This is a genomic window from Kitasatospora sp. NPDC059327 (genome assembly GCF_042752535.1).
Taxonomy (GTDB): Bacteria; Actinomycetota; Actinomycetes; order Streptomycetales; family Streptomycetaceae; genus Kitasatospora.
The window spans coordinates 1-57671 of sequence record NZ_JBHYYB010000038.1; the positions used below are offsets into that span (position 1 = coordinate 1).

The window sequence follows — 57671 nt, forward strand, 5'->3', positions numbered from 1 at the left end:
GGCGGAGCGTGGTGCTCCGCCGGGCCGCTGCCCGTCTGCTGAGACGGTGCTTGTGAGACGGACCGTCAGTGCGCCAGGCTGGCCGGGTGATTCGCCACGCGTACCTGAGCCGTCGACTCGACGTCGACCTGGCGTACGCGTGCTCCGCGATCTGTCGCCGCACTGTCTGACCAGTGCGGTGAACCGCCCGGCGCCCCCGCCGGGAACCCCAGCCGGGTGGTGCACCGCCGTGCGCGGTCCACCGTTTCCACTCACCCCGATGGGACACCACCATGCGCTTCGCGCTGCCCACGCGCGCCGCCGTCCTCGCGGCCGCCGCTCTCCTGCTGGCCGCCGCCGGCCCGGCCCGTGCCGACACCGGCTACGGCCCGCTGCCGCCGCACAACCCCTACGCGGGGCCCGACGGCACCGCCACGATGCACGGCGACACCGGCTCCTCGGACGCCACCCCGCTGCCCGGCCCCCGGCCCGGACCGCTCGCCTCGGACCGGGTGGCCCTGCAGTCCGCCTGCCCGACCGTCCTGGTCGGCTCCGACGGCTACCCCGTCGCGCTCTGCACCACGATCTTCGGTCTCACCCCGACCGTGCACCTGCTCGACCCGGCCGACGGCGGCTCGCTCGCCGAGCTGCCGCTGGCCAAGGGCTCGCTGCTCGGCGGTGTCTACGCCTACCTGGACCAGCGGGACCGGCTGGTCGCCGTCGACGGTGCCGGCACGCTGCTGCGGATCGGCCACCACCGCACCGCCGCCGGGGCCTGGGAGCTGACCGTGGACAGCGGGCTCCCGCTGGCCGGCGCCGTCCCGGTCGGCGACGCCGTCACCGGGATCTCGCCCGACTGGCAGGGCCGGGTCTGGTTCGCCACCGGCGGCGGCGTGGTCGGCACCGCGGACGACCGCACCGGGGTCGTCCGCGCGCTGGCCCTGCCCGCCGGTGAGCGGATCGCCAACTCGATCTCCACCGCCCCGGCCGGCACCGCCGTCGCCACCACCCACGCCACCTACCTGCTCACCGCCGACGCCGACGGCACCCCGCGGATCGCCTGGCGCCGGGCGTACGACCGGGGTCCGGGCCGCAAACCCGGACAGCTCAGCTGGGGGACCGGCTCCGCGCCGACCTTCTTCGGACCGGTCACCGGCACGGACTACGTCACCGTGGTCGACAACGCCGCGCCGACCGTGAACCTGCTGGTCTACCGGGCCGGCGACGGCTCGCAGGTCTGCTCGGTGCCGGTGCTCCGGGCCGGCGGCAGCGGCAGCGAGAACTCCCCGGTGGCGGTCGGCGCCACCGTGCTCGTCGCCTCCACCTACGGCTACCCGTACCCCAAGCTGCCCGAGGACGCCGGGCCGAGCGTGCCCTCGTCGGGCGCGTTCCAGGGCGGCCTCAGCCGGGTGGACGTCCGGGCCGACGGCTCCGGCTGCGACCTGGTCTGGGACAACCGGGTGCGGTCCGCGGCCGTCCCCCGGCTCTCCACCGCCGACGGCCTGCTCCACACGGTGCTGCGCGGCCCCGTCATCCCCGGGACCAACGCGACCTCGGTGCTGGACCCCTACTACTACGCGGAGATCGACCCGCGCTCCGGCGCGGTGGTGCGCACCGAGTACACCGGGGCCGGGTTCATCTTCGACACGCTGCAGATGGTCGGCTCGATCGCGCCGGGCGGCGTGGTCTACCAGGGCACCACCACCGGGGTGCTGCGGATCACCGCCGCCGGGTAGCGCCCGGCCGCCGGAGGGAGCGACGACGGGCCGCGTGCGGGAGACTGCGAAGATGCCGTCCCCCACACAGCGCGCCCTGGCCAAGGTGCCGGCCGGGCTGCGGCCGTTCCTGGTCAAGCACCGCAGGCTGGTGAAGGTCCTGCTGGTCGGGAGTACCTGCTTCGTGCTGACGACGGTGATCAACTACTCGCTGAAGTTCACCCTGCTGGAACAGAAGCCGGTGGTGGCACTCACCGTCGCGACCGTGGTGGCCACCGCGGTCTCGTACGTGCTCAACCGCCGCTGGGCCTTCCGGGCCCGCGGGCACCGGCGCGAGGTGCTGCTGTTCCTGCTGGTCAGCGTGGTGGCGATCGGCGTCAACGACCTCCCGCTGGTGGTCTCGCGCTACCTCCTGGACCTGCGGGAGCCCCAGGTGACGGCCTTCACCCAGGAGGTCGCCGACTTCCTCAGCGGGATGGTCGTCGGCACCTTCGTCGCGATGCTGTTCCGCTTCTGGGCGATGCAGCGCTGGGTCTTCACCCGCTTCGCCGAGCCCGCCGTCACCCGGGTGGAGCAGCCGCAGCGGATCTCGTAGCGGGCGGCCGGTCCGGCCGCCCGCTCCGGGCCCGCCGGGAACGGGCGGCCGAACGCGGTTACGCTGCAAACACCCGTCCGGAACCGCGGGAACCCCCCACCGGCGGGGCGGGCGGAAGCCGAGCGGGGTGAGCGCGATGCGCGAGACGGACGGCCTTCGGGCCGGACCGGCCAGCCAGCAGGGCATGCGCCGGGCCAATCTGGCGCTGGTGCTCGGCGTGATCGCGAGCGCCCGGCGCTCGCGCGCCGAGGTGGCCGCCGAGAGCGGGCTGACCAGGGCGGCGGTGTCCTCGCTCGCCGAGGAGCTGATCGCGGCCGAGCTGGTGGTCGAGGAGGGTCCGGCCGCGCCCAGCGGTAAGGTCGGTCGGCCCGGTACCGCCCTGGGCCTCAACCCGGAGGGGCCGGCCGGCCTGGGCGCCGAGATCGGGGTGGAGCACCTCGGCGCCTGCGTGGTCGACCTGCGCGGTGACGTCCGCGCCTGGCGCCGCCAGGAGATCCGCAACCGGGACCGGCGGCCCGCCGCCGTGATGGCCGACCTCGCCGAACTGCTGCGCCGGGCCGTCGCCGACGCGGGGCTGCGCCCGGCCGGGCTGATGCTCGCCGTGCCCGGCCTGGTCGGGGACGGCGGCGGGGTGCTCCAGCGCGCCGCCAACCTGGGCTGGGAGGACGTCTCGCTGGCCGCCGAACTACGGCTCGCGCTGCGCGCGGCCAACGCGGAGGCACTGGCCGAGCTGCCGGTCGGCGCCGACAACGAGGCCAACCTGGGCGGGCTCGCCGAGCTCTGGCTGGGCGGCGCCCCGGAACACTTCCTGCACGTCTCGGCCGAGGCCGGCGTCGGCTCGGCGATCGTGGTCGGCGGCCGGCTGATGCGCGGGGCGCACGGGTACGCGGGCGAGCTGGGCCACGTGCCGGTCCGTCCGGACGGACCGCTCTGCGCCTGCGGGGCGTACGGCTGCCTGGAGCAGTACGCGGGGGAGACGGCGGTGATGCGGGCGGCGGGCCTGGAGGGGGTCCGGGGCGACTGGGTGGCGCTGCTCGCCGAGCGGGCCGAGGCCGGGGACGAGGACGTCCGGGAGGCGCTGGGCGGGGCGGGTTCGGCGCTGGGGGTCGCCTCGGCCGGGGCGGTCAATCTGCTCGACCCGGCCGAGGTGGTGCTGGGCGGCGGGTACGCCCGGCTGGCGCCCTGGCTGCTGCCGGGGATGCGGGCCGAGCTGGCGGCCCGGGTGACCGTCCGTCCCTGGTCGGACGAGCGGCTGACGGTCTCCCGGCTGGGCCGGCGCGGTCCGCTGCTGGGGGCGGCGGTCGGCGTGGTCCGGGCGATCGTGGCGGACCCGGGCCGGCTCGACGCGTAGCCGCGGCCGTGCGCCGGCCCGGTCCGGGTCCGGTGGTGGCCGGGGCTACGGGCGGACCAGCTCGCGCCCGCCGCGCGGCCGGCGCAGGACCGCGGCGAAGGTGACCGCGACACCGATCAGCGCCCAGACCAGCAGCACCAGCAGCGGCATCACGAGGTTCGTGGCGCCGAAGTAGGCGATCGAGCGGGCCGCGTCCGTCCCGGCGCCGTTCGGGATCCAGGCGCCGATGGCCCGCCAGAACGGCGGCATCATCGGTGGCGGGAAGACCCCGCCCGCGCTGGGGTTGCCGAGCACCACGAAGATCAGCACGGCGACGCCGATGCCGATGATGTCGAACAGGCACTGCAGCGCCATGGTGAACGCGCCGACCGTGAACACCACCAGGGCGCCCAGGGCCGACAGGCCCCAGGAGGAACCGGGCAGCGCGTTCAGCGCCGGGCCGACGATCACCGCGCCGCCGATGCCGGCCGCGATCGAGTAGAGCGCCAGGGTGGCGAGCCGGATCAGCGCCCGGTAGCCGTTGGCGGGCTTGGCGCCGGCGCTGACGCCGAGGATCGAGGCGACCAGGTAGCCGCCGACGCACCAGCCGATCACCAGGTAGAAGGAGGAGAGGCCGTTGGTGTCGCCCTTGGCCAGCGGAATGGTGTCCTCGGTCCGCACCGTTCGGCCCTGGGCCTGGTCGAGCGCGGTCACGATGGTCTGGGCGGCCTTGGCGGCGGCCGGACCGCGGGCGTTGGCGACCAGCAGGGTGTCCTCGGTGCCGGCCGGGTTCACCACCAGGGCGGCGTAGATCTTCTGGTCCTTGATCTGCGCGGCGGCGGTCTGCGCGTCGGGCGCGGTGACGGCCCGCACGGCGTCGTCGGGCACCGCCTCCAGCGCCTGGACCAGTTGGGGGGAGACCTGCGGCGGGGCGACCACCGCGATCGAGAGCTCGTGCGGGGTGGGGCTGTGGAGGGCCCCGACGTACGAGGTGATGAAGCCGAGCTGGAGCAGGAGCACGGCGATCACCAGCAGCGCCGCGCGTGGGGTGACCGCTCCCTTCAGTTCGGCGACGAGTCCGGGCTTCGGTCCCTGCCCTGGGGCGGTCATCCACATCTCCTTGCGTATCGGGAAAATCGGATACTTCATATCATCAAGTAGTTGGCCTTCCCGATTTCCCGCGCCGCAGTCCGGCGCACGGTGCTGCGCGATACTGGCGCGGTGAGTGCGGTGAGTGCGGTGAGTGCGGCGAGTGCGGTGAGTACGGTGAACGACGAGGAACCCCTGCTGGCGGTGGAGCGCGAGGTCGCGCTGATGTTCCGGCGGGGCCGGGCCCGGGTGGCGGAGCTCTCCCGCCGGGTCCACCCCAGCCTGGAGGGGGTGGCGTACAGCATGCTCGGCTACATCGAGCACGCTGGGCGGGTGCGGGTGACCGATGTCGGCGTGCACTTCGCGGTGGGCAAGGCCACGGTGAGCCGGCAGATCCGCGCGCTGGAGGAGCTGGGCCTGGTGACCCGGGAGGCGGACCCGCTGGACCGCCGGGCCGCGCTGGTCTCGCTCACCGACGACGGCCGGCGGCGCTACCTGGGGGTGCGGGACGCCCGGATCGAGCGGGTGCGCGAGCTGATGGCCAGCTGGTCGGAGGAGGACGTGGTCCGCTTCGCCGGGCTGCTGCACCGCTTCAACGACGTGGTCGGGGAGGCCGTCGGGACCTGAGGCCGGCGGCCCGGCGCGGGCCGCGGTGCGGGACTTTACTTGGGCTTGAAGAAAGTTGCCTTAAGCAACCATCGATCCTATGGTTGCCTAAGGCAACGATTCCCTGCTCCCCGTCTGCCGCCTCCCGCTCCCGCCCCGCACCCGCCGAAGGACCCAGATGACTGTCACCACCCACGTCGCGACCGGAGCCGCCACCACCGACGACCGACCCATGACCCACCGCCAGGTGCTGGAGGCGCTGTCCGGCCTACTGCTCGGCCTCTTCGTGGCCGTGCTCTCGTCGACGGTCGTCTCCAACGCCCTGCCGCGCATCCTCACCGACCTGCACGGCGGCCAGTCCGCCTACACCTGGGTCATCACCGCCACCCTGCTCACCCTCACCGCCTCCACCCCGATCTGGGGCAAGCTGTCCGACCTCGCCAGCAAGAAGCTGCTGCTGCAGATCGCGCTGGTCATCTACATCGCCTCCTCGGCGCTGGCCGGCCTCGCCCAGAACACCGGCGAGCTGATCGCCTGCCGCGCCCTGCAGGGCATCGGCGCCGGCGGTGTCACCGCGCTGGCCCAGATCTGCCTGGCGGCGATGGTCGCGCCGCGCGAGCGCGGCCGGTACAGCGGCTACTTCGGCGCGGTCTTCGCCCTCGCCACCATCGGCGGACCGCTGATCGGCGGCGTCATCGTGGACACCTCCTGGCTGGGCTGGCGCTGGTGCTTCTACGTCGGGATCCCGTTCGCGCTCGCCGCGATCGCGGTGCTGCAGCGCACCCTGAAGCTGCCGGTGGTCAAGCGCAAGGTGAAGATCGACTACCTGGGCGCCCTGGTCATCACCGGAGCCGTCAGCCTGCTGATGATCTGGATCACCCTGGCCGGCAAGAACTACGCCTGGCTCTCCTGGCAGACCGCGGCCATGGTCGGCGGCGGCCTGGTGCTGGGCGCGCTCGCCGTGGTGATCGAGAAGCGCGCCGCCGAGCCGATCATCCCGCCGAGCCTCTTCCGCCACCGCACCGTCACCCTGGCGGCGCTGGCCAGCGTGCTGGTCGGCATCGGGATGTACGGCGCGACCACCTTCCTGAGCCAGTACTTCCAGCTGGCCAAGGAGAAGTCCCCGACCATCGCCGGCCTGATGACGCTGCCGATGATCCTCGGGCTGGCGGTCGCCTCCACCGTCGCGGGCAAGCTGATCACCAAGTACGGCCGCTGGAAGGCCTACCTGGTCACCGGCACGCTGCTGCTGGCCGTCGGGTTCGGACTGCTCGGCACCGCTCGGGCCGACACCGACTACGTCCTGCTCTCGGTCTACATGGCGATCACCGGCATCGGCCTGGGCCTGACCATGCAGAACCTCGTGCTGGCGGTGCAGAACACGGTGCCCCGCCACGAGCTCGGCGCGGCCAGCTCGGTGGTCACCTTCTTCCGCACCATGGGCGGCGCGATGGGCGTCTCGGCGCTCGGGGCCCTGATGACCAACCGGGTCGGCCACTACCTCACCGAGAACCTGGCGGCCGCGCACATCCCGGCCTCCGGCGCCGCGGCCGGCGGCGGCATCCCGGACCTGCACAAGCTGCCCGCCCCGCTCGTCCCGCTGGTGACGGACGCCTTCGGGCACGGGGTGGGCGTGGTCTTCCTGGTCGCGGCGCCGTTCGCGCTGCTGGCCTTCGTCACGGTGCTGTGCATCCGCGAGACGGCGCTGCGCACCGGTCGGCAGGACTGACCGGTCCGGTCGGCGCGGGGTACGGCGAAGGCCGGGCAGTGGTGGTCCACTCCCCGGCCTTCGCCGTGCGGCGGCGGTGTCCGGGCGGGCCCGGACACCGGTGCTAGCGGCCGGCGATCAGGGTCAGGCCGTAGAGGACGGCGGCGCCGCAGACCGCGAAGCAGGCGTAGGCCCCGGCGAGGGCCAGCCGGCCGCCGCCGGCCGGGGCGTCGGAGCCCGCCGCCGAGCGCTGCGCGGTCAGCGCGGCCTCACGGCGGGAGAGGGCCAGGATGCCGAGCGCGAAGACGGTGACCACCGCGACGGTGATGCCGAAGCTGAAGCCGGCGGTCTGGGCCAGGGCGGTCCACTTGATGTGCATGCTGTGTGCTCCTCAGCCGTCGGCGCTCAGGCCGCGACCGTGGTCGAGGCAGGGGTGGGGGTGGTGGGCCCGGCGGTCGGCGTGACCTCGACCGGGGTGACGTCGCTGACGTCGTTGACGTTGTCCGCGCCGACCGGCTGGCGGCGGGAGATCAGCCACATCGCGCCCGAGCCGGCCACCAGGGTGGCGCCGACCAGGACCACGCCCCAGGTGCCCTGCTCGACCGCGTAGGCCGCGAGGCCGGCCACCGCGGCGGCGGCGGGCAGGGTCAGGCCCCAGGTGTAGACCATGCGGCGCACCAGGCTCCAGCGCAGCTCGCCCTTCCGGCCGCCGAGGCCGGCGCCCATGATGCCGCCGGAGCAGACCTGGGTGGTGGAGAGGCCGAAGCCCATGTGCGAGGAGGTCAGGATGACGGTCGCGGCGGCCGACTCGGAGGCGAAGCCCTGCGGCGCCTGGATGTCCGCCAGACCCTTGCCCATCGAGCGGATGATCCGCCAGCCGCCCATGTAGGTGCCGAGCGCGATGGCCGCGCCGGCCGAGACGATCACCCAGGTGGGGGGCAGCGCGCCCTTCGGCAGGGCGCCGACCGAGACCAGGGTCAGGGTGATGATGCCCATCGTCTTCTGGGCGTCGTTGGTGCCGTGGGCCAGCGAGATCAGCGAGGAGGAGAACACCTGGCCGGTCTTGAAGCCCTTGGTGACGGTCGCGCCGTCGCCCTTGCGGGTGATCGCGTACGCCAGCTTGGTGGCGCCCCAGGAGGCCAGGCCCGCGACCAGCGGGGAGGCGATCGCCGGGATGAGGATCTTGGTGACCACGGTGTCGAAGTTGACACCGTTGAGGCCGACGCCGACCACGGTGGCGCCGATCAGGCCACCGTAGAGCGCGTGCGAGGAACTGGACGGCAGGCCTCTCAGCCAGGTGAGCAGGTTCCACAGGATCGCGCCGACCAGTGCGGCGAAGATGATCTCCGGGTGGATCCCGGCCTTCTCGTTGACGATGCCGCCGGAGATGGTGGTGGCGACCTTCACGGAGAGGAACGCCCCGGCGAAGTTGAGGACGGCCGCGATGGTGACCGCGACCTTGGGCCGAAGGGCTCCGGTGGCGATGGAGGTGGCCATCGCGTTGGCGGTGTCGTGGAACCCGTTGGTGAAGTCGAAGGCGAGCGCCGTGATGATCACAACGGCCACCAGGAACGAGATGTGTTCCATACCCAAACAATCGTCGTAGTTGTCGCACTGACGTTGGTGTCGATCGCGACGGTAGGGACGCTCGGTGAACGGAAGGTGAACTGAGACGGGCTTCGTGGTTCCGGACGTGTCCAAGGGGTTGCCATGACCTTGCCAGAAGGTGTCTCCGGGCTTGCTGAACTGGGCATTGGTGCAGAACGCCCCGGTTCGCTCTGTTTTGCTGAGACCTGTCTCACAGCCGACCGAAGAATTCACCGACCCGTACGGGTGCGGTCTGTTTCTGGCGAGTGACCCATGACAGGATCGGCGGGGATCCGGGCCATCCGGAGGTCGGGCAGGGGCGGGGAGGACGAATCCATGGGTGGGGCTGCACAGCGCGCGGAGTCCGCGGGAACACGACCGTGGGTGCGGGCCGCCCTGCGGTGCGGAGCCGTCCTCGCGGCCGCCGCGCTCGCGTTGCCGCTGGCCACCCAGGCCGCCTTCGCGGCCCCCGACCCGGGCACCCCGGGCCGCACCGCCCCGGTCGCGCCGGGCGCGGACCCGCTCGCGGAGGCCAAGGCCACCCTCGGACCGCTGCTCGACCAGCTGCACGACCTGTACAAGAGGGCCGAGGCCGCGACCGAGCAGTTCAACGCCGCCGTCGCCAAGGTCGCCGAGCAGCAGGCCGCGGTCACCGACCTCAGGGACCGGCTGGACCGCCAGCAGAAGCAGGTGGACGCCGGTACCGACGTGGCCGCCCAGCTCGCCGCCGCCCAGTACCGCAACGGAGCCGCCTCGGCCTACGCCGAACTGCTGCTCTCCAAGGACCCGTACGAGGCCGTCACCATCGCCGAACTGCTCGCCACCGCGAGCCGTTCGCAGTCCGAGTTCCTGGACCGGCTCAAGCAGGACCGCGAAGCGCTCACCGGTCTGCAGAAGCAGAGCGAGGAGGCGCTGAAGAGCTCCCAGGCACTGGTCGCCCAGCAGGACGCCGCCAAGGCCAAGGTCGCCGCCGACCTGGCCGCCGTCGAGCAGCTGGTCTCCTCGCTGACCGGGGCCCAGCGCACCGAGTTGGAGCAACTGGAGAAGGCCAAGGCCGACGAGGCCCAGCTGGCCTTCCTCGCCTCCGGCGCGCTCGGCAAGGGCGAGCGCACCCCGTCGCTGGCGGGCCGCGCCGCCGTTGCCTACGCGCTGGCGCAGCTCAACAAGCCGTACCTGTGGGGCGGCGCCGGGCCGGACATGTTCGACTGCTCCGGCCTCACCTCGCAGGCCTGGCTGCACGCCGGCAAGCCGATCCCGCGCACCAGCCAGGAGCAGTGGGCCCAGCTCCAGCACGTCGCGCTGAACCAGCTGCGCCCCGGCGACCTGGTGATCTACTTCGAGGGCGCCACCCATGTCGCGCTCTACATCGGCGGCGGGCTGGTCGTCCAGGCGCCGCGGCCGGGCGCCGTGATCAAGGTGTCGCCGATCGGCTCGATGCCGATCCTCGGCGCCGTCCGGCCCGACCCGGAGACGGCGTCGGACGAGGCGGGCGGCGCCTGGAAGGTGCCGGACCTCCCGGCGGGCTGGGACACCGTCACCCCGATCGCGCCCAGCCCGGTCAACCAGGTGCCGGTCGACCCGAACACCACGAACCCCGCGCCCGGTACGCCGACCGCGCCCGGCACGCCCACCCCGGGGACGCCGTCGCCCGGTACCCCGCAGCCCGGTACGGGGACGCCGACCGACCCGGGGACGCCCACCGGCACGCCGACGGGTACCCCGACCGGTACGCCCACCGGGACTCCGACCGGTACCCCGACGGGGACGCCCACCGGCACGCCGACGGGTACCCCGACCGGTACGCCCACCGGGACCCCGACCGGCACGCCGACGGGGACGCCCACCGGCACGCCCACGGGTACCCCGGCCGGCACGCCCAGCAGCACCGGCAGCGGCTCGGCCGCCGCCTCGGCGTCCGGCTCGACCTCGGCGACGGCGCTGCCGTCCGGCCAGAACTAGGCCCGGCCCCGTCGGCACGACGGGTCGGCAGGCCCCGGGGCCCGGTTCGCGCCGGGTCCCGGGGCCTGCCGCCGCTCAGCTCTCGCCGCTGTCCGGTTCGAAGCGGATCAGTACCGCCTTGGAGGTCGGGGTGTTGCTGATGTCGGCCGTGGAGTCCAGCGGCACCAGCACATTGGTCTCCGGGTAGTACGCCGCCGCCCCGCCGCGCGCCACCGGGTAGTGCACCACCCTGAAGTGCGGGGCGCGCCGCTCCACGCCGTCCTTCCACTCGCCGACCAGGTCGACGTACCCGCCCTCGGTCAGGCCCAGCTCGTCGGCGTCGGCGGGGTTGACCAGGACGACCCGGCGGCCGCCGGTGATGCCCCGGTAGCGGTCGTCCAGGCCGTACACCGTGGTGTTGTACTGGTCGTGCGAGCGGAGCGTCTGCAGCAGCAGCCGGCCGGGCGGGACCTCGGGGGCGGTGAGCGGGTTGACCGTGAAGTTGGCCAGGCCGGTCGCGGTCGGGAAGGTCCGTGAGTCGCGCGGGCCGTGCGGCAGGGTGAAGCCGCCGGGCCGGCGGACCAGGTCGTTGAAGTTGTCGAAGCCCGGCACCACCCGGGCGATCCGGTCCCGCAGGGTGTCGTAGTCGGTCGCGAAGTCCTCCCACGGGACGCTGTCCCGCGGGCCGAGCGTGGCGCGGGCGAGGCGGCAGACGATGGCCACCTCGGAGAGCAGCCCCGGCGCGGGCGGGCGCAGACCGCCGCGCGAGGAGTGCACCTGGCCCATCGAGTCCTCGACACTGACGAACTGGGCGCCCTTGGCGGTGACGTCCCGGTCGGTGCGGCCGAGGGTCGGCAGGATCAGCGCCCGGGCGCCGGTCACCACGTGCGAGCGGTTGAGCTTGGTGGAGACGTGCACGGTGAGCCGGCAGCCGCGCATCGCCGCCTCGGTGACCTCGGTGTCCGGGGTGGCGGCGACGAAGTTGCCGCCCATCGCGAAGAACACCTTCACCCGGCCGTCGCGCATCGCGCGGATGGTGTCCACCGCGTCGTGGCCGTGCTCGCGCGGCGGCTCGAAGCCGAACTCGCCGCCCAGGGCGTCCAGGAAGGCCGCGGACGGCCGCTCGAAGATGCCCATCGTCCGGTCGCCCTGGACGTTGCTGTGCCCGCGCACCGGGCAGACCCCGGCACCCGGACGGCCGACGTTGCCGCGCAGCAGCAGGAAGTTGACCACCTCACGGATGGTCGGCACGGAGTGCTTGTGCTGGGTGAGGCCCATCGCCCAGCAGACGATGATCTTCCGGGAGGAGAGCACCGTACGGCCCAGCTCCTCGATCTGCTCCCACGGCAGGCCGGTGGCGGCGAGGACCTCCTCGCGGCGGGTCTGCCGGGCCTCGGCGGCGAACTCCTCGAAGCCGTGGCAGTGCTCCGCGACGAAGGCCTCGTCGACACCGCCGTCCGCGTCCAGGATCAGCTGGTTGAGCGCACGGAACAGGGCGAGGTCGCCGCCGAGCCGGATCTGCAGGAAGAGGTCGGTCAGCTTGGTGCCGTGGCCGACCAGGCCGCGGGCGTTCTGCGGGTTCTTGAACCGTTCGAGGCCGGCCTCGGGCAGCGGGTTGACGCTGACCACGGTGGCGCCGGCGCGCTTGGCCCGCTCCAGGGCGGAGAGCATCCGGGGGTGGTTGGTGCCCGGGTTCTGGCCGGCCACGATGATCAGGTCGGCCTGGTAGAGGTCCTTGAGGCTGACGCTGCCCTTGCCGATGCCGAGCGTCTCGGTGAGCGCCGAGCCGGAGGACTCGTGGCACATGTTGGAGCAGTCGGGCAGGTTGTTGGTGCCCAGCCGGCGGGCGAACAGCTGGTAGGCGAAGGCGGCCTCGTTGCTGGTCCGGCCGGAGGTGTAGAAGGCCGCGCCGTCCGGGGTGTCCAGGGCGCGCAGTTCCTCGGCGATCAGCGCGAAGGCGTCGTCCCAGCCGATCGGCGTGTAGTGGGTGGCGCCCTCGTCCAGCAGCATCGGCTGGGTGAGACGGCCCTGCTGGCCGAGCCAGTAGCCGGAGCGGTCGGCCAGTTCGGCCACCGGGTGGGCGGCGAAGAACTCGGCGCGGATCCGGCGCTCGGTGGCCTCCTCGGCGACGGCCTTGGCGCCGTTCTCGCAGAACTCGGCGGTGTGCGTCTTGCCCGGCTCGGGCCAGGCGCAGCCGGGGCAGTCGAAGCCGTCCGGCTGGTTGACCTTGCGCAGGGTGGCGAGGGTGCGGCGGGCGCCCATCTGCTCGGTGGCCATCCGGAGGCTGTGGCCGACCGCCGGCAGCCCGGCCGCGGCGTGCTGGGGCGCGGACACCTGGGGGGCGTCCTGCGCCGGATCGCTCTGCGGGGCCCGCTTGGCCATGACTGCGCTCCTCGGCTGTGCTCGTCGGCCGCCGCGCCGTCGCGGGGCCTGCCGTCCATCCTTCCACCCGTTCGAGTCGTGCGGACCATCCCGGTTCCGTGATCGGCCGGCTCCGGCCGGGCCGGACCGCCGGCGCCGTCGCCGCCACTGGCCTGGGCCGATCGTCCTGCGCCGCGTGCCCCGAGCCGCGTGCCCGGGACCGGCCGCCCGGGGCCGCGGCGGGCCCCGGGCGGGCCGGCTCAGGCCGCCAGCACCGCCGGGACGCCGGCCAGGGCGCGCAGGATGGCCCGGGCGGCGGCGTCGTTCTGGCGGAAGCCGGGGGAATCGGTGCGCGGCCGGGCGAAGGCCGCCGCCGCGCGGAGGCTGGTGTGCGGGCCGAGGGCGGTGCGCCGCGGGTGCGGGCCGCCGCTCAGGGCCGGGTCCAGGACCCGGCTGTCCCCGGGCCGGATGGTGAGCAGTCCGGAGCGGTGGGTGTGCTCCTCGTCGCTGACCACCTCCTCCACGATCCGCCCGGCGCGGTGCAGGTCGCGCAGGACCGGGTCGTGGGTGCGGGCCAGCGCGTGCTTGGGCAGGTACGCCTCGACCAGGGCGGTGGCGTGGACGCTGTACCCGGGCACGGTGCTGCCGGACGCCCGCCAGGTGCCGGTGGCCTCGTCCCGCTCGACCCGGATGCCCGCGCCGAGGAAGCGGACCACGCCCGCCTCGGAGAGCGCGAGCAGTTGACGCAGCCGGAAGCCGGGCGGGCCGGAGGCGAGGTAGCTGAAGTAGCCGAAGAACCACTCGTCGACCTCCTCGCCGACCGAGCGGGCGGTGAGCCGCTCGGTCGCGAGGATGCGCGGCACCTGGCCGAAGAGCGAGAGCAGGGCCAGGAAGGCGCCGAGGTCGGCGCTGTGGGCGGGGTCGGCGCGGCGGTCGGCGTTGTCGGCGATGTAGCCGCGGAGGTGGCGCTGGAGCTCCTCGGCGGAGCCGAGTTCGAGCCCGGCCAGCGGGAAGTCCAGCCGTTCGAAGTCCAGCCGGTCGGCCGGGTCGGGGACGGCCAGGGCGATCAGCCGGGTGAGTTCGGGCGCGTACCAGCCGTACGCGTCGTAGCCGGCCAGGAAGTCCGACCAGGGCAGTGCGGTGCGCTCGGGGTGGGCGTGGAACAGCTCGTGGTAGTACCCGAAGCCGATGTCCTTCGCCATCAACGGCCAGAAGTCGCGCCGTAGTTCCAGCGGTCCGGGCCGGTCGAGCACGGCGTCCACGGCGGCCGCGTCGAAGTAGCGGGGGAGCGGGGCGGGCGGGCCCTGGAGCCGGTAGCCGGTCTTGGAGTGGTACGGCACGCCGCGCCGCGAGCCGACGTGGATCACCGGCTCGCGGCCGGAGGGCCGGTAGGCCAGGCCTTCGGGCGTCTCCTCGAAGCGGCCGCCGCGGCCCTCGGTGAGCAGCGCGACCAGGTCGACGAAGGCGAGCCCGAAGCCGCGCAGGACGAGCTGCTCACCGGCGGCTATGCCGGTCAGGTCGGCGTCGGCGGAGAAGGCGGGCGGCAGGTGGAAGCGGCCGTGCCGGGCGGCGAACGCGGTGTCCGCGGCGTACCGGGGGTGCGGCGCGGAGTCGAGGTGGCCGAGGGTCAGGGTGACGTGGTCGGCGGTCAGGATCCGGTCGCCGAGGTGGACCAGCTGCGGGCCGTCCTCCGGGCCCTCGATCCGGTGCACGGTGTCCCGGTGCACGGTGACGGTGATGTGTGGCGGCAGGTCGGCGACGGCGCGCCGGAACACCCAGTCCAGGTAGGCGCTCTGGGCCCGGCGGGTGGGGAAGTCGGTCGGTGCCAGGTCGCGCAGCTCGGCCCGGACCTCCTGGTCCTCGACCTCCCGGTAGGGCGCGAACTCCTCGACGCGGGCGGCCCATTCGGCCAGCGAGGGGCCGGGGCGGACCGGGCCGTCGATGGTGGACCGCTCGTCGGTGAACATCGTGACGTCCTCGGCCATCGAGTTCATCCGGAGCAGCGGGGACTGGTCGTAGCGCCAGATCCGGCCCGCGCCGGGCGGGTGCGGGTCGACCAGGTGGATCTCCAACGGTTGGTCCGGGGGGAGGAGTTCGGCCGCGTTGGCGGCGATCCGCTCCAGCAGTCCGGTGCCGCGCGGGCCGGCTCCGACGATCACCAGGGTGGTCAACGCTTCTCCCCGGGGGTGAGCTCGGCACCGGCGGGGGCGGCGCTGTCGGCGGCGGCGGCGCGCAGCCGGCGGTAGGCCGCGCGGGCCTTCTGCAGCGGAGTGGGCGGCAGGCCGTCGCGGGTGGCGCCCTTGGCGTAGTACCGCTCGACGTAGTACTGGCCGATGGACAGCACGGTGGTGATCACGATGTACCAGATGGTGGCGACCATCAGCATCGGGATGACCTGGTAGGACTGCAGGTAGACCAGTTGCACCGAGTAGAGCAGGTCGGAGACGGCCAGCACGCTGATGATGCTGGTGCCCTTGAGCGCGCTGATCAGCATGTTGCCGGCGGTGGGGACGATCGAGCGCATCGCCTGCGGGACGATGATCCGGCGCAGCACCCGCCACCGGCTCAGTCCGAGCGCCGAGGCGGCCTCCAGCTGGCCGCGGTCGACGGAGAGGATCCCGCCGCGCACCACCTCGGCGGCGTACGCGGCCTCCAGCAGGGTGAGGCCGACCAGGGCGGTCAGGGTGGGCCCGAAGAGGTTGACGGTCTTGACGGTGATGAACTCCGGGCCGAACGGGATGCCGAGGCCGAGCGTCGGGTAGAGCGCGCCGATGTTGAAGAACAGCAGCAGCTGCACCAGGGCCGGGGTGGAGCGGAAGATCCAGATGTAGACCCAACTGAGCGTGCGCAGGACCGGGTTGGTGGAGAGCCGCATGGTGGCGAGCACGGTGCCGAGCACGAAGCCCAGCCCGAGCGTGACGGCGGTCAGCCAGAGCGTGAGGGTGAGGCCGTTGAGGACCGAGGTGGCGGTGAACCAGTCGGCGACCACGTCCCACTGGAAGGCCTTGTTGCGGATCACCGAGTTGACGACCATCGCGAACAGCGACAGGGCGACGGCTGCGGAGACCCACTGGCCGGGGCGGCGGCGGGCGACGAGCCGGGCGGAGGGGTCCGGGGCGGCGCCGACGGGCGGTCCGGGGTCGTGCGCGGTCTTCTCGGTGCGGGCGGGCGCGGGTAGGACGTCCTGCGGGGTGGCCATGAGGAGGACTCCAGGCGGAAGCTGCGGGCAGGCAGGCGGGAGGTACGGGTGTGATCACGTACGGCCGTCGGGCCGGCCCGCGTCCCTCAACGCGGCCGGCTCTGCACTGCACTCCGCATTGATCGTACGCATGCGCGAACGTGGCCTGTCAAGGGTGGTGCCGCCGGGGCACACGACGACAAGTGATCGCAACAGAGCGGTAATGGACGGTGGTTGACGCCGTGCGTCCTTCACTGCTGAACTTGTGCTCATGTACGCCGAGCAGCTCCTGGTCACCCGCGACCACATCGACTTCGGTCGGGTGTGGTCCGCGGCGTGTCGCGGCTGACCCGGCAGCGGGCCGTCCAGCCGGCCCTGTCCTCCTAGGAGCCTCCTCCCTCGGAGACCCCTCCCGCGGAGACCTCTCCCTCGGTGCCCCGTCGCGGGCCGGGTAGGCCGTCCAGCCCCGTCCGGGCGGCCGTTTCAGGCGCACGCTGCCGCCTTCAGCCTTCTGCACCCCACTGCACTCCGGCAGTTCTCCGTCGCCTTCTCCTTCGCCACCGTCACGTGCCGCGCTCCCGTTCCGTGTTCGAAGCCTGGCCCCGCCATGGCCTGTTCCGGTCTGCCCACCCGCAGCCGCCGGATTCCGTACGACCCGAAAGGTTCAGCCACCATGCCCGTCGAATTCCTCGGCATCGCCGCCACCAGTGATGGTTCGGAGACCACGCCCCGCTCCACGGCGGCCTTCGACCGCGACTACACCCTGCGGCTGGCCCGCGCCCACGAGGACTACGGCTGGGACCGTGTGCTGTTCGCCTACGGCGCCGGCGCCCCCGACCCGGCGGCCGCCGCGGCCTACCTCGCGGCCCGGGTCGACCGGCTCCAGATCCTGCTGGCCCACCGGCCGAACGTCTCCTACCCGACCTACGCGGCCAAGACCTTCGCCACCCTGGACCGGATCAGCGACGGGCGGCTCACCGTCCACTTCATCACCGGCGGCAACGACCACGAACAGCAGCGCGAGGGCGACTTCCTGACCAAGGACCAGCGCTACGCCCGCACCCGTGAGTACATCGGGATCGTCAAGAAGGCGTGGACCAGCAAGGAGGCCTTCGACCACGAGGGCGAGTACTACCGGTTCAACGACTTCCTCTCGGACGTCTTCCCCGTCCAGGCCCCCCGGCCGGGCGTCTCCTTCGGCGGCTCCTCGGACGCCGCCTACGCGGCCGGCGGCGCCGAGGCGGACATCTTCTGCCTCTGGGGCGAGCCGCTGGCCCGGACCGCCGAGCAGATCGAGCGGGTGAAGGAGGCCGCGCGGGCCGCCGGCCGGGCGGACGTGCCGCGCATCCAGGTGGCCTTCCGGCCGATCATCGCGCCGACCGAGGAGCTGGCCTGGGAGAAGGCGTACCGGACGGTGGACACCATCCGTGCCCGCAAGGACTCCGGCGAGCTGGTCCGCGGCGGGGCCCGGTCGGCGCAGTGGACCCCGGAGAACACCGGGTCCCAGCGGCTGCTGGAGATCGCCGCGGCCGGCGAGCGCTACGACCGGGCGCTCTGGACCCCGACCGCGGCCGTCACCGGCGGGGCCGGCAACTCCAACGCCCTGGTCGGTACGCCGGAGACGGTCGCCCAGGCGCTGCTCGACTACTACGACCTCGGCGTGGACATCCTCTCCGCGCGCGGCTACGCGCTGCTCGACGACGCGATCGACTTCGGCCGCCACGTCATCCCGATCGTGCGCGAGGAGGTCGCCAAGCGGGACGCCGCGAAGGCGGCGGAGGCGGCCGAGCGGGAGGAGCGGGCCGAGCGCGACCGTCATCAGCTGATCGCGGTCCAGGCGTGAGCGGTACCAGCCTGGCGATCGAGGTCCGCCGGGTCACGATCGACGACCCGCTGGTCGAGCCGCTGCTGCGGGAGCTCACCGAGGAGTACGTCGCCCGCTACGGGCCGGACGCCCGGGAGGAGATGAGCCGGTACCCGAAGGACGCCTTCGCGGAACCGGCCGGCGTACTGCTCCTCCTCCTGGAGGACGGAGAGCCGGTGGCCGGCGGTGCGTACAAGCCGTACGACGAACGTACGGCCGAGGTGAAGCGGATGTGGACGCATTCCGCGCACCGCCGCCGGGGGCTGGCCAGCCGGGTGCTGGTGGAGCTGGAGCGGGCCGCTTCGGCGGCCGGGTACACCCGGATCTACCTGACCACCGGTCCGCGCCAGCCCGAGGCCAAGGGGCTCTACCTGGCGACCGGCTACACCGCGTTGTTCGACGTCGACGCCGATCCCCTGACGATCGGCCCGCTGGCGTTCGAGAAGTCCCTGCCGGTCCGGCTCCCGGCCCCGGACCGCACCCCCGGTGACCTGGCCCAGGCCCCCGGCCCCCGACCCCACCACGCACCGACCCCGAAAGGCGCACAACTCCCGTGAGAACCACCACCGTCCGACGCCGTCTGCTCGCGACCACCGCCCTGCTGCCGGTCCTGGTACTGGCCGCGTGTGGCTCGGACCCGAAGACCACCGCCCAGCCGGGCGCGGGCAAGGCGGCGGCCGACGCCGCCGCGCAGGACCTCATCTCCGCCATCCCGAAGTCGGACGCGGCCGCCGCGCTGCTGCCCGAGGACGTCCGCAAGGCCGGGACGGTGAAGTTCGGATCGACGATCGGGGCGCCGCCCGCCTCGTTCTACGCCGACCAGGCCACCAAGAAGGCGGCCGGGGTGGACATCGACTTCACCGACGCGGTGGCCAAGGTGCTCGGCCTGACCGTGGAGCGAGAGGAGGCCGCGTTCGAGACCATCCTGCCCGCGCTGGGCAGCGGCAAGTACGACGTCGGCACCGGCAACTTCGGGGTCACCGCGGCCCGGTTGAAGACCATCGACTTCGTCACCTACATCGACGACGGCCAGGGCTTCGCGGTCAAGAAGGACAACACCACCGTCCAGCCGGTCACCGATCTCGTCCAGCTCTGCGGGCTGGTCATCGGCACCGGCGCCGGCACCACCTTCGAGACCACGCTGAACAACAAGAAGAACGTCTGCGCCGACGCCGGCAAGAAGCCCTACGAGGTGAAGGCGTTCAGCGACAACGGCGCCACGCTGACCGGTCTCCAGCAGGGCCGGATCGACATCGTGATGTCGACCATCAACGGTCTGCGCTACCAGGCGTCCCAGGAGGCGTCCGGGACGAAGTTCCTCGGCGAGTTCCACCGGCTGGACGTCGGCTTCGCGTTCAAGAAGGGCTCCACGCTCACCCCCGCGTTCCAGGCGGCGGTCAACCAGCTGATCAAGGACGGGACGTACGACAAGATCGTCAAGAAGTGGGGGGTCGCCGATTCGGCGATCAAGGAGTCCCAGATCAGCCCGCCCGAGCACGCGTGACCCCCTGTCCGGGCCCCGGGCCTGTTGGAGGAATCCCACCATGAGCATCACCACCACCGAGGCCGGCCCGCCCGCCGGCCCGGTCACCAAGGCGCCGGCCGCCCCGGCCGGTCGCGTCGACCTCGGCGAGCTGGCCGGTCTGCGGACCGTCCGGGCCCGCCACCCGCTGCGCTGGGCGGTCGGTCTGGCAGCCCTCGTCGTCCTCGTCCAGTTCGCCCACGGGCTGTACGTCAACCCCGGCTGGGACTGGGCCACCTTCCGGGTCTACTTCTCCGCCGACACCATCCTGCGCGCGGTCGGCCGCACCATCGAACTCACCTTCTACGGCACCCTGCTGGGCTTCGTGCTGGGCGCCGTGGTGGCCGCGATGCGGCTGTCGCGCAGCGCGATCCTGCAGTCCATCGCCTGGGCCTACGTCTGGGCGTTCCGCTCGATCCCGCTGATCGTGCAGCTGGTGTTCTGGTTCAACCTCTCCTACCTCTACAAGCGGTTCGGCATCGGCATCCCGTTCGGGCCGACCTTCGCCGAGTTCGAGACGGTCGGGGTGCTCGGCGCCCTCGGCGCCGCCGTGCTGGGGCTGGGCCTGCACCAGGCCGCGTTCGCCGCGGAGATCATCCGCGGCGGCATCATCGCCGTCGACTCCGGTCAGCGCGAGGCCGCCGCCGCGCTGGGCGTGCCGCGCTGGCGCCAGGCCTGGCGGATCGTGCTGCCGCAGGCGATGCGCGGCATCCTGCCGGCCGCCGCCAACGAGGTGATCTCGCTCTTCAAGGGCACCTCGGTGGTCTACGTGATGGCCATCGGCGAGCTCTTCTACCAGGTGCAGGTCGTCTACGGCCGTACCGGCCGGGTGGTGCCGCTGCTGATGGTGGCGACCGTCTGGTACGTGCTGCTGACGACGGTGCTGTCGATCGGCCAGTACTACGTCGAGCGCTACTTCGCCCGGGGTGCCGAACGGACCCCGCCGCCCACCCCGCTGCAGCGGGCCCGGGCCTTCGTCCAGGGCCTGCGGGCCGACCGCACCCCCGTCGGCCGCACCCCCGCCGACCCCGCTTCCGGAGGACGCTCGTGACCACCACCGTCGTGGAACCCATGGTGCAGGTCAGGGGCCTGCACAAGAGCTTCGGCCAGCTCACCGTCCTGCGCGGCGTCGACCTGGACGTACCGGCCGGCTCGGTGACGGTGGTGCTCGGCCCCTCCGGCTCCGGCAAGTCGACACTGCTGCGCTCGATCAACCACCTGGAGAAGCTCGACCGCGGCTTCGTCGCGATCGACGGTGAGCTCATCGGCTACCGGCGCGCCGGCGACCGGCTGCACGAGCTCAAGGAGCGCGAGGTGCTGCGCCAGCGCACCAACATCGGCTTCGTCTTCCAGAACTTCAACCTGTTCCCGCACCTCACGGTGGTGGAGAACATCATCGAGGCGCCGGTCAGCGCGCTGCGCCGGCCCAAGGCCGAGGCCAAGGCGGCGGCGCTGCGGCTGCTGGAGCGGGTCGGGCTCGCCGACAAGGCGGACGTCTACCCGCGCCAGCTCTCCGGCGGTCAGCAGCAGCGGGTGGCGATCGCCCGGGCGCTGGCACTGGAGCCGAAGGTGCTGCTCTTCGACGAGCCCACCTCGGCGCTCGACCCCGAGCTGGTCGGCGAGGTGCTGGACGTCATCAAGGACCTCGCCAAGGCCGGCACCACGATGATCGTGGTGACCCACGAGATCGGGTTCGCCCGCGAGGTCGCCGACACCGTGGTCTTCATGGACGACGGGGTGGTGGTCGAGCAGGGCCCGCCGAAGGCCGTCCTGGACGATCCGCAGCACGAGCGCACCCGCTCCTTCCTGGCCAAGGTCCTCTGACCGGCTCGCCCCGCCCCTCTCGCCCCGCCCCTCTCCCCTCGACCCTCTCCCACTGATCAGGAGCTCCGCCATGTCCCTACCCCGTCGCGCCCTCGTGACCGCCGCCGCCGCGCTCGCCGCCACCCTCACCCTGGCCGCCTGCGGCAGCTCCACCGACGCCTCCGCCGAACTCGCCCCCGCCAAGGGCAGTACCGCGCCGAACGGCACCACGGTGAACCTGACGCCCAATCAGAACCGCATCACCACGGGCAAGGTGGATGCCATCGCGGCGCTGGTTCCGGAGGAGATCAGAAAGAGAGGGACCCTGACGGTCGCCAATTCGCTGGGTACCACGCCGCCACTGGACTTCTACGCGAACGACGACAAGACCATCATCGGCGTCGAGCCGGACCTCGCCTCGCTGGTCGGCAACGTGCTCGGCCTGAAGGTGGAGTTCAACCCGGTCTCCTGGGAGAACGTCTTCGTCGGCCTGGACAGCGGCAAGTTCGACGTCGGCATGACCAACATCACCGTCACCGAGGCCCGCAAGGAGAAGTACGACTTCGCCACCTACCGGCTGGACATCCTCGGCTTCGAGGCCAAGAAGGGCACCGGCTGGAAGGTCACCGGCCCGAAGGACGTGGCCGGCAAGACGATCGCCGTCTCCTCCGGCACCAACCAGGAGAAGCTGCTGATCGGCTGGAACGAGGAGAACGTGAAGAACGGCCTCAAGCCGGTCGACATCAAGTACTTCCAGGCCTCCTCCGACTACTACCTGGCGCTGTCCTCCGGCCGGATCGACGCCTACGTAGGCCCCAACCCGAGCCTGGCCTTCCACGCCGTGCAGACCGGCGAGACCGAGGTGGTCGGCACCTACTCCGGCGGCGGCGCGGACGTCCTCGGGAAGATCGCGGCGACCACCAAGAAGGACAGCGGCCTGGTCCAGGCGCTGAACGGCGCGATCAACGAGATCATCAAGAACGGCACCTACGGCCAGGCGTTGAAGCGCTGGGGGCTCGACGGCGAGGCCGTCCAGACCTCCGAGATCAACCCGCCCGGCCTGCCCAAGCCCAAGCCGTAGTCCGTTCACCCTCATGTGCTCCCCCGGCGCTAAGGTGGCCCCGGTCACGGTGGACGCGGTCACGGTGGACGCGTTTTCCGATCCGGCGTACGCGGGGGTTGGGGGAGACATGAGGGCTGGGGAGGTACTGGACGGCCGGTACCGGCTGGACCGGATGCTCGGCCAGGGCGGGTTCGGGGTGGTCTGGGAGGCCTACGACAGCAACATCGGGCGCCCGGTCGCGGTCAAGGTGCTCTCCGAGGAGAAGGCCGGCGACGAGGAGGCGGTCGCGCGCTTCGTCCGCGAGGCCAAGACCGCCGGCAGTCTGTCCCACGCGCACATCGTCACGCTGCACGACTACGGACGGGTCCAGCGGGGCGCCTGGTCCACCCACTACCTGGTGATGGAGCTGGTCCGCGGCCGCTCGCTGGCCGCGGTGATCAAGGAGGGCACGCCCGACCCGGCGCTCGCGGTGAAGTGGGTCCGGCAGGTCTGCAAGGCGCTGGACGCGGCCCACCGGTCGGGCGTGGTGCACCGGGACATCAAGCCGGAGAACATCATGATCTCCGAGAGCGGCGAGGCCAAGGTGCTGGACTTCGGCATCGCCCGGCTGCTCACCCAACAGTCCGGGAGCGGGCTCACCTCCACCGGGGTCGTCATCGGCACCCCGCCGTACCTGGCGCCCGAGTGCTGGGCCGGCGACACCATCGACGGCCGGGCCGACCTCTACGCGCTGGGCGTGGTGCTCTTCCAACTCTGCACCGGACAGCGTCCGTTCAACGCCGGCTCGGCGGTCACCATGATGTACCAGCACCTGAACGACCCGCCGCCGCCGGTGCGCACGCCGTATCCCGCGCTGGCCGCCCTGATCCGCCAGATGCTCGCCAAGAACCCGGCCGACCGGCCCGCCGACGCCGCCGAGGTACGCCGTCGGCTGCGCGACGTCCCGCTCGGCCGGACCGCCCCGCCCGAGCCGGCCGAGCCGCCCGAGGCCTTGCGACAGCGGGCCGACCGGGCCTGGGAGTACGGCGTCGAGGGCCGGCCCGAGGAGGCCGTGCGGATGCTGACCGAACTGATCCCGCGGCTGGCCCGCAGCGTCGGGCCGGCCGACCTCCGCACCCTGCGCACCTGCCACGACCTCGCCCTCTGGCTGGCCCGCGGCGGCAGCCCGGGCGCCGCCGCCGCGCTGCTGCGCGAGCTGGCCCCGGCGCTGGCCGGCGAGCCGGGGGCGCGTGCCGACGTCCTGCGTGACCTGGAGCGCTGGGAGCGGGAGCGGGAGGAGACCGGTCCCGGTCCGGCCCGGGCGCTCCCGCTGGACCAGCTCCTCGGCGGCCCGCGGAGCGGCTGACACCCCGGGCGGTGACCGGGCCGCGGTGCCCGGAGCCCGTGGTGCCGGCCTCCCCGGCGGCCGTTCGGCGAGCCCCCGCGGGCCGTCGGCCTTCGCCGTCGCGCCCCCGCTCACCCCGGTGCGCACCCCGGGCACGGGGAGGTTCGTCCACGAGGGAGCCCGGCGCCGGGCGGGCGGCCCGACCCGGCCGCGGCTGTCAACCGTACGGGCACCCGATTCGGTGCCGTCCCGGCTTGTGGGAATTGATAGGAATTCGCCGACCTGGGCTGTCTGGTTCACGGGCGGCAGACGTTGATATACCTCGCAACAAGAGTCCGGTGCGGTGTGTGCGGCCGCCCCGGCGAGCTGAGACGAAAGTGGTGGTGACGCTCAGATGAAGCTCCTCCGTGTCGGACCACCGGGCGCCGAGCGCCCGATCGCGCTGGGCCAGGACGGCACCGCGTACGACCTCTCCGGCCGGGCCCGGGACATCGACGGCGCCTTCCTGGCCGGGCTCGACCCGGCCGCGCTGGCCCGCGACGCGGCCGCCGGTCTGCTGCCTGTGGCCGACATCGCCGGACAGCGGGTCGGCGCTCCGGTCGTCCGGCCGGGCAAGGTGGTCGGGATCGGGCTCAACTACCGGGACCACGCCGCCGAGGCCGGCGCGGCGATCCCCGACGAGCCGGTGATCTTCCTCAAGCCCAGCAACACCGTGGTCGGCCCGTACGACGAGGTGCTGGTGCCCCGCGGCGGCGAGAAGACCGACTACGAGGCCGAGCTGGCGATCGTGATCGGCCGCACCGCCCGGTACCTGGCGGGCCACCGGGAGGCGGCCGAGGTGATCGCCGGGTACACGATCGCCAACGACGTCACCGAGCGGGCCTTCCAGCTGGAGCGCGGCGGCCAGTGGGACAAGGGCAAGTCGGCGGAGACCTTCACCCCGCTCGGCCCCTGGCTGGTCACCGCCGACGAGGTGGCCGACCCGCAGGGGCTCGGGCTGCGGCTCTGGGTCAACGGTGAGCAGCGGCAGGACGGCTCCACCGGGCAGATGATCTTCCCGGTGCTGGAGATCGTCCGCTACGTCAGCCAGTTCATGGTGCTGGAGCCGGGCGACGTGATCGTCACCGGCACGCCGGCCGGTGTCACCCTGGGCCACCCGGGCACCCCGTTCCTGATCCCGGGGGACATCGTGGAGATCGAGATCGACGGGCTGGGCCGCCAGCGCCAGGTGCTCGGCAAGGCCTGACGCCCGGGCCCGCCCCGACCCCGGGCACGGGGGTCGGGGCGGGGTCGCGTGGCCGGGTCCGGCCCCGGCCGGCACCGCGAGCACAGGGCGCCGCGTCCGCCTGGGCACCGCGCCCACCGCGCCCCCGTGCCTCAGCCGGTGAGCACCTCCCGCAGCCGGGCGGCCCGTGGAGCGTCCGGGCCCTCCAGCGCCAGCAGCGCGCTCAGCACCTGCGCCGTCTGCGGATCGTGCAGCGCCGTCGCGGCGGCCATCGCCATGAACTGGTCCACCAGCCACTCCCGCAGCTCACCCACCGGCAGCGCGCGGCCTTCGTCCAGCCAGCTCAGGGAGGTGCCCTCGACCACCGCGATCCACGAGCGGACCAGCAGCGTCAGCCGCGGCCCGGCCTCGCGGACGCCGAGGTGGCGCAGGGTCCGCTTGAGCGCCGCCCGCCGGACGTCGTCCACGATCGCCGAGGTGCGCTGGGTCTCCACCACCGAGCCGCCGCGCAGCAGGGCCGAGTACCCGGCGTCGTGCTCGGCCACGAAGGCGAAGTAGCTCTCCAGGACGGAGGACAGCTGCTCGGTCGGGCTGCCGGTCAGCGGCACGGTGAACCGGCTGGTCAGCTCCTGCGCCGCGGTGCGCAGCGCGGCCTCGTACAACTGCTGCTTGCCGCCCGCGAAGTAGCGGTACACCAGGGGGCGGGAGGCCCCGGCGGCCTCCGCCACGTCGTCCAGGCTCACCTCGTCCGGTGCCCGCGAGGCGAACAGCTCCAGCGCCACCGCGATCAGCTGCTCCCGGCGTTGCTGGACCGGCAGCCGCCGGTACCCGCTACGCCGCGGACGGGCCTCGGGGGAGGGTGGGACGGGCGCTGAGCTGGCTTCCATGGCGGCCAGCGTAATGGGCGCCGGTCCGATCGGATCCTTGCCTGCACCGATCTTCCCGAACGGATGTTTGTGGTGGGGCGGGCCCGCCACCGGCGGGTCGAAGCGCCCTCGCGACGGGCCGGCCGCCGAGGATGGGACGGATCGTCTCCGCCGCTTCGAGGAGGGCCGCCGGATGGCGCGGGCAGAGCAGTGGACGGCCGCCGTGCGCCGGGTGCCGGGGGCGGTCCTGAGGTGGATCCGGTCGGCGCCCGGGACGTACGTGTGGCTGCTGATCCTGGCGGTCACCAGCTTCCTGGTGGCGCGGATGAACCCGGCGAACCTGGACTGGTTCCTGGCCGCCCGCTCGACCAATCTGGACAACCTGCGCTCGGACCCGCTGCACGTCCTGGTGGCCAGCGCGCTCTGGACGGAGCAGTCGAGCTTTCTCCTCTACTTCGTGCTGTTCAACCTCTTCCACGCCAACGCCGAGCGCTGGCTCGGGACGCTGCGCTGGTTCACGGTGGCCGCCACCGCGCACGTGCTGGCCACGCTCGTCAGCGAGGGGGTGGTCGCCCGCGGCATCCTGCGCGGCCGGCTGCAGGAGAGCCTGGCGGGCACGGTGGACGTCGGTGTCTCGTACGCGCTGGCCGGGGTGGTCGCCGTGCTGACCTACCGGTTCGCCGGCCACTGGCGCCTGGTGTACGGGGGCGGGGTGCTGGTCTTCTACCTGGTGCCGCTGGTCACGTCGCACACCTTCACGGACCTCGGACACTTCTGCTCGGTGCTGATCGGCCTCTGCTTCTTCCGGTTCGCCCGCGGCCGGCCCACCTGGGACCCGGCCCTGCTGTTCAGGCGCCGGAGGGAGCACCGGGCGGGGGCGTGAAATGGCCGGTCCATGCCACAGGGTAGGGGCTTGCAATCGGCCCGGGCCGCGAAATGATGTCCGGATGGTTGAAGAACTGATCAGCTCCGACGGCACCACCCCGCGCCGCATTGCCGACGACTACGTGCAGGCCCTTGCCGAGCTCGACCCGCTGACCGCGGTGCACCTGGGGCTCAACCTCGACGACGACCGCCTCCCCGACCTCTCCCCGGCCGGTGACGAGGCGTTCGCCGAACTCGGCCGCCGCACGCTCGCCCGGCTCGCTGACGCGGAGCGGGCCGGAGCTGCCGAGGACGAGGCCGAGCGCCGCTGCGCCCGGCTGCTGCGCGAGCGGCTCACCGCCGGGCTCGCCGTCCACGACGCGGGGGAGGGCTACCGCGCGGTTCGCAACCTGGCCTCGCCGGTCCACAACGTGCGTGACGTCTTCACCCTGATGCCCGCCGACACCGAGCAGGAGTGGGGGGTGATCGGCCGCCGACTGGCCCGGGTGCCCCTCGCGCTGGAGCAGTACCGGGAGACCCTCGCCGCGGGTGTCGAGCGCGGCCTGCTCTCCGGCCCCCGCCAGGTGTCCACCATGGTCGAGCAGTTCGGCGAGTGGCTGGAGGGGGACGCGGCGGGCTGGTTCGGGGTGTTCGTCCAGCAGGCACCCGAGGGCCTGCGCGCCGGGCTGGCCGAGCCCGCCGCGGCCGCCGCCGAGGCGGTGGCCGGCCTGCGCGACTGGCTGCGCGACGTCTACGGCCCGGCCGCCGCCGCCACCCCCGACACCACCGGGCGCGAGCGCTACGGCCGATTCGTGCGCTACTGGACCGGCGCCGACCTCGACCTGGACGAGGCGTACGGCTGGGCCTGGCAGGAGTTCCACGGCCTGCTCGCCGAGATGGAGGCGGAGGCGGAGAAGGTGCTGCCCGGCTCCACGCCGATGGAGGCGATGAAGTGGCTGGAGACCGACGGCCCCGCCGTCCAGGGCGCCGAGGCCACCCGTGAGTACCTCCAGGGGCTGATGGACGGGGCGATCCGCGACCTCCAGGGCACCCACTTCGACCTGGCCGAGCCGGTCACCCGGGTCGAGTCGAGGATCGCCCCGGCCGGCAGCGCCGCCGCGCCCTACTACACCTCGCCCTCGCTGGACTTCAGCCGCCCGGGGCGGACCTGGCTGCCGACCATCGGCCGGGAGCGCTTCCCGGTCTGGGACCTCGTCTCCACCTGGTACCACGAGGGCGTTCCCGGCCACCACCTCCAGCTGGCGCAGTGGAACTACGTCGCCGACCGGCTCTCCACCTACCAGGTGAGCATCGGCGGGGTGAGCGCCAACCTGGAGGGCTGGGCGCTGTACGCCGAGCGCCTGATGGACGAGCTCGGCTACCTCACCGACCCGGGCCACCGGCTCGGCTACCTCAACGCCCAGATGATGCGGGCACTGCGGGTGATCGTCGACATCGGCATGCACGCCGGGCTGGACTTCCCCGCCGACTCCCCGTTCCGGCCGGGCGAGCCCGTCCTGCCGGCCGCCGCCCGGGAGTTCTTCGGCCGCTACTGCGGGCTGTCGGCGGAGGTCCTGGACAGCGAGCTGGTCCGCTACCTGGGCATGCCCGGCCAGGCGATCGGCTACAAGCTGGGCGAGCGGGCCTGGCTGCGCGGCCGGGCGGCGGCCCGGGCGGCGCACGAGGCGCGCGGCGAGGAGTTCGACCTCAAGGCCTGGCACATGGCGGCGCTCTCGCAGGGCTCGCTCGGCCTGGACGACCTGGTCGCGGAGCTGGCCGCGCTGTAGGTCCGGTCCGGCAGGGCGTCGGCCGGCGTCGGTACGGCGGCCCCCGGGTGGCGGCGACACCCGGGGGCCCGCGTGTCCCCGGCGCGGCCCGGCGGCCGCGCGGTCGGCCTCCGCTGCCCGGGCGGGCCTGGTCCCGTGGTCCCGGGCCCCTGGTTCATTGGTCCCAATTCGTACGATTTGGTGAGGTTTTTCCTTGCCATTCGGCGCGTGGCGAGTTTGGCTTGAAGGCGACTGCGTGACCTCTCCGAATCCCCTGCGGAAGGCTCCCCCAGTGTCTGCTCAACCTGCCACCGGTCATAGGGCGGCGGACAGTCGCCGCTGGTGGGCATTGGCGGTCATCGCCATCGCCCAGCTGATGATCGTCCTCGACATCACCATCGTGAACATCGCCCTGCCCTCGGCCCAGAAGGACCTCGGGATCTCCGACGCCAACCGCCAGTGGGTGATCACCGCCTACACGCTGGCCTTCGGTGGCCTGCTGCTCCTCGGCGGCCGGCTGGGCGACCTCTTCGGCCGCAAACGCGTCTTCATCGTCGGCCTGCTCGGTTTCGCCCTCGCCTCCGCGATCGGCGGCGGGGCCACCGGGGCGCCGATGCTGTTCGCGGCCCGTGCCCTCCAGGGCGCCTTCGGCGCACTCCTCGCCCCGTCGGCGCTGGGTCTGCTCTCCACCACCTTCAGCGATCCGCGGGAACGCAGTACGGCGTTCGGCATCTTCGGGGCGATCGCCGGTGGCGGCGCCGCGATCGGCCTGCTCCTGGGCGGCCTGCTGACCGAGTACCTGAACTGGCGCTGGTGCCTGTTCGTGAACACCCCGATCGCCATCGCGACGGCCTTCGCCGCCTTCTCCATCCTGACCTCGGACCACGTCGCCAAGGGCCGCCGGGTCAAACTCGACCTGCCCGGCGCGTTCCTGGGCTGCGGCGGCCTGCTCGCCATCGTCTTCGGTACGAGCGAGGCGGTCAGCCGGGGCTGGGTGGACTGGCTGGTGCTGGGTTCGCTGGGGCTCGGCGCGCTCCTGCTGGTGGTCTTCGTCCTGGTGGAGCGGCGCACCGAGCACGCGCTGCTGCCGCTGCACATCGTCGGCGAGCGCAACCGCGGCGGCGCCGCGCTCTCGGTCGGCCTGGCCATGGTCGGCATGTTCGGCCTCTTCCTCTTCCTCACCTACTACCTGCAGGTCATCAAGCACTTCTCGCCGGTGATGTCCGGTGTCTCCTTCCTGCCGATGACGGCCGCCATCGTGATCAGTTCGACCGGCTTCGCGGCCCGGCTGATGACGAGGGTGCCGTCGCGCAACCTGATCGGGCCCGGGCTGCTGCTCGCCGGGGCCGCGATGGCCTGGCTGACCCAGATGAAGGTGGACAGTCCCTGGGCCGGCATGGTGCTCCCCGCCGAGCTGCTGCTCGGCTTCGGGATGGGCCTGGTGTTCATGCCGGCGATGAGCCTGGCCACCCTGGGCGTCGCCCCGAACGAGGCCGGCGCCGCGTCGGCCACCATCAACTCGGCCCAGCAGGTGGGCGGTTCCGTCGGTACGGCGCTGCTGAACACCATCGCGGCCAGCGCCACCGCGACGTATCTGGCCACCCGGATCGCCGGCAACCCCCAGGTGCAGGCCGAGGGCGCGGTGCACGGGTACGTGGTCGCGACCTGGGTGGCGATGGGCATCCTGCTGACGGCGGCGCTGATCGCCTTCCTGATGATCAACCACCGTCCGGCACCCGGCGAGGCCACCGGGGAGGCCGTGCCCGGGGCGGCCGGGGCGGGCGCCGCGACGGCGGGTGCGCCGGCCAAGGCGGGGGCGGTGACGCCGGGGCAGCGGCAACGCGCCTCCTGACCCAGCACCCCCCCGGCTCGTCTGAAACTTGCCGCAAGGTCTTGCAGTCACCCTTCGGCGCCTGCTTGACTCCTGGCCACCGCCAGGAAGTCGAGGAGGCGCCGTGGTGTCGCAGTTCGAGCCGTTCGAGCCGTCCGGTCCGTCCGGTCCGTCCGAACCGGGGCCCGCCCTCGACCTGCTCGTGGTCGGTGGGGCCGGCGTCGACACCGTCGTCCGGGTCGACCGGCTGGAGGTCCCGGACGCGGACTCGCGGTCCGTGGGGCCGGTCCGCGACTACGTGGCCCACACCGGCAACGGCGTCGCCCTCGGTGCCCACCACCTCGGCCTGCGCACGGCCTTCCTGGACTACCTCGGGGACGATCCGCAGGCCGAGCTGATCCTCGCCGAGTACGCCCGGGTGGGCCTGCCGTTCGCGCACCTGGTCTCGCCGCACGGCACCCCGCGCGCGGTCAACCTGGTCGACGCCGCCGGCCGCCGGTTCTCCTTCTTCGACGGCCGCCACCCCGCCGATCTGCGCCTGCCCCGCTCCTTCTACCTGCCGTACGTGGAGCGCAGCCGGCACGTGCACCTCTCCATCAGCGGCCACAACCGCGACATGTACCCGGACCTGCACCGGCTCGGCCGCACCAGCTCCACCGATCTGCACGACTGGGACGGCCGGAACCCCCACCACCGGGACTACGCGCTCGGCTCCGACCTGGTCTTCCTCTCGGTGGCCGGCTGCCGGGGCCGTCACGCGGAGGTGATGGGCGCGATCCTCGCCGAGGGCCGGGCCTCCGTCGTGATCGCCACGGCGGGCGCCGAGGGCTGCTGGCTGCTCACCCGGGACGCCCCGCTCCGGCGGCTGCCCGCCGTCGACCCGGGCCGCCCGGTCGTCGACACCAACGGCGCCGGCGACGCCTTCGCCACCGGGTTCCTCTACGCCTGGCTCCGCGGCCGTCCGCCGGTGGACTGTGCCCGCGCGGGCTCGGTGGCCGGCGCGTTCGCCTGCACCGGGGCGGGGACGCACACCGCGTTCGTCGGCCCGGGAGCCCTGGCCGCGGTCCTCGCGGACTGACCGCGCCGGCTCGCGGGCCGGTGCGACGGCGGCCCGCGACGGAGGATTTCTCATCCAGCTCCCAGCCGGGCATCACAGCCCTCCCAGCTGCCTGGGCCATAGTCGGACCGTACTCGCACCGACACCCAGGTCAGGAGCCGACCAGGTATGGGCCAGCACCGCAGCCGATCGCCCCGCCGCCGTTTTCTGGCCCCCACCCTCTTCACCACGCTCTCGGCGCTCACCGTGGTGGCCGTCGTCGCGGGCGCGCACAGCGTGACCTCGGAGGCGACGGCGGCGGGCAGCCCGTCGGTGTCCGCTCCGGCGTCCGCGCCGTCCACCGCCGCGCCGTCCGCCGCTTCGGCGCCGTCGGACGCCGCGGTCCAGGTGGCGGGTGGCGCCACCGACGCCCCGACCCCGGCCGCCACCGAGACCGCCGCGGCTCCGGCCATCGCGACCGACCGCGCCGCCCCGACGGCCGTGCCGACCGCCACCGCCACCGCCACCGCCACGGCCGCGCCGACCGCCACGGCCCCGCTCGGGACGACGGCGGTGGCCCCGGCCACGCCCGAATCCGCCACCGTGGGCGCCCTGTTCAGCGGCGCGGTCGCGGCGGGCAACCACTTCTGCACCGCGAGCGTGTTGCACAGCACGACCGGCAACCTGCTGCTCACCGCCGCCCACTGCCTGAGCGGCACCGACGGCGTCACCTTCGCCCCCGGCTACCGGGACGGCACCGCTCCCTACGGCACCTGGCGGGTCACCGCGATCCACACCGCCGCCGGCTGGTCCCAGGACGGCGACCAGGACGAGGACTTCGCCATCCTGGAGACCGCCTCCAGCGGCGGCCGCCGGATCGAGGACGTGGTCGGCGCCAACCAGTTGGGCACCGACGAGCCCTTCGGCGCCACCGTCCGGCTCTACGGCTACCCCAGCGGCACCGAGGCCCCGATCCTGTGCACCAACACCACCGGCCGCCGGAGCACCTACCAGCGCGTCGTCGACTGCCCGGACTACCCCGGGGGCACCAGCGGCGGGCCCTGGATCAGCACCACCACCGGGCACGTGGTCGGCACCATCGGCGGCTACCAGGAGGGCGGCGACAGTCCCGACACCTCCTACAGCGCCTACTTCGACCACACCATCGCGGCGCTCTACAAGGAGGCGGTGGCGTCGGCCTCCTGAGCGGGGGTCGGGCACCGGCCGGACCGGCGTGCCGTCGACGGCCCGGTTCGCCGGGGCGTCCACCGGGCCGCCCGGTCGGCCCGGTCGGCCCGGTTCGCCGCCGACATGACGAAGGCCCAGATCCGTGGATGAACTCCACTGATCTGGGCCTGTCTCGCACTTCTCGCGAAGTGCCCCCGGCAGGATTCGAACCTGCGCACCCGCCTCCGGAGGGCGGTGCTCTATCCCCTGAGCTACGGGGGCCTGCTGTGTGTTGTCGTCGCGTTCGCTTCGACGTGGAGAACATTACCAGGCTCGCGGCGTGCTCCGTGCACGGGTTTCGGGGACCCGCCCGGTGGCGGGGGAGCGGAAGTGCGGAAAGGCCGGACGGGGCGGCGGGCGCGCCGATACCCTCGGTGAGGTGTCGGGAGTGTCCGGGCGGGTCCTCGTGGTGGACGACAGCGAGGTGATCCGCCAGCTGATCAGGGTCAACCTGGAGCTTGAGGGCTTCGAGGTGGTGACCGCCGCCGACGGCGCCGAGTGCCTGGAGGTGGTCCGCCGGGTGCGGCCGGACGTGGTGACGCTGGACGTCGTGATGCCGAGGCTGGACGGTCTGCGGACGGCGGCCCGGCTGCGGGCGGCGCCGGGGACGAGCGGGTTGCCGATCGCGATCGTCAGCGCCTGTACGCCGGCCGACCTGGATCTCGGGGAGGCGGTCGGGGTGGACGGGTACCTGGGCAAGCCCTTCGACCCGGCGGATCTGGTGGCGCTGGTGTGGCGGCTGATGGCCCGCGCGGCGGAGCCCGACAGGTTTCGCCCTGAGCGAACAGAGCGGACGGATCGCGGCTGAGCACGGCGCGCGGGCGTCTCAACGGGCAAACCGGGTGGCGAGCGGGTGCCCCGTCTCGCCTACGCTTGGCGTCGTGACCCCCGCAGAGCTTTCCCAGGCAGTCCAGGCCGCAGTGAGCGCCGCCGTCGAGGCGGGCGAGCTGGCCGTCGCCGTGCCCGAGCACGTGACGGTCGAGCGACCCAAGAACAGGGACCACGGCGACTACGCGACCAATGTGGCCCTCCAGCTCGCGAAGCCGGCCGGCAAGCCGCCGCGCGTCGTGGCCGACCTGGTGGCCGCCCGTCTGCGAGAGCTCCCCGGGGTCGCCAAGGTCGACATCGCCGGGCCGGGCTTCCTGAACATCACCTTCGACGCCGCCACCCAGGGCGAGCTGGCACGCGGCATCGTCGAGGCGGGCGAGGCCTACGGCCGCAACGAGGCGCTCAAGGGTCTGCGGATCAACCTGGAGTTCGTCTCCGCCAACCCGACCGGCCCGATCCACATCGGCGGCGTCCGCTGGGCGGCCGTCGGCGACTCGCTGGCGCGCGTGCTGCGGGCCTCCGGGGCCGACGTCACCACCGAGTACTACCTGAACGACGCCGGCGTGCAGATCTCCAAGTTCGCCGGCTCGCTGAAGGCCGCCGCGAACGGGCAGCCCGTCCCGGCCGACGGCTACGTCGGCGAGTACATCGCCGACATCGCCAAGGCGATCGTGGACGGCGTCCCGGGCGTGCTCGACCTGCCCGAGGACGAGCAGCTGGAGACCTTCCGCACCGAGGGCCTCAAGCTCATGGTGGCCGAGATCCAGCGCTCGATGGAGGAGTTCGGCACCCACTTCGACGTGTGGTTCTCGGAGAAGTCGCTGCACGACTCCGGCGCCGTCGAGAAGGCCATCGAGCGGCTGCGCGAGCAGGGTCACGTCTTCGACCAGGACGGCGCGATCTGGCTGCGCACCACCGACTTCGGTGACGACAAGGACCGCGTCCTGATCAAGGCGGACGGCGAGACCACCTACTTCGCCGCCGACGCCGCCTACTACCTCTCCAAGCGGGACCGCGGTTCCGAGGTCTCGGTCTACATGCTGGGCGCGGACCACCACGGTTACGTCAACCGCCTCAAGGCGATCGCGGCCTGCGCGGGCGACGACATGAACCGCAACATCGAGGTCAAGATCGGCCAGTTCGTGAAGATGCTTCGCGACGGCGAAGAGGTCCGCATGTCCAAGCGGGCCGGCAACATCATCACGATCGACGACGTCGTCGACTGGATCGGCGTGGACGCCGCCCGCTACACCCTGGCGCGCTCCTCCACCGACTCCACCATCACGCTCGACATCAACGTGCTGACCAGCCAGACCAACGAGAACCCGGTCTACTACGTCCAGTACGCGCACACCCGGATGTGCGGTGTCGCCCGCAAGGCCGCGGAGCTCGGCGTCGACAAGGGCACGGCTGACGGTTTCAAACCCGAGCTGCTCGCCACCCAGTGGGAGAACGACGTCCTCGGCGCCCTCGGTGAGTTCCCGCGCGTCGTGGCCACGGCCGGCGAGCTGCGCGAGCCGCACCGGATCGCGCGGTACCTGGAGGACCTCGCGGGCAAGTACCACCGCCTGTACGAGAACTGCATGTTCCTGCCCAAGGGCGACGAAGAGCTCAACGACACGCACCGGGCCCGGCTCTGGCTGGTCGAGGCCACGCGAACGGTCATGGCCAACGGCCTCACGCTCCTGGGCGTGACGGCGCCCGAGCGGATGTAGGACCACCCCCAAGCGCACAGCGGGGGCGGCGGACGGTCAACGAGGACCGTCGCCGCCCCTCGCCATAAGCCAAGGAAGTAAGCAGAGATGAGCCGCTCCGCACACCCCGCAGGCCCCCGTCACGGCGACGTGCTGCCCGAGGGCCACTACCAGGCGCCGCCGAGCGACCTGAACGCGCTCGACCCCAAGGTCTGGTCCAGGACCGTCGCCCGCGGCGCCGACGGCGTGGTCACCGTCGGTGGCCTGGACGTCAAGCGGCTCGCCGCCGAGTTCGGCACCCCGGCCTACGTCATGGACGAGGCCGACTTCCGGGCCCGGGCCCGCGCCTGGCGCGAGGCCTTCGGCGCCGACGCGGACGTCTACTACGCGGGCAAGGCCTTCCTCTCCAAGGCGGTCGTGCGCTGGCTGCACGAGGAGGGCCTCAACCTCGACGTCTGCAGCGTCGGTGAGCTGGCCGTGGCGCTGGCCGCCGGGATGCCGCCGGAGCGGATCGCGCTGCACGGCAACAACAAGACCGTGGACGAGCTCGAACACGCGGTGAAGACCGGTGTCGGGCACATCGTGCTCGACTCCTACGAGGAGATCGAGCGGCTGGCCGCGATCGCCGGCCGCCAGGGCGTGCGCCAGCCGGTGCTGATCCGGATCACGGTCGGCGTCGAGGCGCACACCCACGAGTTCATCGCGACCGCCCACGAGGACCAGAAGTTCGGCCTCTCGTTGAACGGCGGCGCGGCGGCCGAGGCGGTCCGCCGGGTGCTCGGCCACCCCGGCCTGGAGCTGCGCGGCATCCACTCGCACATCGGCTCGCAGATCTTCGACACGGCGGGCTTCGAGGTCGCCGCCCGCCGGGTGGTCGGCCTGCTCGCCGAGATCCGTGACGAGCACGGCGTCGAGCTGCCCGAGATCGACCTCGGCGGCGGCCTCGGCATCGCCTACACCAGCGAGGACGACCCGCGCGAACCGGCCGAGATCGCCGCCGCGCTGGCCGAGATCGTCCGCCGCGAGTGCGCCGCCGCGAACCTGAGCGCCCCCCGGCTCTCGGTCGAGCCCGGCCGCGCGATCGTCGGCCCGACCGCCTTCACGCTGTACGAGGTGGGCACGGTCAAGCCGCTGGAGGGTCTGCGCACCTATGTCAGCGTGGACGGCGGCATGTCCGACAACATCCGCACCGCGCTCTACGACGCGGAGTACTCGGTGGCCCTGGTGTCGCGCGACAGCGACGCCGAGCCGATGCTGGTCCGGGTGGTCGGCAAGCACTGCGAGTCCGGCGACATCGTCGTCCGGGACGCCTTCCTGCCGGCCGACCTGGTCCCGGGCGACCTGATCGCGGTGCCCGCCACCGGCGCGTACTGCCGCTCGATGGCGAGCAACTACAACCACGCCCTGAAGCCCCCCGTGCTGGCCGTCAAGGACGGCTCGGCCCGGGTGATCGTCCGGCGCGAGACGGAGGAGGATCTCCTGCGTCTCGATATCGGATGACGAAATTCTTGTCTCAGATCATGGAACGACCGTAGATCCGTACGGAAAGTCCCGGAGACTGGTACAGACCGAAGTTCCGGCGGATCCCCGAAATACCCGCCGGAAAACCGAAGCACGAAGAATGAGAGCGGAGTCGGATGATGCGTACGCGGCCGCTGAAGGTGGCGTTGCTGGGCTGTGGTGTGGTGGGCTCCGAGGTGGCGCGCATCATGACGACAGACGCCGCCGACCTCGCCGCGCGCATCGGCGCGCCGGTCGAGCTCGCCGGCATCGCGGTCCGCCGGGCCGGGCGGGTGCGCCCGGGCGTGCCCGAGCACCTGATCACCACCGATGCCGAGGCCCTGGTCACCCGGGACGACATCGACGTGGTGATCGAGGTGGTGGGCGGCATCGAGCCGTCCAAACACCTCATCCTGTCGGCGTTGCGCAACGGCGCCTCGGTGGTCAGCGCCAACAAGGCGCTGCTCGCCCAGGACGGCACGGAGCTGCACGCCGCGGCCGCCGAGGCCGGGGTGGACCTGTACTACGAGGCCGCGGTGGCCGGCGCGATCCCGCTGATCCGTCCGCTGCGCGAGTCCCTGGCCGGTGACAAGGTCAACCGGGTGCTCGGGATCGTCAACGGCACCACCAACTTCATCCTCGACAAGATGGACAGCACCGGCGCCGGCTACTCGGAGGCGCTGGAGGAGGCCACCGCGCTCGGTTACGCCGAGGCGGACCCGACGGCCGATGTGGAGGGCTTCGACGCCGCCGCCAAGGCCGCGATCCTGGCCGGCATCGCGTTCCACACCAAGGTCACCGCGGCGGACGTCTACCGCGAGGGCCTGACCGAGGTGACCGCCGCCGACATCGCCTCCGCCAAGGAGATGGGCTGTGTCGTCAAGTTGCTGGCGATCTGCGAGCGGGCGGCGGACGGCGCGTCCGTCACCGCCCGGGTGCACCCGGCGATGATTCCGCTGTCGCACCCGCTGGCCTCCGTCCGCGAGGCGTACAACGCGGTGTTCGTGGAGGCCGAGGCGGCCGGCCGGCTGATGTTCTACGGCCCGGGCGCGGGCGGCGCGCCGACCGCCTCGGCGGTCCTCGGCGACCTGGTCGCGGTCTGTCGCAACAAGCTCACCGGCGCCACCGGCCCCGGTGACTCGGTGTACACCCGGCTGCCGGCCAAGCCGATGGACGAGGTCGTCACCCGGTACCACGTCAGCCTGGACGTGGACGACCGCGCGGGCGTGCTCGCCCAGGTGGCGTCCGTCTTCGCCGAGCACGGGGTCTCCATCGACACCGTGCGCCAGCAGGGCCGCGACGGCGACGCCTCGCTCGTCGTGGTCACCCACCGTGCCACCGACGCCGCGCTGTCGGCGACGGTCGACAAGCTCCGCGCGCTGGACAGCGTGCGGGACGTGGCCAGCATCATGCGGGTCGAAGGGGAGTAGGGACAGCCATGAACGCCGTGATCGCCAGAGGCGCGCACACCCACCAGTGGCGCGGGCTGATCGAGGAGTACCGGGACCGCCTGCCGGTCAGTGACGCCACACCCGTGGTCACCCTGCTGGAGGGCGGTACGCCGCTGGTGCCCGCCCAAGTGCTCTCCGAGCGCACCGGCTGCGAGGTCTACCTCAAGGTCGAGGGTGCCAACCCCACCGGGTCCTTCAAGGACCGCGGTATGACGATGGCCATCTCCAAGGCGAAGGAGGACGGCGCCCAGGCCGTCATCTGCGCCTCCACCGGCAACACCTCGGCCTCCGCCGCCGCCTACGCGGTGCGGGCCGGGATGGTGTCGGCGGTGCTGGTGCCGCAGGGCAAGATCGCGCTCGGCAAGATGGGCCAGGCCCTGGTCCACGGCGCCAAGATCCTTCAGGTGGACGGGAACTTCGACGACTGCCTCACTCTTGCGCGTGAACTGTCCGAGAAGTACCCGGTGGCGCTGGTCAACTCGGTGAACCCGGTGCGGATCGAGGGCCAGAAGACCGCCGCCTTCGAGATCGTGGACATGCTCGGCGACGCGCCGGACATCCATGTCCTCCCGGTCGGCAACGCGGGCAACATCACCGCGTACTGGAAGGGCTACCGCGAGTACGCCACGGACGGCCTGGCCGCCCGGACGCCGCGGATGTGGGGCTTCCAGGCCGCCGGATCGGCCCCGATCGTCGACGGCGCCCCGGTGCTCAAGCCGCAGACCATCGCCACCGCGATCCGGATCGGCAACCCCGCCTCCTGGGACTTCGCGCTCGCCGCGCGGGACGAGTCGGGCGGCCTCATCGACAAGGTGACGGACCGTCAGATCCTCTCCGCCTACCGGCTGTTGGCCGCGCAGGAGGGCGTCTTCGTGGAGCCCGCCTCGGCCGCCTCGGTGGCCGGTCTGCTGGCCAAGGCGGAGGCCGGCCTGGTCGACCCGGGCCAGCGGATCGTCTGCACGGTGACCGGCAACGGCCTCAAGGACCCGGACTGGGCGGTGGCCGGCGCGCCGCAGCCGCAGGTCGTCCCGATCGACGCCGAGGCCGCGGCCCAGCGTCTCGGTCTGCTCGACTGACCGGATTCCGCCCCCCGGGCCGACCCTTTCGGGGGTCGGCCCGTGTCCGTTCTCCACTGACACTTTTGTGTCAATTCCGGCGCTCATTCCGATGCGATTCCGGCATGCATTCCGGCCAGAACCGGCAACACACCAGATCGAAGGCCCACGGGGTGTACCACTGTGGAACCTCTCTTCGATACTCTGGGTTCGGCCGTGTGGCACATGCCCCGGGTCCGACCCGTCCACGGGTCGCGCCGACGACTGTGACCGCCCACCCCCGATCGGGGCCCGCGGCCCCACTCCCACCCTCGCACCGACGCGCTTCGCGCCGCCCGATTTCCCCAGGAGAGTCCACCGCATGGCCGGTCCCGCGTTCCGTGCCGCCGCCGTCCGGGTCCGGGTTCCCGCGACCAGCGCCAACCTCGGCCCGGGCTTCGACGCCTTCGGACTCGCCCTGGGTCTGTACGACGACGTGGTCGTCAGGGTCGCCGACTCCGGGCTCTCCGTCGACATCGCCGGCGAGGGGGCCGAGACACTCGCCCGCGACGAGCGCCACCTGGTGGTCCGCGCGATGCGCGCCGCCTTCGACCGGCTCGGCGGCCAGCCGCGCGGCCTCGAAGTGGTGTGCGCCAACCGGATACCGCACGGCCGCGGCCTGGGCTCCTCGTCCGCCGCGATCTGCGCCGGCATCGTGGCCGCCCGCGCCGTCACCATCGGCGGCCCGTCCGCGTTGGACGACGAGGCGCTGCTGGCCCTCGCCTCCGAGCTGGAGGGCCACCCCGACAACGTCGCGGCCTGCCTGCGCGGCAACTTCACGGTGGCCTGGACGGACGAGGAGTCCGCCAAGGCCGTCACCCTGGAGCCGTCCGAGCGGGTCGTCCCGGTGGTCTTCGTTCCGGCCACCGAGGTGCTCACCGAGACCGCCCGCGGCCTGCTGCCCCGGACCGTGCCGCTGGCCGACGCCGCCGTCAACGCGGGCCGCGCCGCGCTGCTGGTCGAGGCGCTGACCCGTCGGCCCGAGTTGCTGCTCGCCGCCACCGAGGACCGGCTGCACCAGGACTACCGGGCCTCCGCGATGCCGGACAGCGCCGCGCTGGTGGGCGCGCTGCGCGCGGAGGGCATCCCCGCGGTGATCTCCGGGGCCGGTCCGACCGTCCTCGCGCTCACCGACGAGGCCGGTGCCGACAAGGTCCTGGCCTTCGCCGACGACGCCGGTCAGGGCGGTCCGGTCTTCGCCGCGCACCGCCTGGAGCTCGACCGGACCGGGGCGTCGGTGCTCCCGCTCGACGTCTGAGCGCCGGTCCGGTGGGCCCGGATCCGGGCCCACCGGGGCCGGGCCGTCCGGACACGATTGGCAAGCGCAAGGCTGGGGAATGTCTGAGGGGGTCGGTAGTGTTAACCTCATTGCTGCACCAGGTGCCCTCCGGGGCTCGGTGCGCCGCGTCCCGATCCCAGCACTCCGCCCAGGCGGAGTCCCGGCGATATCCGGGGCGACGATTCTCCGGGAGCCCACCGCAGCGCGTACGCAGCCTGCCTGCGCGACTTGCGGCCGCATCCCGAAGCCGTGACGGCACCTGACTCCCACCCGCGGCCTCCCACCTTGAGGTAACGACGGGCGGAGCACGGGCCACCGTCACGCGACGGGGGCCCGGGATTCGCAGGCAGCGTGGGGGTACCACCCGGCCGAGGCCGGCTGGGGGAGGGTCGGCACGCGACCGTCCCACCGCGCCAGTCAGCACCACCGTGCTTCACGCACCGCACCTCGCAGCTCTCTCCCGACTGGCTACCGCCATCCGGGGGATCACCGCCTCGGACCGACGCAGTCGAGCGTTGGTCAGGACAGCACAACCGGTCGCCGAGCCAGACAGGCCGACGTCCGCTCCAGGGAAGGACCCTTAGTGAGCGACACCACCGATCTGATGGGCGCGCGCCCGGACGCCGAGGCGTCGGACGCAGCCGCCGCCCCCGCGGCCCCGGCCCGGCGCCGTCGCACCGCCGCCGCGGGCCTGGACGGCCTCGTCCTGGCCGAGCTGCAGAAGCTCGCCTCGACGCTCGGTATCAGCGGCACGGGACGCCTGCGCAAGAGCCAGCTGATCGAGGCCATCAAGGAGAAGAGCGGCGGGGACCCGCTGCTCGCCGCCGGTGCCGCGCCCGCCGCCGCGCCGGCCGCCAAGCGCACCGCCGCCAAGGCGGACGCCACCGAGCCGGCGGAGAAGCCCGCCCGCCGGACCAAGGCCGCCCAGGCCGCGGCCCCGGCCGTCGACGAGCAGGCCCAGATCGACATCCCGGTCCAGGCCGCCGCCGAGACCGCCGCGCCGGCCCGTGCCGAGCGCACCCGTCGCCGGGCCACCTCGGCCGCCGGCGCGCCCACCGCCGACGCCGTCGCCGAGGCGCCCGCCGCGGTCGTCACCGAGGCCAAGCAGGCCGAGGCCCGCCCGGCCGAGACCCGCGGCTTCGAGGGTCGCGAGGAGGGTCGCACCGAGACCCGCCGCGACCGCCGGGACCGTCGCGACCGCCGCGAGGGCGGCGAGCGCGAGGGCCGCCAGGAGGGCGGCGACGCCCAGGCCGGTCAGGACGGCGACTCGCGCGAGTCGCGCCGTGACCGCCGCAACCGCCGGGACCGTGCCGACCGCCAGGGCGGTCAGGGCCAAGGTCAGGGTGCCCAGGGCCAGCAGCAGGGTGGCCAGGCCGAGGCCCAGCCCAGCCGCCAGAGCGGTGGCCAGCAGACCCAGCCGCAGGCGCAGCAGGGCGGCTACGACGACGACGAGTTCGGCGACGGCCGTCGTGGGCGTCGCGGTCGCTACCGTGACCGCCGGGGCCGCGGCACCCGCCGCGAGGGCTTCGAGGTCGGCCCCGCCGAGCCGCAGGTCGGCGACGACGATGTGCTGATCCCGGTCGCGGGCATCCTCGACATCCTCGACAACTACGCGTTCGTGCGGACCTCCGGCTACCTGCCGGGCCAGAACGACGTCTACGTCTCGCTCGCCCAGGTCCGCAAGAACGGCCTGCGCAAGGGTGACGCCATCACCGGCGCGGTGCGCCAGCCGCGCGACGGCGAGCGCCGCGAGAAGTTCAACGCCATGGTGCGGCTGGACTCCGTCAACGGCATGGACCCGGAGAGCGGCCGCGGCCGCCCCGAGTTCAACAAGCTGACCCCGCTCTACCCGCAGGACCGGCTGCGCCTGGAGACCGACCCGGGCGTGCTGACCACCCGGATCATCGACCTGGTGTCGCCGATCGGCAAGGGCCAGCGCGGTCTGATCGTCGCGCCGCCGAAGACCGGTAAGACGATGGTGCTGCAGGCGGTCGCCAACGCGATCACCCACAACAACCCCGAGTGCCACCTGATGGTCGTCCTGGTGGACGAGCGTCCGGAAGAGGTCACCGACATGCAGCGGTCGGTGAAGGGCGAGGTCATCTCCTCGACCTTCGACCGCCCGGCCGAGGACCACACCACCGTCGCCGAGCTCGCCATCGAGCGCGCCAAGCGTCTGGTGGAGCTGGGCCACGACGTGGTGATCCTGCTGGACTCGATCACCCGTCTCGGCCGCGCCTACAACCTGGCGGCGCCGGCCTCCGGCCGCATCCTGTCCGGTGGTGTCGACTCGACCGCGCTGTACCCGCCGAAGAAGTTCTTCGGCGCGGCGCGCAACATCGAGAACGGCGGCTCGCTGACGATCCTGGCCACCGCGCTGGTCGAGACCGGCTCGCGGATGGACGAGGTCATCTTCGAGGAGTTCAAGGGCACCGGCAACATGGAGCTGAAGCTCGACCGGAAGCTCTCGGACAAGCGCATCTTCCCGGCCGTCGACGTCGACGCCTCCAGCACCCGCAAGGAGGAGATCCTGCTGGGCAGCGAGGAGTTGGCCATCGTCTGGAAGCTCCGCCGGGTGCTGCACGCGCTCGACTCGCAGCAGGCGATCGAGCTGCTGCTGGACAAGATGAAGCAGACCAAGAGCAACGCCGAGTTCCTGATGCAGATCGCCAAGACGACCCCCGGGTCCGGCGACTGACCGCACCGGAACGGCTTGTGAGCACAGAACCCTGGTCCGCGCGAGCGGGCCAGGGTTCTGTGCTTGTTCCAGAGTTGGGACATTTGGAGCCCTTTGGATCATGTTGTCCGATTTACTCTGGATCGTATGGCCGACCACAAGAGGGTTCCGAGCCGCCGCCGCAGGATCCTGCGCGTGGCCGCGTGTGCGTTCGCCGCGCTCGTCGTCCTCGGCGCCGGTGCGGCCGGTTACGCGTACCTCAAGCTCGACGGCAACATCAAGAGCGTCGACATCGACGCCCGGCTGGGCTCGGCCCGGCCGCCGGCCGCCACCGACGGCTCCTTCAACATCCTCGTCCTGGGCTCGGATTCGCGGGCCGGCGGGAACGGCGCCCTGGCCGGTGGGGACACCGGCGACACCGCCCGCTCGGACACCGCGATGGTGGTGCACGTCGACCAGGGCCACTCACGGGCCGAGGTGGTCTCCATACCCCGGGACACCCTGGTCGCCCGCCCCGACTGCACGGACGGCGGCGGCAAGGTCGTCCCGGGGGTCAAGCGTGCGATGTTCAACAGCGCGTACGAGACCGGTGGCGCCGCGTGCGCGGTCAAGACCACCGAGCAGTTCACCGGGTTGCGGATGGACCACTACGTCGAGATCGACTTCGCCGGCTTCGCCCGGGTGGTGGACGCGCTCGGCGGGGCCACCGTGACCACCACCGTCCCCATCCACGACAAGGACAGCGGGCTGGACCTCGCGGCCGGTGAGCACCACCTCGACGGGGAGCAGGCGCTGGCCTTCGTGCGGACCCGGCACGGCGTCGGCGACGGCAGCGACCTCGGCCGGATCGAGCTGCAGAAGCAGATGGTGAAGTCGCTGCTCGGACAGGCCGGCGGGATCGGGCTGTTCGGCAACCCGGTCAAACTCTGGTCGGTCGGCGACACCCTGACCCGCAGCGTGACCACCGACTCGGCGCTGGCCTCGGTGAACTCCCTGGTGGGGCTGGCCGAGGAACTCAAGGGGATCGGCCCGGACCAGCTCACGATGGTCACCCTGCCGGTCGTGACGGCGCCCGGCGACGCCAACCGCGTGGTCGCCCAGCAGCCCCAGGCGGACCAGCTCTGGGCGGCCCTGAAGGCCGACGCGCCGCTCCCGCGGGCGGTGCTGGCGGAGCAGCCGCAGAACCCGGCCCAGACGACCCCCGCGGCCCCCACGGCGTCCCCCAGGGCCTCCGCCAAGGCCTCCGCCAAGCCGGCGGCCGGCGCGGCGGAGAGTCCCTCCCCGAGGCGCTAGCACCGGCCCCCGGCCCGGTCCGGCCGGCCCGGCGGAACGGTCCGGAATATCCCGGATCGCGACCCGGTTTGGGAAGATGCGGCCGGTCCTGGCAGACTGGTCCGTCGGTCCCGGTTCACGTGCGGCATTCAAGCCGCCGACCCGGTGCCCTCCCGAACACTAGGAGAACCCCTTGAAGCCCAACGTTCACCCCGAGTACGTGGTCACCCGTGTGACCTGCACCTGCGGCAGCGAGTTCACCACCCGCTCGACCGAGACCAGTGGCGAGATCCGCGCCGAGGTCTGCTCGCAGTGCCACCCGTTCTACACCGGCAAGCAGAAGATCCTCGACACCGGTGGCCGCGTGGCCCGTTTCGAGGCCCGCTTCGGCAAGCAGCACAGCGCGAAGGCCTAGCGCTCCCTCGGCGCCGGCCTCCGGTGCCCCCGTACTCGTTCCGGGGGCGCTGGAGACCGGCGCCGTTCGCGTCCCACGGCGCGTCCGCGTCACCTCTCCAACGGATCTCAGGGAAGAAGGCCCCTTCATGTTCGAGGCAGTCGAAGAGCTCCTCGTCGAGCACGCCGACCTCGAAACGAGGCTGGCCGACCCGACCGTCCACGCCGATCAGGCCAACGCGCGCAAGCTCGCCAAGCGGTACGCCGAGCTGACCCCGATCACCCGGGTGTACCGCGCCTGGCGCCAGGCCGGCGAGGACATCGAGGCCGCGCGTGAACTCGCCGCCGAAGAGCCGGAGTTCCTCGCCGAGGTGAAGGACTCCGAGGCCCGCCGTGAGGAGCTGACCGAGGAGCTTCGGCTGCTGCTCGTGCCGCGCGACCCCAACGACGAGAAGGACGTCATCCTGGAGATCAAGGCGGGTGAGGGCGGCGAGGAGTCGGCGCTGTTCGCCGGCGACCTGCTCCGGATGTACCTGCGCTTCGCCGAGCGGATCGGCTGGAAGACCGAGATCATCGACGCCAACGAGTCCGACCTCGGCGGCTACAAGGACGTCTCGGTGGCCGTGAAGACCAAGGGCGGCGGCGAGCCCGGCCAGGGCGTCTGGGCCAAGCTGAAGTACGAGGGCGGCGTCCACCGGGTGCAGCGCGTCCCCGCCACCGAGTCGCAGGGCCGCATCCACACCTCCGCGGCGGGCGTGCTGGTCACCCCCGAGGCGGAGGAGGTCGAGGTCGAGATCCTCGCCAACGACCTGCGGATCGACGTCTACCGCTCGTCCGGCCCCGGCGGCCAGTCGGTCAACACCACCGACTCCGCGGTCCGGATCACCCACGTCCCGACCGGTATCGTGGCCTCCTGCCAGAACGAGAAGAGCCAGCTGCAGAACAAGGAGCAGGCGATGCGCATCCTGCGTTCGCGGCTGCTGGCCGCCGCGCAGGAGGAGGCCGAGCGGGAGGCCTCGGACGCCCGGCGCAGCCAGGTCCGCACGGTGGACCGCTCCGAGCGGATCCGCACCTACAACTACCCCGAGAACCGCATCTCGGACCACCGCACGGGCTTCAAGTCCTACAACCTGGACCAGGTCCTGGACGGCGAGCTGAACGCGGTGATCCAGTCCTGCGTGGACACGGACGCCGCGGCCAAGCTCGCCGCGGCCCAGCAGAACTGACACCGGCGTCCGGGCCGGAACGCACCAGAGAAGCCGCAGCGCAGAAACAAGAGGTCGTTCGTGAACCTGCTGCTTGCCGAGGTGGCCCAGGCCACCCAGCGGTTGGCCGCGGCCGGCGTGCCGTCGCCGCGCTTCGACGCGGAGGAACTCGCCGCGCACGTCCACAACGTGAAGCGCAGCCAACTGCACACAGTCAAGGACGCCGACTTCGACGCCCGGTACTGGGAGGCGGTCTCGCGCCGGGAGGCGCGGGAACCGCTGCAGCACATCACCGGCCGGGCGTTCTTCCGCTACCTGGAGCTGGAGGTCGGCCCGGGGGTCTTCGTGCCCCGCCCGGAGACCGAGTCGGTCGTGGAGTGGGCCATAGACGCCGTCCGCGACATGGACGTCGCCGAACCGCTGGTGGTCGACCTCTGCTCCGGCTCGGGCGCCATCGCGCTCGCCCTCGCCCAGGAGCTGCCGCGCTCCACCGTGCACGCCTTCGAGCTGGACGAGGGCGCGCTGCACTACACCCGGCGCAACATCGAGGCCAGCTCCGACCGGGCCCGGGTCACCCTGCACGCGGGGGACGCCACCAGGGCCTTCGAGGACGACCGCTCCTGGGACGGCCGCTTCGACCTGGTGATCTCCAACCCGCCGTACATCCCGCTCACCGAGTGGGAGTACGTCGCCCCCGAGGCCCGTGACCACGACCCGCAGATGTCGCTGTTCTCCGGCGAGGACGGGCTGGACACCATCCGCGGCATCGAGCGGGTGGCCGCGCGGCTGCTCCGTCCGGGCGGCGCGGTGGTCATCGAGCACGCCGACCAGCAGGGCGGCCAGGTGCCGTGGATCTTCAACGAGGAACGCGGCTGGACGGACACCGCCGACCACCGCGACCTCAACAACCGGCCTCGCTTCACGACGGCCCGCAGGGCGTCGTTGTGAACGACAGGCACGGCACGACGGCCCGCGGGGCGTCGTGGTGAACGACAAGCGCGGCACGACGACCCGAAGGGTCCCGTCGTGAGCACCCGGTGCAGTACCACCGGGCGCGGGGCCGTGCTGTGAACGCCGTCATGAGTCATCTCGGAAGGGGACCGCACCGATGAGCCGCCGCTACGACTGTGCCGATGCCGGGGACCGCGCCACCGGTCTGCGCGAGGCCGCTTCGGCCATCCGCCGCGGCGAGATCGTCGTGTTGCCGACCGACACCCTGTACGGGGTCGGTGCCGACGCCTTCTCCCCGGAGGCCGTCGCCGCGCTGCTGGCCGCCAAGGGCCGGGGCCGCAACATGCCCTCGCCCGTCCTGGTGGGTTCGCCGACCACCCTGCACGGCCTCGTCACGGACTTCTCCGAGCAGGCCTGGGAGCTCGTGGACGCCTTCTGGCCGGGCGGGCTCACCCTGGTCGCCCGGCACCAGCCGTCGCTGCGCTGGGACCTCGGCGAGACCCGCGGCACGGTCGCCGTCCGGATGCCGCTGCACCCGGTCGCCATCGAGCTGCTGAACACCACCGGCCCGCTCGCCGTCTCCAGCGCCAACCTGACCGGCGGCCCGTCCCCGGCCACCTGTGACGAGGCCCAGCAGCAGCTCGGTGACGCCATCTCCGTCTACCTGGACGGCGGCCGGGCCGATCACGCCACCGCCTCCTCCATCGTCGACGTCACGGGCAAGGTCCCGGTCCTGCTGCGGGCCGGCGCGATCAGCGCCGAGCAGCTGAGGGAGGTCGTCCCCGACCTGGAGGCCGGCAGTTGACGACCGCCTCCCTCCATGCCGGGCCCGGCATATCGCCGTACCTGAGCGTGGGCCCCAGGCCGCTGGACCACTTCCGGATCCTGTTCGTCTGCACCGGGAACATCTGCCGCTCGCCGATCGCCGAGCGGCTCACCCGGCGTGAGCTGGACACCCGGCTCAGCCCCCGGGTGGCCGGGCGGATCCTGGTGGAGAGCGCCGGCACCTGGGGCCACGAGGGCGCGCCGATGGAGGACCACGCCGCCACGGTGCTGGACGAGTACGGCGCCGACAGCGGCGGCTTCGCCGGCCGCGAGCTGCTCGACGAGCACGTGGTCGAGGCGGACCTGGTGCTCACCGCGACCCTGGACCACCGCGCCCAGGTGATCTCGATGGGCCACGAGGCCGGGCTGCGCACCTTCACCCTGAAGGAGTTCACCCGCCTGGTCCGGACGATAGACCCGGGCACCCTGCCCGACCCGCGCCGCGGCGCCGACGTCACCGAGCGGGCCCGGGCCCTGGTCCGGTCCGCGGCCGCGTTGCGGGGCTGGCTGCTCGCCGCCAGCCCGGAGTCGGACGAGGTCCACGACCCGTACGGTGCGCCGATCGGCATGTTCCGCAACTGCGGCGAGGAGATATTCCACGCGGTCGACCCGGTGGTCACCGCGCTCACCGGGGTGCCCGCGCCGCGCGTCTGACCGCGGCGCCGGTGCCCGCGGTCGGCGTCGCGGCGCCCCTCCCGCCACCGCGGCGGAGCGGGCGCGCGCCCGGCCGGGTGCATCGTTCCCGCGTCGGCAGGCCGGTCGCGGGACCCGGTCCTACGCTGGAGACACCTGCCCGACGCTGCCCGGGAGCTCCGCCATGACCGTCACCGATGCCGCGACCGGCTCCTCCCGGACGACCGGGCGGTGGGCGTCCGAAGCACTGCGCCGGGCCGACCCGCAGCTGGCCGACCTGCTCGCCGCCGAGGCCGAGCGGCGCGCCGAGACGATCCAGCTGCTGGCGGGGGAGAACCTCACCGGCCCGGCCGTGCTGGCCGCCCTGGGCGGCCCGCTGATCGACAAGTACGCCGAGGGCTACCCCGGCCGGCGCCACCACACCGGCTGCGCCCTGGCGGACGCCGCCGAGCTGCTGGCGATCGACCGGGCCCGCGAGCTGTTCGCCGCCCCGCACGCCAACGTCCAGCCGCGCTCGGCCACGTCGGCCATGCTGGCGACGTACGCCGCGCTGCTGCGCCCGGGTGACGTGGTGCTGGCGATGTCGCTGGAGCACGGCGGCCACCTCAGCTGCGGCTCGCGCGCCAACTTCTCGGGCCGCTGGTTCGAGTTCATCGGCTACGGGGTGCGTCAGCAGGACGGCCTGCTCGACCTCGACCAGGTCCGCGAACTCGCCCGCCGACACCGGCCGAAGGCCATCGTGGCCGGCTCGATCTCCCACCCCCGGCACCCGGACTGGGCGGCCTTCCGAGAGATCGCCGAGGAGGTGGACGCGTATCTGATCGCCTCCGTCTCCCAGACCACCGGTCTGATCGCGGCGGGTGTGGCACCCTCCCCGGTGCCCTACGCGGACGTCACCGTGGCCGCCACCCACAAGCTGCTCCGCGGCCCGCGCGGCGGCCTGCTGCTCTCCACCGCCGAGCTGGCCGAGCGGATCGACCGGGCGGTCTTCCCGTTCACGCAGGGCGGTGCCGCGATGAACGAGGTGGCCGGCAAGGCGGTCGCCCTCGCCGAGGCGGCCACCCCCGAGTACCGGGCCTACGCGCACCGCACGGTGGCGGGGGCGCGGGTACTGGCGGCAGGGCTCGCGGAGGCGGGGGCGCGCCCGCCGACCGGCGGGACCGACACCCATCTGGTGACGGCCGACGTCCGGCCGCTCGGGGTCAGCGGAGCCGAGGCCGAGCGGCGCTGCGCCGCCGCCGGGCTGCTGCTCGGCAAGTGCGCGCTGCCGTACGACTCCGCGCCCCCGTCGGAGGCCTCCGGCATCCGGCTCGGCACCGGCGCCGTCACCACGCAGGGCATGGGGGAGGCCGAGCTGGCCGAGATCGCCGCGCTGATCGGACGGCTGCTCGCCGGGGGCACGGACGTCCGGATCGGCGCACGGGTCCGTGAGATCGCGCGGGCCTTCGCCGCATCCGGCACGGGGGTGTCGCACGCTCCTACCCGGTAGGGCGAACCGCGATGCACGCGCCGGGCGTCCGACTCAATAAGGTGTGTGCCGTGGCGACGCACCTCGAACCCCGGACAGGCACGGGAGTACCTTCGGTACCGACCCGTCGGACAGTGACGCAGGAGGCCAGTGGTGCGTGAGTATCTGCTGGTGCTGTTCTGCACGGCGGCCGTCACCTACCTGCTGACCGGCCCGGTCCGGAAGTTCGCGATCGCGGCCGGCGCGATGCCGCCGGTCCGCGCCCGTGACGTGCACCGCGAGCCCACACCGCGACTGGGCGGCATCGCCATGTTCGGCGGCCTCTGCGCGGGCATCCTGGTCGCCTCCCAGCTGGACAACCTCAGCAAGGTGTTCTCGCAGGGGACCGACATCCGCGCGCTGCTCTCCGGTGCCGGGATCATGTGGCTGCTCGGCGTGCTCGACGACAAGTGGGGCGTGGACGCCCTGGTCAAGCTCGGCGGTCAGATGATCGCCGCCGGTGTGATGGTCTGGCAGGGGGTCACCGTGATCACCCTGCCGGTGCCCGGTGTCGGCGCGGTGGCGGTGAGCCCCACCCAGGGCATGGTCATCTCGGTGACCATGGTCGTCGTCATGGTCAACGCGGTGAACTTCATCGACGGCCTGGACGGCCTGGCCGGCGGCATGGTCTGCATCGCCGCGATGGCCTTCTTCCTGTACTCCTACCGCCTCTGGTACGGCTACACGATCACCGACGCCGCCCCCGCCGTGCTCTTCAGCGTGCTGCTGATCGGCATGTGCCTGGGCTTCCTTGCGCACAACCTGCACCCGGCCCGGATCTTCATGGGCGACTCCGGCTCGATGATGCTCGGCCTGATGCTGGCCGTCGCCGCGATCTCCATCACCGGCCGCGTCGACCCGGACCTCATCACCAGCGAGACCGGCTCGCAGACCGCCACCGTGCACGCCCTGGTCCCGATCTACATCCCGCTGCTGCTGCCGCTGACCGTCATCGCGCTGCCGCTGGCCGACCTGCTGCTCGCGGTGGTCCGCCGCACCTGGGCCGGCCAGTCGCCGTTCGCCGCCGACAAGCGGCACCTGCACCACCGGCTCCTCCAGGTCGGCCACTCGCACAGCCGGGCCGTCCTGATCATGTACTTCTGGGCCGCGCTGATCGCCTTCGGCACCGTCGCGTTCTCGGTCACCAACACCGGCCGCACGGTCGTGCTCACGCTGGCCGGGCTCTGCCTGGTCGGCCTGGTGGTGCTGCTCACCCCGCGCTTCCGCCCGCGGGCGCCGCGGGCCGTGCAGGCCTTCGTGCCGCCGCGCTACCGGCGCCGCGGCCCCGGCCGGGCCGTCGCGCAGGCCGTCGAGGGCGGTGCCCCGGCCGCCGCCGCTGCCGCGGCCCCCGCGCCGATGGCCGAGCTGTCCGCCAAGGACAAGGAGCTGCTCGGCGGCGTGGACAAGGGGGGATCCTCGGCGGTCGGCGGCCGGGGGCACCGCAGCGGTCACGGCAGCGGCCGAGCCCGGTAATACCGGGAGGAAAGCCGTAACTGACACGCCGTCAAGGCCGTTCACCCATACGGCTGCACGGTTGGGCCGTCAGTGTGACAGGTGCCACACAATCATGGTAAAGCTCTCATCAAATAGTTTGTGATACCGTTCACGAGTACCGAGAACACGCCGAAAGACCTGACAGGTGGAGGACTTCCGTCCCCGGTCGGTCTCCCTCGACGGGCTCGCCGCAGAGCGGCCGGCCCGCGGCGGTCCCTCGGTCCGGTGTCACCCACCACGTTCTGTGCCCGTCCCCCCGCCACATCGACATGCCGCCGGAGCTGCCGACATGCCGTCCAACGACGCGCGGATCCTCCGCGGCGCCGCGATCCCCACTGCGGCCGCCGGGATCATCGCCATGGCGATCTCCTTTGCCGTCGCGGGTGGCAAGGGTGCGCTCGGCGCCCTCTTCGGAGCGCTGTTGGTGATGGCCTTCTTCAGCTTCGGCCAGGTCGCGCTCGACCGGCTGACCAGGTCGAACCCGCAGATCATGATGGCTGCCGGGCTCCTGGTCTACACCACCCAGATCCTGCTGGTCGGCATCGTGCTCGCGGTCTTCAAGAACACCGAGCTCTTCAACCGGCAGGCCTTCGCCTTCACGCTGCTGGGCTGCGCCCTGATCTGGACGGGCTTCCAGGTGCGCGGTGCGCTCAAGGCCAAGACCTTCTACGTCGACACCGACGCCTCCGAAAACAAGGGCGACAAGCCTTCCGACTCGGGGCGTCAACAGTGACGAGGCCCAACTGTCCCCCCAACGAGGGGGGCGGTGTTTATGCCGTCCTGACGGGCTGCTATCGTCCGTCGCAACAACGGAGTACGGGAAGAGGCCAGGTCTGTCCGCACGATGGACGGATCGCCCCCCGGATCCTTGCAGTCTTCGATGATCCCGCTGCGGTGCAGAACACTTCCGCGCGGGGTCGGCGAGAAACCCATCAAGTTCCAGTGCCGCACCGTGGCCGCAGGCCACGCCGACACACCGAGGTTGCCGTAACCATGCGTCACGACGAAGGAGTCCGTGGTGAGTGCTGAACTCACGTCCCTCGCCTCAGGCAGTTGCCACTTCGGGGACGCTGGCTGCGGCTTCCCGGCCCCGGGTCTGAACGAGTTCCAGTTCGAGCCGATCTTCTCGATCGGCAGCGTCGAGTTCAACAAGCCGATGCTGCTGTCGATCATCGTCTCGCTGCTGGTCGTCGTCTTCTTCTGGGCCGCCTTCGCGAAGCCGCGCCTCGTGCCCGGCAAGCTGCAGCTGGTCGGTGAGATCGGCTACGACTTCGTCAAGCGGTCCATCGTGCTGGAGACGATCGGCAAGAAGGGCGAGAAGTACGTCCCGATGCTCGTCTCGATGTTCTTCTTCGTCTGGTTGATGAACATCATGTCGGTCATCCCGTTCGCCCAGTTCCCGGTGACGGCGGCGATCGCGTTCCCGGCCGGCCTCGCGGCCGTCGTCTGGGTCACCTACATGACGCTGACTTTCAAGAAGCACGGCTTCGTCGGCGGTCTGAAGAACCTCTGCTGGCCCTCGGGCATTCCCGGCTGGGTCATGTTCATCCTGGTGCCGATCGAGTTCTTCTCGAACATCTTCGTGCGTCCGTTCACGCTCGCGGTCCGAGCCTTCGCGAACATGTTCGCCGGCCACCTGCTGATCGTGATGTTCTCCATCGCCTCCTGGTACCTGCTCAGCCCGACCCTGGGCGCGCTCTACGGCTCGGCGTCGTTCATCGTCGCCATCGGCCTGACCGCCTTCGAGCTGCTGGTCCAGTTCCTGCAGGCCTACATCTTCGTGATGCTGGCCAGCAGCTACATCGCCGGTGCCCTCGAAGAGGCGCACTGAGCCAGGGGCCTCGGCCCTCCTGAACCACTCCCGGAACGCCCGGTGGCCAATCACCACCGGTACACCATCCCCGCAAAGGACACACTGCAATGAGCATGCTCGCTGAGGTCGGCGTCTACGGTTCCGTCGCTTCGATCGGTTACGGCCTCGCCGCGATCGGCCCCGGCATCGGCGTCGGTCTGATCTTCGGTAACGGCGTGCAGGCCATGGCCCGCCAGCCCGAGGCCGCCGGCCTGATCCGTTCCAACATGTTCATCGGCTTCGCGCTGACCGAGGCGCTCGCCCTCATCGGCATCGTCATGCCGTTCGTCTTCGGCCAGGGCCCCAAGTAACCCCCGCCGTAGACCCTTCGAGGAAGGTCCAGATATGAGCATCGTGGCTCACCTCGCGGAAGAGGGGGAGATCATGAATCCCCTCCTCCCCGCATGGCCCGAGATCATCATCGGCCTGCTCTGCTTCTTCATCGTCTTCGGGATCCTCGGCAAGAAGCTCCTCCCCAGCATCGAGAAGGTGCTGTCGGAGCGCCGGGATGCGATCGAGGGCGGTATGGAGCGCGCCGAGGCCGCTCAGGCTGAGGCTCAGGCCCTGCTTGAGCAGTACCGCGCCGAGCTCGCCGAGGCGCGTCACGAGGCTGCCCGCATCGTCGAGCAGTCCCGTGAGCAGGGCGCTGCCCAGCTCACCGAGATGCGCGAGGAGGGCCAGCGTCAGCGCGAGGCCATCGTCGCCGCCGGTCACGCCCAGATCGAGGCCGACAAGAAGCAGGCGACTGCCGCCCTGCGCCAGGACGTGGGTTCGCTCGCTTCGCAGCTGGCCTCCCGCATCGTGGGTGAGTCCCTGGAGGACCACGCCCGGCAGAGCGGCGTGATTGACCGCTTCCTGGACGAGCTGGAGGCCAAGGCCGCCGTTGCTCAGGGTGCGGCCAAGTGATCGGCGCTAGCCGCGAGGCGCTCGCCGCCGGGCGGCAGAACCTCGAAGCCCTGACCGACTCCACCTCGGTGGACGCGGTCAAGGTGGCCGAGGAGCTCACCGCCGTCACGGTCCTCCTGGACCGTGAGGTGTCGCTGCGCCGCGTCCTGACCGACCCGTCCCGGTCCGGTCAGGACAAGGCTCAGCTGGTCTCCTCGCTGCTGACCGGTCAGGTCTCCGGCGAGACCCTCGACCTGGTCTCCGGCCTGGTCCGCTCCCGCTGGTCGGGCTCGCGCGACCTGGTCGACGGTGTCGAGGAGCTGGCCGCGTACGCCGAGGTCATCGCCGCCGACAAGGCCGGTGCCCTGGACGACGTCGAGGACGAGCTGTTCCGGTTCGGACGGGTGGTGAGCGGCTCGCAGGAGCTGCGCGCCGGCCTGACCGAGCCCAAGGCCGGTGCCGTCGCCAAGGCCGAGCTGATCAAGAAGCTGCTCGGCGGTCGCACCAACCCGGGCAGCGTCCGGCTGGTCACCGCCCTGGTGAACAACCCGCGTGGCCGTAGCCTTGAGCAGGGCCTGGAGTCCTACTCGAAGCTCGCCGCCGCACGCCGCGGGCGTGTGGTGGCCCTGGTCACCACCGCGGTGCCGCTGTCGGACGGCCAGAAGGAGCGCCTGGAGGGTGCTCTCGGCCGGCTGTACAGCCGCCGTGTGCACCTGAACATCGATGTCGACCCCGCGGTCGTCGGCGGTGTCCGGGTCCAGATCGGTGACGAGATCATCGACGGCACCGTGTCGAGCCGCCTCGAAGGCGCTCGCCAGTCGCTCGAAGGCTGAGCACCGAAGCACATCCGACCCTCGGTCGGGAACCGGCTCCACCGGAGCCGGCAAATCGTACGGCCGGTTCGAGAGACCCGGCCGAGAGTCGAATACTTGCGGCCCTCAATGGCGGGCCGAGGATCGCAAACTAGGAGAGCAGGGAAGCCTGATGGCGGAGCTTACGATCCGTCCGGAGGAAATCCGGGACGCGCTGGCCGACTTTGTCCAGTCGTACCAGCCGGACGCCGCCTCGCGTGAAGAGGTCGGCACGGTCACTGACGCGGCGGACGGTATCGCGCATGTCGAGGGTCTGCCCTCGGTCATGGCGAACGAGCTGCTGAAGTTCGAGGACGGCACGCTCGGCCTCGCGCTGAACCTCGACACCCGTGAGATCGGTGTCGTCATCCTCGGTGAGTTCGGCGGCATCGAGGAGGGTCAGACGGTGCGGCGCACCGGCGAGGTCCTCTCCGTGCCGGTCGGCGACGGCTACCTCGGCCGCGTCGTGGACCCGCTGGGCAACGCGATCGACGGTCTGGGCGACATCGCCTCCACCGGCCGTCGCGCCCTGGAGCTGCAGGCCCCCGGCGTCATGGTCCGCAAGTCGGTCCACGAGCCGATGCAGACCGGTATCAAGGCCATCGACGCGATGACCCCGATCGGCCGCGGCCAGCGTCAGCTGATCATCGGCGACCGCCAGACCGGCAAGACCGCGGTGGCGATCGACACGATCATCAACCAGCGCGACAACTGGCGCTCGGGCGACCCGAAGAAGCAGGTCCGCTGCATCTACGTCGCCGTGGGCCAGAAGGGCTCCACCATCGCGTCCGTCCGTGGCGCCCTGGAGGAGGCCGGCGCGCTGGAGTACACCACCATCGTGGCTGCTCCCGCCTCCGACCCGGCCGGCTTCAAGTACCTCGCCCCGTACACCGGTTCGGCCATCGGCCAGGAGTGGATGTACGACGGCAAGCACGTCCTCATCATCTTCGACGACCTGTCGAAGCAGGCCGAGGCGTACCGCTCCGTGTCGCTGCTGCTCCGTCGTCCGCCGGGCCGCGAGGCCTACCCGGGTGACGTCTTCTACCTGCACTCCCGCCTGCTGGAGCGCTGCGCGAAGCTCTCCGACGAGCTGGGCGCCGGCTCGATGACCGGTCTGCCGATCATCGAGACCAAGGCCAACGACGTCTCGGCGTACATCCCGACCAACGTCATCTCGATCACCGACGGCCAGTGCTTCCTGGAGTCCGACCTGTTCAACGCCGGCATCCGCCCGGCCGTGAACGTCGGTATCTCGGTCTCCCGCGTCGGTGGTTCGGCCCAGATCAAGGCCATGAAGTCGGTCGCCGGCCGTCTGCGCCTGGACCTCGCCCAGTACCGTGAGCTGGAGGCGTTCGCCGCCTTCGGTTCCGACCTGGACGCGGCCTCCAAGGCCCAGCTGGAGCGCGGTGCGCGCATGGTCGAGCTGCTCAAGCAGGGCCAGTACCAGCCGTTCCCGGTCGAGGAGCAGGTCGTCTCCATCTGGGCCGGTACCACCGGCAAGCTGGACGACGTCCCGGTCGCGGAGATCCGCCGCTTCGAGCGCGAGTTCCTGGACCACCTGCGCCTGCAGCACAAGAACCTGCTGGCCGGCATCGTCGAGACCTCCAAGCTGGAGGACGGCACCATCGACGCGCTGACCACCGCGATCGACGCCTTCAAGCAGGGCTTCACCACGGCTGACGGCAAGCTGCTCTCCGAGCAGGCCTGAGTCCGGTAACGAGGGAAAGGACGTAACGACCCATGGGAGCACAGCTTCGGGTCTACAAGCGCCGGATCCGCTCTGTCACCGCGACGAAGAAGATCACCAAGGCGATGGAGATGATCTCCGCGTCGCGCATCGTCAAGGCGCAGCGCGCGGTGGCCGCCTCCACTCCGTACGCCGACGAGCTCACCCGGGCGGTGACGGCGGTGGCCACCCGGTCCAACGCCAAGCACCCGCTCACCACCGAGAACCCGAGCGCCTCGCGTGCCGCCGTCCTGCTGATCACGGCGGACCGCGGCCTGGCGGGCGGCTACTCGACCAACGCCATCAAGCAGGCGGTCGCGCTCAGCGCGAAGCTTCGCGCCGAGGGCAAGGACGTGGTGACGTACATCGTCGGTCGTAAGGGCGTCTCGTACTACAACTTCCGTGACCTCACGGTCGCGGAGTCGTGGACGGGCTTCTCCGACAAGCCGACCTACGGTGACGCGAAGGCCGTCGCGGCCGATCTGATCGAGGCCTTCACGGCCGAGACCGGTGGCGTGGACGAGCTGCACCTGGTGTCGACCAAGTTCGAGTCCATGCTGACTCAGACCGCGGTGGACGCCCGGCTGCTGCCGCTGAAGCTCGACGAGGTCGAGCTCAGCGACGAGTCGAAGGCCACGAACCAGATCTTCCCGCTGTACGACTTCGAGCCGTCGGCCGAGGGCGTCCTCGACGCGCTGCTGCCGCGGTACGTCGAGAGCCGGATCTACAACGCGTTGCTGCAGTCCGCGGCTTCGGAGCACGCCGCTCGCCGGCGCGCGATGAAGAGCGCGACGGACAACGCCGGAGAGCTCATCAAGTCGCTCACGCGGCTTGCCAACTCGGCCCGTCAGGCCGAGATCACCCAGGAAATCAGCGAGATCGTCGGCGGTGCCAACGCCCTCGCCGACGCGAGCCGCGGGAGCGAATGAGAATGACCACCACTGTTGAGCCGACCACGGCGACGGGCCGCGTCGCGCGGGTCATCGGCCCGGTCGTCGACGTGGAGTTCCCCGTCGACGCGATTCCCAACATGTTCAACGCCCTGCAGGTCGAGGTCGAGAACCCCGACGGCTCGGG

At 72.3% G+C, this 57671-nt stretch carries 49 protein-coding genes and 1 tRNA gene (1 of these 50 running past the window's edge); 42 read left to right on the top strand and 8 right to left on the bottom strand.

Annotation, left to right across the window (positions count from 1 at the left end):
- The first annotated feature begins 272 nt into the window (after positions 1-272).
- The 3 genes from ACFXHB_RS22940 (at position 273) to ACFXHB_RS22950 (ending at position 3640) form a co-directional block, all read left to right on the top strand.
- Complete coding sequence (locus ACFXHB_RS22940) at positions 273-1715, top strand: hypothetical protein (protein WP_380576458.1); 1443 nt, start codon at positions 273-275, stop codon at positions 1713-1715.
- A gap of 52 nt (positions 1716-1767) precedes the next feature.
- On the top strand, positions 1768-2289 hold the full coding sequence (locus tag ACFXHB_RS22945; RefSeq protein ID WP_380576459.1) for a GtrA family protein: 522 nt from the start codon (positions 1768-1770) through the stop codon (positions 2287-2289).
- A 136-nt stretch (positions 2290-2425) separates the two neighbouring features.
- Positions 2426-3640 carry an ROK family protein gene (locus ACFXHB_RS22950; RefSeq protein WP_380576460.1) on the top strand — a complete coding sequence of 405 codons (1215 nt, stop codon included), beginning with the start codon at positions 2426-2428 and terminating at the stop codon, positions 3638-3640.
- Between the two features lie 45 nt (positions 3641-3685).
- On the opposite strand, the gene ACFXHB_RS22955 is transcribed toward ACFXHB_RS22950, so the two are convergent.
- Positions 3686-4729: an ABC transporter permease gene (locus ACFXHB_RS22955; RefSeq protein ID WP_380576461.1), complete on the bottom strand. Its 1044-nt coding sequence runs from the start codon at positions 4727-4729 to the stop codon at positions 3686-3688.
- Between the two features lie 111 nt (positions 4730-4840).
- Between ACFXHB_RS22955 and ACFXHB_RS22960 the strand changes: the two genes are divergently transcribed.
- Both ACFXHB_RS22960 and ACFXHB_RS22965 read left to right on the top strand, forming a co-directional pair.
- Complete coding sequence (locus ACFXHB_RS22960; protein ID WP_380576462.1) at positions 4841-5335, top strand: MarR family winged helix-turn-helix transcriptional regulator; 495 nt, start codon at positions 4841-4843, stop codon at positions 5333-5335.
- A gap of 157 nt (positions 5336-5492) precedes the next feature.
- Positions 5493-7043: an MDR family MFS transporter gene (locus ACFXHB_RS22965; protein WP_380576463.1), complete on the top strand. Its 1551-nt coding sequence runs from the start codon at positions 5493-5495 to the stop codon at positions 7041-7043.
- Between the two features lie 103 nt (positions 7044-7146).
- Here the strand turns inward: ACFXHB_RS22965 and ACFXHB_RS22970 are convergent, their stop codons facing one another.
- Positions 7147-7401, bottom strand: a complete 255-nt coding sequence (locus tag ACFXHB_RS22970) for a hypothetical protein (RefSeq protein ID WP_380576464.1) — start codon at positions 7399-7401, stop codon at positions 7147-7149.
- Between the two features lie 26 nt (positions 7402-7427).
- Positions 7428-8609: an anion permease gene (locus tag ACFXHB_RS22975; protein ID WP_380576465.1), complete on the bottom strand. Its 1182-nt coding sequence runs from the start codon at positions 8607-8609 to the stop codon at positions 7428-7430.
- 336 nt (positions 8610-8945) lie between these two features.
- Here ACFXHB_RS22975 and ACFXHB_RS22980 point away from each other — a divergent pair, with 336 nt between their 5' ends.
- The gene (locus tag ACFXHB_RS22980; protein WP_380576466.1) at positions 8946-10568 is read left to right on the top strand and encodes an NlpC/P60 family protein; all 1623 of its coding nucleotides are present in this window, start codon (positions 8946-8948) and stop codon (positions 10566-10568) included.
- Positions 10569-10643: 75 nt separating this feature from the next.
- Here ACFXHB_RS22980 and ACFXHB_RS22985 read toward each other — a convergent pair whose 3' ends face one another.
- The 3 genes from ACFXHB_RS22985 to ACFXHB_RS22995 all read right to left on the bottom strand — a co-directional run bounded on the left by ACFXHB_RS22985 (position 10644) and on the right by ACFXHB_RS22995 (position 16107).
- Positions 10644-12929, bottom strand: a complete 2286-nt coding sequence (locus ACFXHB_RS22985; RefSeq protein WP_380576467.1) for an FdhF/YdeP family oxidoreductase — start codon at positions 12927-12929, stop codon at positions 10644-10646.
- Between the two features lie 239 nt (positions 12930-13168).
- On the bottom strand, positions 13169-15079 hold the full coding sequence (locus ACFXHB_RS22990; RefSeq protein ID WP_380576468.1) for an FAD/NAD(P)-binding protein: 1911 nt from the start codon (positions 15077-15079) through the stop codon (positions 13169-13171).
- Positions 15076-16107 (bottom strand): amino acid ABC transporter permease, encoded by a 1032-nt coding sequence (locus ACFXHB_RS22995; protein WP_380576469.1) that lies wholly within the window; start codon positions 16105-16107, stop codon positions 15076-15078. Before ACFXHB_RS22995 ends, ACFXHB_RS22990 begins: the two co-directional genes overlap by 4 nt.
- A gap of 652 nt (positions 16108-16759) precedes the next feature.
- Here ACFXHB_RS22995 and ACFXHB_RS23000 point away from each other — a divergent pair.
- From ACFXHB_RS23000 to ACFXHB_RS23035, 8 genes are all read left to right on the top strand, one after another.
- A complete protein-coding gene (locus tag ACFXHB_RS23000) occupies positions 16760-17929 on the top strand; it encodes an LLM class flavin-dependent oxidoreductase (protein WP_380576470.1) in 1170 nt (389 codons plus the stop codon).
- Entirely contained in the window at positions 17926-18507 is a 582-nt protein-coding gene (locus tag ACFXHB_RS23005) for a GNAT family N-acetyltransferase (protein WP_380576471.1), read from the top strand. Before ACFXHB_RS23000 ends, ACFXHB_RS23005 begins: the two co-directional genes overlap by 4 nt.
- Entirely contained in the window at positions 18504-19454 is a 951-nt protein-coding gene (locus ACFXHB_RS23010; protein ID WP_380576472.1) for an ABC transporter substrate-binding protein, read from the top strand. The genes ACFXHB_RS23005 and ACFXHB_RS23010 overlap by 4 nt, the downstream gene beginning before the upstream one ends.
- A gap of 40 nt (positions 19455-19494) precedes the next feature.
- Positions 19495-20523 (top strand): amino acid ABC transporter permease, encoded by a 1029-nt coding sequence (locus ACFXHB_RS23015; protein WP_380576473.1) that lies wholly within the window; start codon positions 19495-19497, stop codon positions 20521-20523.
- Positions 20524-20543: 20 nt separating this feature from the next.
- On the top strand, positions 20544-21296 hold the full coding sequence (locus ACFXHB_RS23020; protein ID WP_380576519.1) for an amino acid ABC transporter ATP-binding protein: 753 nt from the start codon (positions 20544-20546) through the stop codon (positions 21294-21296).
- Positions 21297-21366: 70 nt separating this feature from the next.
- Complete coding sequence (locus ACFXHB_RS23025) at positions 21367-22356, top strand: ABC transporter substrate-binding protein (protein WP_380576474.1); 990 nt, start codon at positions 21367-21369, stop codon at positions 22354-22356.
- Between the two features lie 109 nt (positions 22357-22465).
- Entirely contained in the window at positions 22466-23683 is a 1218-nt protein-coding gene (locus ACFXHB_RS23030) for a serine/threonine-protein kinase (protein ID WP_380576475.1), read from the top strand.
- Between the two features lie 373 nt (positions 23684-24056).
- On the top strand, positions 24057-24908 hold the full coding sequence (locus ACFXHB_RS23035) for a fumarylacetoacetate hydrolase family protein (RefSeq protein ID WP_380576476.1): 852 nt from the start codon (positions 24057-24059) through the stop codon (positions 24906-24908).
- A 131-nt stretch (positions 24909-25039) separates the two neighbouring features.
- Here the strand turns inward: ACFXHB_RS23035 and ACFXHB_RS23040 are convergent, their stop codons facing one another.
- On the bottom strand, positions 25040-25774 hold the full coding sequence (locus ACFXHB_RS23040; protein ID WP_380576477.1) for a TetR/AcrR family transcriptional regulator: 735 nt from the start codon (positions 25772-25774) through the stop codon (positions 25040-25042).
- A 172-nt stretch (positions 25775-25946) separates the two neighbouring features.
- On the opposite strand from ACFXHB_RS23040, the gene ACFXHB_RS23045 reads away from it, so the two are divergent.
- From ACFXHB_RS23045 to ACFXHB_RS23065, 5 genes are all read left to right on the top strand, one after another.
- Complete coding sequence (locus tag ACFXHB_RS23045) at positions 25947-26636, top strand: rhomboid-like protein (RefSeq protein WP_380576478.1); 690 nt, start codon at positions 25947-25949, stop codon at positions 26634-26636.
- Between the two features lie 64 nt (positions 26637-26700).
- Positions 26701-28404, top strand: a complete 1704-nt coding sequence (locus tag ACFXHB_RS23050; protein WP_380576479.1) for a DUF885 domain-containing protein — start codon at positions 26701-26703, stop codon at positions 28402-28404.
- 271 nt (positions 28405-28675) lie between these two features.
- Positions 28676-30235 (top strand): MFS transporter, encoded by a 1560-nt coding sequence (locus tag ACFXHB_RS23055; RefSeq protein WP_380576480.1) that lies wholly within the window; start codon positions 28676-28678, stop codon positions 30233-30235.
- 175 nt (positions 30236-30410) lie between these two features.
- A complete protein-coding gene (locus tag ACFXHB_RS23060; protein ID WP_380576520.1) occupies positions 30411-31292 on the top strand; it encodes a carbohydrate kinase family protein in 882 nt (293 codons plus the stop codon).
- A 147-nt stretch (positions 31293-31439) separates the two neighbouring features.
- Positions 31440-32456 carry a trypsin-like serine peptidase gene (locus ACFXHB_RS23065; RefSeq protein WP_380576481.1) on the top strand — a complete coding sequence of 339 codons (1017 nt, stop codon included), beginning with the start codon at positions 31440-31442 and terminating at the stop codon, positions 32454-32456.
- Between the two features lie 171 nt (positions 32457-32627).
- Here ACFXHB_RS23065 and ACFXHB_RS23070 read toward each other — a convergent pair.
- Positions 32628-32699, bottom strand: a tRNA-Arg gene (locus tag ACFXHB_RS23070).
- A gap of 166 nt (positions 32700-32865) precedes the next feature.
- Between ACFXHB_RS23070 and ACFXHB_RS23075 the strand changes: the two genes are divergently transcribed.
- The 23 genes from ACFXHB_RS23075 to atpD all read left to right on the top strand — a co-directional run.
- A complete protein-coding gene (locus ACFXHB_RS23075) occupies positions 32866-33285 on the top strand; it encodes a response regulator (RefSeq protein WP_380576521.1) in 420 nt (139 codons plus the stop codon).
- 73 nt (positions 33286-33358) lie between these two features.
- Complete coding sequence (gene argS, locus ACFXHB_RS23080) at positions 33359-35020, top strand: arginine--tRNA ligase (protein WP_380576482.1); 1662 nt, start codon at positions 33359-33361, stop codon at positions 35018-35020.
- An 87-nt stretch (positions 35021-35107) separates the two neighbouring features.
- Positions 35108-36499 carry a diaminopimelate decarboxylase gene (lysA, locus tag ACFXHB_RS23085; RefSeq protein WP_380576483.1) on the top strand — a complete coding sequence of 464 codons (1392 nt, stop codon included), beginning with the start codon at positions 35108-35110 and terminating at the stop codon, positions 36497-36499.
- 137 nt (positions 36500-36636) lie between these two features.
- Complete coding sequence (locus ACFXHB_RS23090; protein ID WP_380576484.1) at positions 36637-37929, top strand: homoserine dehydrogenase; 1293 nt, start codon at positions 36637-36639, stop codon at positions 37927-37929.
- 8 nt (positions 37930-37937) lie between these two features.
- Positions 37938-39026: a threonine synthase gene (thrC, locus tag ACFXHB_RS23095; protein WP_380576485.1), complete on the top strand. Its 1089-nt coding sequence runs from the start codon at positions 37938-37940 to the stop codon at positions 39024-39026.
- Between the two features lie 340 nt (positions 39027-39366).
- Entirely contained in the window at positions 39367-40302 is a 936-nt protein-coding gene (gene thrB, locus ACFXHB_RS23100; protein WP_380576486.1) for a homoserine kinase, read from the top strand.
- Positions 40303-40906: 604 nt separating this feature from the next.
- Positions 40907-43021, top strand: coding sequence for a transcription termination factor Rho (gene rho, locus ACFXHB_RS23105; protein WP_380576487.1), 2115 nt, complete (start codon positions 40907-40909; stop codon positions 43019-43021).
- A gap of 126 nt (positions 43022-43147) precedes the next feature.
- Positions 43148-44293: an LCP family protein gene (locus ACFXHB_RS23110; RefSeq protein ID WP_380576488.1), complete on the top strand. Its 1146-nt coding sequence runs from the start codon at positions 43148-43150 to the stop codon at positions 44291-44293.
- Between the two features lie 172 nt (positions 44294-44465).
- Positions 44466-44687: a 50S ribosomal protein L31 gene (gene rpmE / locus ACFXHB_RS23115; RefSeq protein WP_360639403.1), complete on the top strand. Its 222-nt coding sequence runs from the start codon at positions 44466-44468 to the stop codon at positions 44685-44687.
- 127 nt (positions 44688-44814) lie between these two features.
- Positions 44815-45891, top strand: coding sequence for a peptide chain release factor 1 (prfA, locus tag ACFXHB_RS23120; RefSeq protein ID WP_380576489.1), 1077 nt, complete (start codon positions 44815-44817; stop codon positions 45889-45891).
- Between the two features lie 60 nt (positions 45892-45951).
- The gene (prmC, locus tag ACFXHB_RS23125; protein WP_380576490.1) at positions 45952-46818 is read left to right on the top strand and encodes a peptide chain release factor N(5)-glutamine methyltransferase; all 867 of its coding nucleotides are present in this window, start codon (positions 45952-45954) and stop codon (positions 46816-46818) included.
- Positions 46819-46978: 160 nt separating this feature from the next.
- The gene (locus tag ACFXHB_RS23130; RefSeq protein WP_380576491.1) at positions 46979-47626 is read left to right on the top strand and encodes an L-threonylcarbamoyladenylate synthase; all 648 of its coding nucleotides are present in this window, start codon (positions 46979-46981) and stop codon (positions 47624-47626) included.
- A gap of 29 nt (positions 47627-47655) precedes the next feature.
- The gene (locus ACFXHB_RS23135) at positions 47656-48300 is read left to right on the top strand and encodes a protein-tyrosine-phosphatase (protein WP_380576522.1); all 645 of its coding nucleotides are present in this window, start codon (positions 47656-47658) and stop codon (positions 48298-48300) included.
- 163 nt (positions 48301-48463) lie between these two features.
- On the top strand, positions 48464-49768 hold the full coding sequence (glyA, locus tag ACFXHB_RS23140; protein WP_380576492.1) for a serine hydroxymethyltransferase: 1305 nt from the start codon (positions 48464-48466) through the stop codon (positions 49766-49768).
- 132 nt (positions 49769-49900) lie between these two features.
- The gene (locus ACFXHB_RS23145; RefSeq protein WP_380576493.1) at positions 49901-51259 is read left to right on the top strand and encodes an MraY family glycosyltransferase; all 1359 of its coding nucleotides are present in this window, start codon (positions 49901-49903) and stop codon (positions 51257-51259) included.
- 310 nt (positions 51260-51569) lie between these two features.
- The gene (locus tag ACFXHB_RS23150; protein ID WP_380576494.1) at positions 51570-52013 is read left to right on the top strand and encodes a hypothetical protein; all 444 of its coding nucleotides are present in this window, start codon (positions 51570-51572) and stop codon (positions 52011-52013) included.
- A gap of 285 nt (positions 52014-52298) precedes the next feature.
- Positions 52299-53111 carry a F0F1 ATP synthase subunit A gene (gene atpB / locus ACFXHB_RS23155; RefSeq protein WP_380576495.1) on the top strand — a complete coding sequence of 271 codons (813 nt, stop codon included), beginning with the start codon at positions 52299-52301 and terminating at the stop codon, positions 53109-53111.
- A gap of 89 nt (positions 53112-53200) precedes the next feature.
- Positions 53201-53443, top strand: a complete 243-nt coding sequence (atpE, locus tag ACFXHB_RS23160) for an ATP synthase F0 subunit C (RefSeq protein WP_030302757.1) — start codon at positions 53201-53203, stop codon at positions 53441-53443.
- A gap of 34 nt (positions 53444-53477) precedes the next feature.
- Entirely contained in the window at positions 53478-54038 is a 561-nt protein-coding gene (locus ACFXHB_RS23165; RefSeq protein ID WP_380576496.1) for a F0F1 ATP synthase subunit B, read from the top strand.
- On the top strand, positions 54035-54850 hold the full coding sequence (locus ACFXHB_RS23170; RefSeq protein WP_380576497.1) for a F0F1 ATP synthase subunit delta: 816 nt from the start codon (positions 54035-54037) through the stop codon (positions 54848-54850). The genes ACFXHB_RS23165 and ACFXHB_RS23170 overlap by 4 nt, the downstream gene beginning before the upstream one ends.
- Positions 54851-55001: 151 nt before the next feature.
- Positions 55002-56576, top strand: a complete 1575-nt coding sequence (gene atpA / locus ACFXHB_RS23175; protein WP_380576498.1) for a F0F1 ATP synthase subunit alpha — start codon at positions 55002-55004, stop codon at positions 56574-56576.
- A 32-nt stretch (positions 56577-56608) separates the two neighbouring features.
- Positions 56609-57523: a F0F1 ATP synthase subunit gamma gene (locus ACFXHB_RS23180; protein ID WP_380576499.1), complete on the top strand. Its 915-nt coding sequence runs from the start codon at positions 56609-56611 to the stop codon at positions 57521-57523.
- Positions 57524-57525: 2 nt separating this feature from the next.
- Positions 57526-57671, top strand: the start of a protein-coding gene (gene atpD, locus ACFXHB_RS23185; protein WP_380576500.1) for a F0F1 ATP synthase subunit beta. The gene runs 1300 nt beyond the window's last position; only the first 146 of its 1446 coding nucleotides appear in the window; its start codon is at positions 57526-57528; the stop codon falls past the right edge of the window.

Bases quoted from the DNA above. Each gene is read 5' to 3' on its own strand.
- ACFXHB_RS23015 (WP_380576473.1), top strand. From the start codon at position 19,495: ATGAGCATCACCACCACCGAGGCCGGCCCGCCCGCCGGCCCGGTCACC.
- ACFXHB_RS22965 (WP_380576463.1), top strand. From the start codon at position 5,493: ATGACTGTCACCACCCACGTCGCGACCGGAGCCGCCACCACCGACGAC.
- ACFXHB_RS23000 (WP_380576470.1), top strand. From the start codon at position 16,760: ATGCCCGTCGAATTCCTCGGCATCGCCGCCACCAGTGATGGTTCGGAG.
- ACFXHB_RS23150 (WP_380576494.1), top strand. From the start codon at position 51,570: ATGCCGTCCAACGACGCGCGGATCCTCCGCGGCGCCGCGATCCCCACT.
- thrC (WP_380576485.1), top strand. From the start codon at position 37,938: ATGAACGCCGTGATCGCCAGAGGCGCGCACACCCACCAGTGGCGCGGG.
- ACFXHB_RS22970 (WP_380576464.1), bottom strand. From the start codon at position 7,401: ATGCACATCAAGTGGACCGCCCTGGCCCAGACCGCCGGCTTCAGCTTC.
- atpA (WP_380576498.1), top strand. From the start codon at position 55,002: ATGGCGGAGCTTACGATCCGTCCGGAGGAAATCCGGGACGCGCTGGCC.
- ACFXHB_RS22950 (WP_380576460.1), top strand. From the start codon at position 2,426: ATGCGCGAGACGGACGGCCTTCGGGCCGGACCGGCCAGCCAGCAGGGC.
- ACFXHB_RS23020 (WP_380576519.1), top strand. From the start codon at position 20,544: ATGGTGCAGGTCAGGGGCCTGCACAAGAGCTTCGGCCAGCTCACCGTC.
- atpE (WP_030302757.1), top strand. From the start codon at position 53,201: ATGAGCATGCTCGCTGAGGTCGGCGTCTACGGTTCCGTCGCTTCGATC.
- ACFXHB_RS23035 (WP_380576476.1), top strand. From the start codon at position 24,057: ATGAAGCTCCTCCGTGTCGGACCACCGGGCGCCGAGCGCCCGATCGCG.
- ACFXHB_RS22940 (WP_380576458.1), top strand. From the start codon at position 273: ATGCGCTTCGCGCTGCCCACGCGCGCCGCCGTCCTCGCGGCCGCCGCT.
- ACFXHB_RS22995 (WP_380576469.1), bottom strand. From the start codon at position 16,107: ATGGCCACCCCGCAGGACGTCCTACCCGCGCCCGCCCGCACCGAGAAG.
- ACFXHB_RS22945 (WP_380576459.1), top strand. From the start codon at position 1,768: ATGCCGTCCCCCACACAGCGCGCCCTGGCCAAGGTGCCGGCCGGGCTG.
- ACFXHB_RS23065 (WP_380576481.1), top strand. From the start codon at position 31,440: ATGGGCCAGCACCGCAGCCGATCGCCCCGCCGCCGTTTTCTGGCCCCC.
- ACFXHB_RS23130 (WP_380576491.1), top strand. From the start codon at position 46,979: ATGAGCCGCCGCTACGACTGTGCCGATGCCGGGGACCGCGCCACCGGT.
- ACFXHB_RS22980 (WP_380576466.1), top strand. From the start codon at position 8,946: ATGGGTGGGGCTGCACAGCGCGCGGAGTCCGCGGGAACACGACCGTGG.
- ACFXHB_RS23030 (WP_380576475.1), top strand. From the start codon at position 22,466: ATGAGGGCTGGGGAGGTACTGGACGGCCGGTACCGGCTGGACCGGATG.
- ACFXHB_RS23180 (WP_380576499.1), top strand. From the start codon at position 56,609: ATGGGAGCACAGCTTCGGGTCTACAAGCGCCGGATCCGCTCTGTCACC.
- ACFXHB_RS23040 (WP_380576477.1), bottom strand. From the start codon at position 25,774: ATGGAAGCCAGCTCAGCGCCCGTCCCACCCTCCCCCGAGGCCCGTCCG.
- ACFXHB_RS22975 (WP_380576465.1), bottom strand. From the start codon at position 8,609: ATGGAACACATCTCGTTCCTGGTGGCCGTTGTGATCATCACGGCGCTC.
- lysA (WP_380576483.1), top strand. From the start codon at position 35,108: ATGAGCCGCTCCGCACACCCCGCAGGCCCCCGTCACGGCGACGTGCTG.
- ACFXHB_RS23050 (WP_380576479.1), top strand. From the start codon at position 26,701: ATGGTTGAAGAACTGATCAGCTCCGACGGCACCACCCCGCGCCGCATT.
- ACFXHB_RS23110 (WP_380576488.1), top strand. From the start codon at position 43,148: ATGGCCGACCACAAGAGGGTTCCGAGCCGCCGCCGCAGGATCCTGCGC.
- ACFXHB_RS23165 (WP_380576496.1), top strand. From the start codon at position 53,478: ATGAGCATCGTGGCTCACCTCGCGGAAGAGGGGGAGATCATGAATCCC.
- ACFXHB_RS23045 (WP_380576478.1), top strand. From the start codon at position 25,947: ATGGCGCGGGCAGAGCAGTGGACGGCCGCCGTGCGCCGGGTGCCGGGG.
- prfA (WP_380576489.1), top strand. From the start codon at position 44,815: ATGTTCGAGGCAGTCGAAGAGCTCCTCGTCGAGCACGCCGACCTCGAA.
- ACFXHB_RS22985 (WP_380576467.1), bottom strand. From the start codon at position 12,929: ATGGCCAAGCGGGCCCCGCAGAGCGATCCGGCGCAGGACGCCCCCCAG.
- ACFXHB_RS22955 (WP_380576461.1), bottom strand. From the start codon at position 4,729: ATGACCGCCCCAGGGCAGGGACCGAAGCCCGGACTCGTCGCCGAACTG.
- thrB (WP_380576486.1), top strand. From the start codon at position 39,367: ATGGCCGGTCCCGCGTTCCGTGCCGCCGCCGTCCGGGTCCGGGTTCCC.
- glyA (WP_380576492.1), top strand. From the start codon at position 48,464: ATGACCGTCACCGATGCCGCGACCGGCTCCTCCCGGACGACCGGGCGG.
- ACFXHB_RS23090 (WP_380576484.1), top strand. From the start codon at position 36,637: ATGATGCGTACGCGGCCGCTGAAGGTGGCGTTGCTGGGCTGTGGTGTG.
- ACFXHB_RS23025 (WP_380576474.1), top strand. From the start codon at position 21,367: ATGTCCCTACCCCGTCGCGCCCTCGTGACCGCCGCCGCCGCGCTCGCC.